The 56,623-nt window shown below is 52.9% G+C and carries 55 protein-coding genes and 5 tRNA genes (2 of these 60 cut by a window edge); 6 read left to right on the plus strand and 54 right to left on the minus strand.

Annotation, left to right across the window (positions count from 1 at the left end; all coding sequences use genetic code 11):
• A protein-coding gene (locus ACQGQ5_RS03710; RefSeq protein WP_455735247.1) for an ABC-F family ATP-binding cassette domain-containing protein crosses the window boundary here: on the minus strand, positions 1–224 show its beginning. Its footprint begins 1,567 nt before the window's first position; the window shows 224 of its 1,791 coding nt (coding positions 1–224); the start codon lies at positions 222–224; its stop codon lies off the left edge, out of view.
• Between the two features lie 412 nt (positions 225–636).
• Here ACQGQ5_RS03710 and ACQGQ5_RS03715 point away from each other — a divergent pair, with 412 nt between their 5' ends.
• Positions 637–1,824, plus strand: a complete 1,188-nt coding sequence (locus ACQGQ5_RS03715) for an AI-2E family transporter (protein ID WP_455735248.1) — start codon at positions 637–639, stop codon at positions 1,822–1,824.
• Positions 1,825–1,833: 9 nt separating this feature from the next.
• Here ACQGQ5_RS03715 and ACQGQ5_RS03720 read toward each other — a convergent pair whose 3' ends face one another.
• From ACQGQ5_RS03720 to ACQGQ5_RS03735, 4 genes are read right to left on the minus strand one after another with little or no spacing between them, the layout of a single operon-like run.
• On the minus strand, positions 1,834–2,061 hold the full coding sequence (locus ACQGQ5_RS03720; protein ID WP_455735249.1) for a hypothetical protein: 228 nt from the start codon (positions 2,059–2,061) through the stop codon (positions 1,834–1,836).
• Complete coding sequence (locus tag ACQGQ5_RS03725) at positions 2,058–3,230, minus strand: GerAB/ArcD/ProY family transporter (protein WP_455735250.1); 1,173 nt, start codon at positions 3,228–3,230, stop codon at positions 2,058–2,060. The genes ACQGQ5_RS03720 and ACQGQ5_RS03725 overlap by 4 nt, the downstream gene beginning before the upstream one ends.
• Positions 3,227–4,477, minus strand: coding sequence for a Ger(x)C family spore germination protein (locus tag ACQGQ5_RS03730; RefSeq protein WP_455735251.1), 1,251 nt, complete (start codon positions 4,475–4,477; stop codon positions 3,227–3,229). The genes ACQGQ5_RS03725 and ACQGQ5_RS03730 overlap by 4 nt, the downstream gene beginning before the upstream one ends.
• Positions 4,474–6,120, minus strand: coding sequence for a spore germination protein (locus ACQGQ5_RS03735; protein WP_455735252.1), 1,647 nt, complete (start codon positions 6,118–6,120; stop codon positions 4,474–4,476). Before ACQGQ5_RS03735 ends, ACQGQ5_RS03730 begins: the two co-directional genes overlap by 4 nt.
• Before the next feature lie 448 nt (positions 6,121–6,568).
• Here ACQGQ5_RS03735 and ACQGQ5_RS03740 point away from each other — a divergent pair, with 448 nt between their 5' ends.
• Positions 6,569–8,731, plus strand: a complete 2,163-nt coding sequence (locus ACQGQ5_RS03740) for an SPFH domain-containing protein (RefSeq protein ID WP_455735253.1) — start codon at positions 6,569–6,571, stop codon at positions 8,729–8,731.
• An 80-nt stretch (positions 8,732–8,811) separates the two neighbouring features.
• Here the strand turns inward: ACQGQ5_RS03740 and ACQGQ5_RS03745 are convergent, their stop codons facing one another.
• The 14 genes from ACQGQ5_RS03745 to ACQGQ5_RS03810 form a co-directional block, all read right to left on the minus strand.
• On the minus strand, positions 8,812–9,714 hold the full coding sequence (locus ACQGQ5_RS03745) for an ROK family protein (RefSeq protein ID WP_455735254.1): 903 nt from the start codon (positions 9,712–9,714) through the stop codon (positions 8,812–8,814).
• Between the two features lie 6 nt (positions 9,715–9,720).
• Positions 9,721–10,446 (minus strand): N-acetylmannosamine-6-phosphate 2-epimerase, encoded by a 726-nt coding sequence (locus ACQGQ5_RS03750; RefSeq protein WP_455735255.1) that lies wholly within the window; start codon positions 10,444–10,446, stop codon positions 9,721–9,723.
• A gap of 48 nt (positions 10,447–10,494) precedes the next feature.
• Positions 10,495–11,457 (minus strand): ABC transporter permease, encoded by a 963-nt coding sequence (locus ACQGQ5_RS03755; RefSeq protein WP_455735256.1) that lies wholly within the window; start codon positions 11,455–11,457, stop codon positions 10,495–10,497.
• A gap of 28 nt (positions 11,458–11,485) precedes the next feature.
• Entirely contained in the window at positions 11,486–12,970 is a 1,485-nt protein-coding gene (locus ACQGQ5_RS03760) for a sugar ABC transporter ATP-binding protein (RefSeq protein WP_455735257.1), read from the minus strand.
• Positions 12,971–13,046: 76 nt separating this feature from the next.
• A complete protein-coding gene (locus ACQGQ5_RS03765; RefSeq protein WP_455735258.1) occupies positions 13,047–14,051 on the minus strand; it encodes a sugar ABC transporter substrate-binding protein in 1,005 nt (334 codons plus the stop codon).
• Positions 14,052–14,142: 91 nt separating this feature from the next.
• Positions 14,143–14,856, minus strand: a complete 714-nt coding sequence (locus ACQGQ5_RS03770) for a GntR family transcriptional regulator (RefSeq protein WP_455735259.1) — start codon at positions 14,854–14,856, stop codon at positions 14,143–14,145.
• A 365-nt stretch (positions 14,857–15,221) separates the two neighbouring features.
• Entirely contained in the window at positions 15,222–16,202 is a 981-nt protein-coding gene (locus tag ACQGQ5_RS03775; RefSeq protein WP_455735260.1) for an ABC transporter permease, read from the minus strand.
• Positions 16,186–17,703 carry a sugar ABC transporter ATP-binding protein gene (locus tag ACQGQ5_RS03780; protein ID WP_455735261.1) on the minus strand — a complete coding sequence of 506 codons (1,518 nt, stop codon included), beginning with the start codon at positions 17,701–17,703 and terminating at the stop codon, positions 16,186–16,188. The genes ACQGQ5_RS03775 and ACQGQ5_RS03780 overlap by 17 nt, the downstream gene beginning before the upstream one ends.
• Positions 17,704–17,800: 97 nt before the next feature.
• On the minus strand, positions 17,801–18,772 hold the full coding sequence (locus tag ACQGQ5_RS03785; protein ID WP_455735262.1) for a substrate-binding domain-containing protein: 972 nt from the start codon (positions 18,770–18,772) through the stop codon (positions 17,801–17,803).
• 54 nt (positions 18,773–18,826) lie between these two features.
• Positions 18,827–19,690, minus strand: a complete 864-nt coding sequence (locus ACQGQ5_RS03790; protein WP_455735263.1) for a class II fructose-bisphosphate aldolase — start codon at positions 19,688–19,690, stop codon at positions 18,827–18,829.
• 5 nt (positions 19,691–19,695) lie between these two features.
• A complete protein-coding gene (locus tag ACQGQ5_RS03795; RefSeq protein WP_455735264.1) occupies positions 19,696–21,186 on the minus strand; it encodes an FGGY-family carbohydrate kinase in 1,491 nt (496 codons plus the stop codon).
• A 37-nt stretch (positions 21,187–21,223) separates the two neighbouring features.
• Positions 21,224–22,000 (minus strand): SDR family NAD(P)-dependent oxidoreductase, encoded by a 777-nt coding sequence (locus tag ACQGQ5_RS03800; RefSeq protein WP_455735265.1) that lies wholly within the window; start codon positions 21,998–22,000, stop codon positions 21,224–21,226.
• Between the two features lie 37 nt (positions 22,001–22,037).
• Positions 22,038–22,535: an ureidoglycolate lyase gene (locus ACQGQ5_RS03805; protein ID WP_455735266.1), complete on the minus strand. Its 498-nt coding sequence runs from the start codon at positions 22,533–22,535 to the stop codon at positions 22,038–22,040.
• 30 nt (positions 22,536–22,565) lie between these two features.
• Complete coding sequence (locus tag ACQGQ5_RS03810) at positions 22,566–23,393, minus strand: MurR/RpiR family transcriptional regulator (protein WP_455735267.1); 828 nt, start codon at positions 23,391–23,393, stop codon at positions 22,566–22,568.
• Positions 23,394–23,754: 361 nt separating this feature from the next.
• On the opposite strand from ACQGQ5_RS03810, the gene ACQGQ5_RS03815 reads away from it, so the two are divergent.
• Positions 23,755–25,422 (plus strand): ribulokinase, encoded by a 1,668-nt coding sequence (locus ACQGQ5_RS03815; protein WP_455735268.1) that lies wholly within the window; start codon positions 23,755–23,757, stop codon positions 25,420–25,422.
• 648 nt (positions 25,423–26,070) lie between these two features.
• Here the strand turns inward: ACQGQ5_RS03815 and ACQGQ5_RS03820 are convergent.
• The 18 genes from ACQGQ5_RS03820 to ruvC all read right to left on the minus strand — a co-directional run bounded on the left by ACQGQ5_RS03820 (position 26,071) and on the right by ruvC (position 39,517).
• Positions 26,071–26,146 (minus strand) — tRNA-Lys (locus tag ACQGQ5_RS03820).
• An 87-nt stretch (positions 26,147–26,233) separates the two neighbouring features.
• Positions 26,234–26,309 (minus strand) — tRNA-Gln (locus ACQGQ5_RS03825).
• 47 nt (positions 26,310–26,356) lie between these two features.
• Positions 26,357–26,433, minus strand: a tRNA-His gene (locus ACQGQ5_RS03830).
• A gap of 6 nt (positions 26,434–26,439) precedes the next feature.
• Positions 26,440–26,516, minus strand: a tRNA-Arg gene (locus ACQGQ5_RS03835).
• 9 nt (positions 26,517–26,525) lie between these two features.
• Positions 26,526–26,599 (minus strand) — tRNA-Gly (locus tag ACQGQ5_RS03840).
• 81 nt (positions 26,600–26,680) lie between these two features.
• Positions 26,681–28,969 (minus strand): AAA family ATPase, encoded by a 2,289-nt coding sequence (locus ACQGQ5_RS03845; protein ID WP_455735269.1) that lies wholly within the window; start codon positions 28,967–28,969, stop codon positions 26,681–26,683.
• A 63-nt stretch (positions 28,970–29,032) separates the two neighbouring features.
• Positions 29,033–29,644, minus strand: coding sequence for a CDP-alcohol phosphatidyltransferase family protein (locus ACQGQ5_RS03850; protein ID WP_455735270.1), 612 nt, complete (start codon positions 29,642–29,644; stop codon positions 29,033–29,035).
• 16 nt (positions 29,645–29,660) lie between these two features.
• On the minus strand, positions 29,661–30,179 hold the full coding sequence (locus tag ACQGQ5_RS03855; RefSeq protein ID WP_455735271.1) for a CvpA family protein: 519 nt from the start codon (positions 30,177–30,179) through the stop codon (positions 29,661–29,663).
• Positions 30,180–30,255: 76 nt separating this feature from the next.
• Positions 30,256–31,494: a DUF5711 family protein gene (locus ACQGQ5_RS03860; RefSeq protein WP_455735272.1), complete on the minus strand. Its 1,239-nt coding sequence runs from the start codon at positions 31,492–31,494 to the stop codon at positions 30,256–30,258.
• A 1-nt stretch (position 31,495) separates the two neighbouring features.
• Positions 31,496–32,245: a tRNA pseudouridine(38-40) synthase TruA gene (gene truA / locus ACQGQ5_RS03865; RefSeq protein WP_455735273.1), complete on the minus strand. Its 750-nt coding sequence runs from the start codon at positions 32,243–32,245 to the stop codon at positions 31,496–31,498.
• A 37-nt stretch (positions 32,246–32,282) separates the two neighbouring features.
• The gene (locus ACQGQ5_RS03870) at positions 32,283–33,098 is read right to left on the minus strand and encodes an energy-coupling factor transporter transmembrane component T family protein (RefSeq protein WP_455735274.1); all 816 of its coding nucleotides are present in this window, start codon (positions 33,096–33,098) and stop codon (positions 32,283–32,285) included.
• On the minus strand, positions 33,091–33,957 hold the full coding sequence (locus ACQGQ5_RS03875; protein ID WP_455735275.1) for an energy-coupling factor transporter ATPase: 867 nt from the start codon (positions 33,955–33,957) through the stop codon (positions 33,091–33,093). Before ACQGQ5_RS03875 ends, ACQGQ5_RS03870 begins: the two co-directional genes overlap by 8 nt.
• Positions 33,944–34,819 (minus strand): energy-coupling factor transporter ATPase, encoded by an 876-nt coding sequence (locus ACQGQ5_RS03880; protein WP_455735276.1) that lies wholly within the window; start codon positions 34,817–34,819, stop codon positions 33,944–33,946. The genes ACQGQ5_RS03875 and ACQGQ5_RS03880 overlap by 14 nt, the downstream gene beginning before the upstream one ends.
• A gap of 23 nt (positions 34,820–34,842) precedes the next feature.
• On the minus strand, positions 34,843–35,706 hold the full coding sequence (locus tag ACQGQ5_RS03885) for a class I SAM-dependent methyltransferase (RefSeq protein WP_455735277.1): 864 nt from the start codon (positions 35,704–35,706) through the stop codon (positions 34,843–34,845).
• Between the two features lie 111 nt (positions 35,707–35,817).
• The gene (gene glmM, locus ACQGQ5_RS03890) at positions 35,818–37,167 is read right to left on the minus strand and encodes a phosphoglucosamine mutase (protein WP_455735278.1); all 1,350 of its coding nucleotides are present in this window, start codon (positions 37,165–37,167) and stop codon (positions 35,818–35,820) included.
• A gap of 32 nt (positions 37,168–37,199) precedes the next feature.
• Positions 37,200–38,213, minus strand: coding sequence for a Holliday junction branch migration DNA helicase RuvB (gene ruvB / locus ACQGQ5_RS03895; RefSeq protein WP_275716381.1), 1,014 nt, complete (start codon positions 38,211–38,213; stop codon positions 37,200–37,202).
• A gap of 164 nt (positions 38,214–38,377) precedes the next feature.
• Complete coding sequence (gene ruvA / locus ACQGQ5_RS03900) at positions 38,378–38,980, minus strand: Holliday junction branch migration protein RuvA (protein WP_455735279.1); 603 nt, start codon at positions 38,978–38,980, stop codon at positions 38,378–38,380.
• A 21-nt stretch (positions 38,981–39,001) separates the two neighbouring features.
• Positions 39,002–39,517: a crossover junction endodeoxyribonuclease RuvC gene (ruvC, locus tag ACQGQ5_RS03905; RefSeq protein ID WP_455735280.1), complete on the minus strand. Its 516-nt coding sequence runs from the start codon at positions 39,515–39,517 to the stop codon at positions 39,002–39,004.
• Between the two features lie 220 nt (positions 39,518–39,737).
• Between ruvC and pap the strand changes: the two genes are divergently transcribed.
• Together pap and ACQGQ5_RS03915 are read left to right on the plus strand one after the other, a co-directional pair.
• Entirely contained in the window at positions 39,738–41,234 is a 1,497-nt protein-coding gene (gene pap / locus ACQGQ5_RS03910; protein WP_455735281.1) for a polyphosphate:AMP phosphotransferase, read from the plus strand.
• A 15-nt stretch (positions 41,235–41,249) separates the two neighbouring features.
• Positions 41,250–42,107: a GNAT family N-acetyltransferase gene (locus ACQGQ5_RS03915; protein WP_455735282.1), complete on the plus strand. Its 858-nt coding sequence runs from the start codon at positions 41,250–41,252 to the stop codon at positions 42,105–42,107.
• On the opposite strand, the gene ACQGQ5_RS03920 is transcribed toward ACQGQ5_RS03915, so the two are convergent.
• The 14 genes from ACQGQ5_RS03920 to ACQGQ5_RS03985 form a co-directional block, all read right to left on the minus strand.
• Positions 42,104–42,544: a threonine/serine exporter family protein gene (locus tag ACQGQ5_RS03920; protein ID WP_455735283.1), complete on the minus strand. Its 441-nt coding sequence runs from the start codon at positions 42,542–42,544 to the stop codon at positions 42,104–42,106. The genes ACQGQ5_RS03915 and ACQGQ5_RS03920 overlap by 4 nt on opposite strands.
• 4 nt (positions 42,545–42,548) lie before the next feature.
• On the minus strand, positions 42,549–43,313 hold the full coding sequence (locus tag ACQGQ5_RS03925; protein ID WP_455735284.1) for a threonine/serine exporter family protein: 765 nt from the start codon (positions 43,311–43,313) through the stop codon (positions 42,549–42,551).
• A gap of 138 nt (positions 43,314–43,451) precedes the next feature.
• Positions 43,452–44,396, minus strand: coding sequence for a transketolase family protein (locus ACQGQ5_RS03930; RefSeq protein WP_455735285.1), 945 nt, complete (start codon positions 44,394–44,396; stop codon positions 43,452–43,454).
• Positions 44,397–45,242 carry a transketolase gene (locus ACQGQ5_RS03935; RefSeq protein ID WP_455735286.1) on the minus strand — a complete coding sequence of 282 codons (846 nt, stop codon included), beginning with the start codon at positions 45,240–45,242 and terminating at the stop codon, positions 44,397–44,399.
• A 41-nt stretch (positions 45,243–45,283) separates the two neighbouring features.
• The gene (locus ACQGQ5_RS03940; protein WP_455735287.1) at positions 45,284–46,465 is read right to left on the minus strand and encodes an iron-containing alcohol dehydrogenase; all 1,182 of its coding nucleotides are present in this window, start codon (positions 46,463–46,465) and stop codon (positions 45,284–45,286) included.
• Positions 46,466–46,785: 320 nt separating this feature from the next.
• Positions 46,786–47,265, minus strand: coding sequence for a DUF4489 domain-containing protein (locus tag ACQGQ5_RS03945; protein WP_455735288.1), 480 nt, complete (start codon positions 47,263–47,265; stop codon positions 46,786–46,788).
• A 103-nt stretch (positions 47,266–47,368) separates the two neighbouring features.
• Positions 47,369–48,433: an acyltransferase family protein gene (locus ACQGQ5_RS03950; protein ID WP_455735289.1), complete on the minus strand. Its 1,065-nt coding sequence runs from the start codon at positions 48,431–48,433 to the stop codon at positions 47,369–47,371.
• Between the two features lie 74 nt (positions 48,434–48,507).
• A complete protein-coding gene (locus ACQGQ5_RS03955; protein ID WP_455735290.1) occupies positions 48,508–48,990 on the minus strand; it encodes a divergent PAP2 family protein in 483 nt (160 codons plus the stop codon).
• Between the two features lie 188 nt (positions 48,991–49,178).
• Positions 49,179–49,625, minus strand: a complete 447-nt coding sequence (locus ACQGQ5_RS03960; protein WP_455735431.1) for an Lrp/AsnC family transcriptional regulator — start codon at positions 49,623–49,625, stop codon at positions 49,179–49,181.
• 57 nt (positions 49,626–49,682) lie between these two features.
• Positions 49,683–50,429, minus strand: coding sequence for a copper homeostasis protein CutC (locus tag ACQGQ5_RS03965; protein ID WP_455735291.1), 747 nt, complete (start codon positions 50,427–50,429; stop codon positions 49,683–49,685).
• Positions 50,430–50,511: 82 nt separating this feature from the next.
• Complete coding sequence (locus ACQGQ5_RS03970; RefSeq protein WP_455735292.1) at positions 50,512–51,900, minus strand: aspartate ammonia-lyase; 1,389 nt, start codon at positions 51,898–51,900, stop codon at positions 50,512–50,514.
• A gap of 320 nt (positions 51,901–52,220) precedes the next feature.
• On the minus strand, positions 52,221–52,664 hold the full coding sequence (locus tag ACQGQ5_RS03975; RefSeq protein ID WP_455735293.1) for an aspartate carbamoyltransferase regulatory subunit: 444 nt from the start codon (positions 52,662–52,664) through the stop codon (positions 52,221–52,223).
• Positions 52,657–53,577 (minus strand): aspartate carbamoyltransferase, encoded by a 921-nt coding sequence (gene pyrB, locus ACQGQ5_RS03980; RefSeq protein WP_455735294.1) that lies wholly within the window; start codon positions 53,575–53,577, stop codon positions 52,657–52,659. Before pyrB ends, ACQGQ5_RS03975 begins: the two co-directional genes overlap by 8 nt.
• 362 nt (positions 53,578–53,939) lie before the next feature.
• Positions 53,940–54,161, minus strand: coding sequence for a hypothetical protein (locus ACQGQ5_RS03985; RefSeq protein ID WP_455735295.1), 222 nt, complete (start codon positions 54,159–54,161; stop codon positions 53,940–53,942).
• A gap of 233 nt (positions 54,162–54,394) precedes the next feature.
• Between ACQGQ5_RS03985 and ACQGQ5_RS03990 the strand changes: the two genes are divergently transcribed.
• Positions 54,395–54,865: a pyridoxamine 5'-phosphate oxidase family protein gene (locus ACQGQ5_RS03990; RefSeq protein WP_455735296.1), complete on the plus strand. Its 471-nt coding sequence runs from the start codon at positions 54,395–54,397 to the stop codon at positions 54,863–54,865.
• Positions 54,866–54,867: 2 nt separating this feature from the next.
• Here ACQGQ5_RS03990 and ACQGQ5_RS03995 read toward each other — a convergent pair whose 3' ends face one another.
• The 3 genes in view from ACQGQ5_RS03995 to ACQGQ5_RS04005 are tightly spaced (each overlapping or abutting the next) and all read right to left on the minus strand, a layout consistent with a single transcriptional unit that may run on beyond the window.
• Positions 54,868–55,233: a DUF4180 domain-containing protein gene (locus ACQGQ5_RS03995; RefSeq protein ID WP_455735297.1), complete on the minus strand. Its 366-nt coding sequence runs from the start codon at positions 55,231–55,233 to the stop codon at positions 54,868–54,870.
• Entirely contained in the window at positions 55,230–55,976 is a 747-nt protein-coding gene (cobI, locus tag ACQGQ5_RS04000) for a precorrin-2 C(20)-methyltransferase (RefSeq protein ID WP_455735298.1), read from the minus strand. The genes ACQGQ5_RS03995 and cobI overlap by 4 nt, the downstream gene beginning before the upstream one ends.
• Positions 55,973–56,623 carry the 3' portion of an ABC transporter ATP-binding protein gene (locus tag ACQGQ5_RS04005; protein ID WP_455735299.1) on the minus strand. 138 nt of this gene lie beyond the right edge of the window, so 651 of the gene's 789 nt are visible here — the last part of the coding sequence; the start codon falls outside the window, past its right edge; its stop codon occupies positions 55,973–55,975. Before ACQGQ5_RS04005 ends, cobI begins: the two co-directional genes overlap by 4 nt.

Raw genomic sequence — 56,623 nt, forward strand, 5'->3', positions numbered from 1 at the left:
GGGTTCTGCGGCAGATACCCCACGCGCACGCTTCCGAATCTGGTGACCGCGCCGCTGTCCGGGCTTTCCTGTCCCGCGATGATTTTCAAAAGCGTGCTTTTCCCGGTTCCGTTCACGCCGATCATCCCGATTTTATCCCCTTCCTGAATCCCCAGGGAGACATCCTTCAGCAGTATTTTTTCACTGTAGCTTTTCCTGATTTTTTCCGCAGATAACAACAGCACAATTTTATCCTCTGTTTCCATATCGTCGATATTGAAACGGTATCCGCCCATAGAGCGGGCCGTTCGTTAGATATTTTTTCTATGGATTCCATCATAACACAGAAGCGGCAGGATGAAAACCGCGAAACCGGATTCCGCCAAATTATTTGAGGGATCCCATATATTGTCGGATAAATTGTGCTAAAATAAAAGAAAGTCTTTTGAAAGCAATCATTTTTTATCGGCACGCATTATGGTATAATAGCCACAAAGCAGCGATGATACCGGCTTCGCCAATTTATCATTTATATCCCCCAACGGCGCTGTGCGCCTGTGGGATAAGGATCGCAAGCCAATGACGATACCCGCTTCGCCGCGAAACGGGACAACCTGCCGATGTACCAAAGGCCGACGGATTGGAAAGGGACGGAAAATGGAACTTAATAAAAGCAATATGAAGAAAATCGCCCTGCTCATTGCTTTCAGCATTGCGCTTTACCTGGGGCTGAAAAATTTATACCGGTTTTCGGAGCTCACCGGGATCATTGTGGATACTTTTGAGCCGATCCTGCTCGGCCTTGCAATCACCTTCATCCTCAACGTCCTGATGCGGTATGTAGAAAACCGTCTGCTTGCGCCGATGAACCGCCGCTATACGAAAAACTGGCCGAAAGTGAGGCGCGCGGTCAGCATTCTGATCACCTTTCTGATTGTCATCGGTATTATCGCCCTGATTATGCTGATCCTGATCCCGGAGCTTGTCCGCACGATCACCAGCCTGACCAACAATATTCCGGGCTTTTTCACCGGGCTTCAGAACAGCCTGATCGCAGTCGGAAACAAGTATCCCACGGTCAGGGAATACGTCGGCAATATAAAAATCGACTGGACAAACCTCAGCCAGATGCTGGCCCAGTACGGGCAGAAGCTGGCCAACACGCTGGTGGGCTCCACCGTTACGGTGGCTGCGAACCTGTTCCACGCGGTCATTACCATGGTGCTCGGCCTTGTCTTCGCCATTAATATTCTCGCGCAAAAAGAAAAGCTGGAAGCGCAGACAAAGCGTTTCCTGTACGCTTATTTTCCCCAGAAACCGGCCGACACCATCGTGCGGGTGTGCAGCCTGACCGATCACGCCTTTTCCAATTTTATCGCCGGCCAGTGTACCGAGGCCTGTATTCTCGGTTCGCTCTGCTTTATCGGAATGCAGATTTTCAGCTTTCCCTATGCGCTGCTTGTCTCCGTGATCGTGGCGTTTATGGCGCTGATTCCGATTTTCGGCGCGTTTTTAAGCACCTGTATCGGCGCGCTGCTGATTTTGGTCGTCAACCCTATTCAGGCGGTCTGGTTCGTCATATTCTTCGTCGTCCTCCAGCAGCTGGAGGGCAACCTGATCTTCCCGCGCGTGGTCGGCTCGAAGGTTGGCCTGCCGGCGCTGTGGGTGCTTGCCGCCGTCACCATCGGCGGCAACACGTTCGGTCTGGTCGGGATGCTGGTCAACATCCCTCTCTGCGCCGTGATGTACACGCTCCTGCGGGAAAACATCAACAAGCGTCTGGAGGAGAAAAAGCGGAAATGCCAGCCGCCGAAGGAGGAAGAAGAGATCCGTACGCTTCCGTAGCGGGACGGTTCACGACATTTTGAAGCTCAGATGCAGGACGTCCTGATAAAACGCCTGGATCGCTTTGATCGGGCTTGGCACCTTGACATCGAAAGCCATAAGCGTTCCCAGCACGAACACCAGCAGAAAAACGACCGAATAGACGGCAAGGTCGCGCCACCGTTTGTTTTTGATCATATCGGGCAGGTCGAGCAGGGCGATCCCGATAAAAGCGATGATCACCAGCAACAGATTCACGCCTTCACCTCCCGCGCTTTGCCAGTTTTCTTCAGGCAGACTACCAGCAGGGATACGGCCGGAAGCAGAAACTCAAAGGTCAAAGAGAAAAAGGGAGCTGCCGTTGCGCCCCAGTTCATATTTTCCATCACGGACTCGAAAACAAAAAGCGAATAGAAAAACACGAATGCCACGGAGATCAGCATAAGCGGCGGGGCGCTGCGCTGCCCCCGCGGCTGTTCCTTTTCACGGGCTTGTCCCCCGTGATCAGGATTGGTCTGAGGCCGGCTTTTCCCGCTCAGCAGCTGGGTGAACCCCAGCACAAAAGCATACAGCAGAATGCTTACCTTGAACAGAAACAGAATCACAAGGACCACCGCGTAGATGCTCTCCATTCTGGTCAGGATGCCCGCAAGGCTTACATAACGCATCGATTCAAAGGACGGCAGGGATACGATCGCGACAAGCGGACCCAACGTGATAATATCGCGCATGACGACAAGCGCCATGGACACGGCCGACAAAGCCAGTCCCAGCAGAAGGGGCTTTCCGGCTTTCCTGCCCTCTCCCAGCATGGGGGTGATCATTGTAAAGGCCAAAATCTCTCCCATTGGAACCGCCGCCACAGAAACCGTCCCCTGGACGAATTCCGGGAATTTCAGTTGAAAAAACGGCCTCAGAAAATCCGGCTGCACGTCCTTTATCAGCAGAATGGAGTTGGCGGCCAGCGCTCCTATGGCAATGATCGTAAAAAAGACGGACAAGTGCATCAGATTCTCGATTCCTTTATGGAGTGTATAAGCGCACCCGGCCAGAAAAATGATTACAACCGCCGCGATCGGGGTTTCCGGCATCATATAGCCCGCCACGAAGTTTCCCAGGTCGCGGGTATTGAGCGCAGCCAGCGACACAAAAAAGAACAGGTACAAAGCGGACAGGATTTTCCCAAAAACCGGGCCGAATACGATATCGTCGATCTCGATCAGGTTCTTTCCGGGAAATTTCTGCAGCAGGCCGATATAGACAGCCAGAATCGGGAGGGCGAGCAAAAAACCGGTGATGGCCATCGCCCAGGAGTCCTGCCGGGTCACGCTGATGATGAAACCGGAACGCAGCACGGTACCCTGCATAAAGCAGAATACCGAAAACGTCAGGTCTTTCGGGGATATGCTTCCCTTTTCCACTCTCATTGCGCACCTCCCGGAATCACCGGCTTTACCAAGCCGCCTTCAGAACTCAGCTCGGCGTTTATCTGAATATCCATGCCGAGCTTCGGGAATTCCTGTTCCCAGTTTCCCTTCATCTTTTCCCAATCCTCCGGATATTCCCGGCGGATTGCCTCGCCAAATCCCAACACATCCGCAGAAAGTGCTCGCGCCTGCGCGAGCGCGCTCCCGACATCCGAGCGGACAGCGTCCCGCATCCGCCCTTTCAGCATGGCAATATTCTCTGGGCGGGACATGTTTTCAGTGGTCTCATTGCCTTCGACAGCCCCCTCCACGTCAATGGTAAGCTTCATACGGATCGTTCCGTCCTCCCCTTTCACAGGCTTTAAGTCGCTGTTCGAATGGAGGATTTCCAAAGTGACCTGTCCCCACGGTGTATTTACGGTCTTCTCTCCGCTTTGAGCCTTGTTCGTCACCCACAGGACCCCGCTTGTCTGTTCCTTATTCAGCTCACCGATCATTTTTTTCTTTTTGAAGACCGCGGTGCCCTCAAGCTTTGCGCATTTCTTCCCTTCGGATTCGTACAATTCCACCATCGGGGCCACAGGAGCGGCAGAATCGCTCAGGGTCGCAATCGCAAAATCGCGCAGGGTTACAGTCACTGTTTCCGAATTGGATTTCTGATTTCCCATCAGCTTGGAAATATGAAGAGCAGGAATTTTCTCCAGTTCGACATTTTCGTCCAATATCTCCGACGCTTTTCCCTTTGAGATCAGGATATTGATATTCATGCGCGTCTCATAATCGCGCATGAATACGTCCAGCCCCTCCGCGATATCCTTTTTTGCCAGATCACTGCTGAAAATAAGCACCTCATTATGCGCAAAATACAGCCTTCGGTTCTGCATGCGCGTTAACTCCCGGACAGCGGCAAGCACGCTGTTGTCCGTATAACTGACGTTTACATAGGCTTTTCCCCCGGCCCCGCCCCCCCCCTTCGCGGATGTTCCGGAGCCGATCTCCGACGCCTTGACCACCTGCGCGGTCAGCGTCAATGTGTCCGGCCGGTCGCCTACGTCCAGGCCGGTGCCGAGCACAATGGCCAGAGTGTTGAGCTCCCGTTGGCTCCAGCAGGAGCAAAGGCAGCAAGCAAGCAGGATACAGATCAAAAATACGCCGGCTCGGCGCGCCTCCTTTTGCCATTTCCGGGAAAAAGACGCGGAGAAAGTCCGGAAAACCTTCCCGCCGGCTGCAACAGCCCTTTTTTTCATGGATTTCCCCCCTGTTTGTCCCCGCCGCCGACGGACGGGTCATTCGGGGAAGGAATACTCTGCCGCTTCACGTCCTGCGGTTTGATCTCTTTCGGGCGGGTCCGCATGGTCCAAAGCGGGGCGCGCACCACGGTATCCTTGAGATCGGCTGTCTGGAACGGCGCTATGGGCGCCAGATAACGGGAGCCAAAGGATCTCAGCGAGGCAAGATGCATGAGTATGATCAAAGCGCCTATGGTAATCCCAAAGCTTCCCATGGTGGCCGCCATGATGACCAGGAACCATCTCAAAAGCGACACGGCGTCGGTGACAAAGGGGATCGCAAAGCTCGACACAGCGGTAATGGCGACGACGATGACGACCGGAGCGCCCACGATCCCGGCCTGCACGGCCGCTTCCCCCATCACCAGAGCGCCCACGATGCTGATGGTCTGCCCGACCGGCCGCGGCATACGGGTACCGGCTTCCCGGAGGATTTCAAAAATAATCATCATGATGCCAACTTCCACTACCGCGGGAAAAGGCACCCCCTCGGCGGATGCCGCTATCGTAAACAGCAAAGTGGTCGGGATCAGTTCCTGATGAAAGGTAGTGAGCGCTATATACAGGGCCGGCGCGAACAGACTGATAAAAAACGCCATCAGGCGCAGTATGCGCATCATGGTCGCGTAATAGCTGCGCGTAATGTAGTCCTCCGCATTCTGGAAGTTCTCTACAAACAGCATCGGTACCGTCATCACAAACGGGGAACCGTCCACGGCGACGGCGACCCGGCCTTCCAGCAGCTTGCCGGCGACCGCGTCCGGTTTTTCACTGCACCAGATGGTCGGAAAAGCCGTGTACGGCGAATCCTCGATGTACTGTTCCAGATAACCCGTAGCGAGCACCTCATCGGTATCGATTTTCCTGAGCCGGCGCTCGACCTCGCAAACCAGCTCCGGGTCTGTGATTCCATCCATATAGAGGATGTTCACCTGCGTGTGCGTACGCTTCCCGATGACGGCGGCATGGATTTTGAGCGCCGGGTCTTTGATCTTCCGCCGGATCATGGTCGTGTTCGTCCGCAGATTTTCGGTAAACCCCTCCCGGGGCCCGCGGATAGCGGTCTCGCTGATCGGTTCGGAGACGGCTCTTTTCTCCCATCCCTTTGCGCCTATGTCAAGGGCCTTGCAGGAACCTTCGGTCATAAGCACGGCGTCGCCCGACAGACAGGCCTCCGTCGCCTTGTTATAGGTATCGACCGTTTTTACTTCCCCGACGGTCAGCAGCCGGTCCCGGATTTCATCCATACCCGACAGGTCCGACGTTTCCTCCCTGCGGGAAAGCCAGTTCTGACGCATAAGCGGCTCTATGATATCGTCGTTGATGGTGGAGGGATTTACCATTCCGTCCAGAAAAATCAGGGCGGCCTTTTTTCCCCCGTCTTTCTCTTTTCCGAAGGAAAATTCACGGATGATAAGGTCGGAGCTCTCCCCAAACCTGGCTTTAATAGCATCGAGATTATCTTTGAGCTCCGGGGACAGGAACTGCGCGCTCACCTTTCCGCCCTGTTTCTCCTCTCCGCTCCGGTTATTCCCGTCCGTTTCTTTGCTTTGTTCATTCTGCTGCTTAAGCAGCCGGACCAATTTTGTAAGAAAACGCATTTTCGTCGACCTCTTCATTCCGCTTGACGGCTTACGCCCTTGATTTTGAGCCAGAGGAAACTTCCTGAACCGGACCGGGCGCCCTTCCGTTCCGCCGGCACGTCTTTCTCTGAAGCTGTAAAAAAGGTTGCCAGCCCTCATTCTTTCGATAAGGGATTTTTCTTAGAATTTACATATTATGTAAATTTATACAGATTTAAATCCAAAAAACGGCTCCAAAGCACTGAGGCGGGCGGAAATCCCCCCTAAAATCTGGTATCCTCCGTTACCGTCCATTCTATTGAAATCCGTGTCATTGTAGAATATAATGAAGCATAGATTTCATACTGTGCTGCTGACGGTCGAAATACGGAAGCGATTCCGTTTTTCCCCGGCTTTTTGGCACGGCGTCCGCACCCCGGGGAGCGGGCGGTTCACAATCCGTGAAACACGTAAAGGAGAAATGGAAATGGGCTTTATTCTGATTCCGCTGTATGTTCTGATTGCCGCCGCGGCGCTCTATCTTTTGATTTTTAAAATTCTGGGCCTGCGGATTATCGGTTCCAACGAGGTCGCCGTGATTGAAAAATGGTGGAGCAGGAAAGGCTCTTTGAAGGATTCCATCATTGCCCTGCACGGCGAGGCCGGCTATGCGCCCGACCTTCTGCGCGGCGGTATGCACTTCAAATCCGCCCTGATGTATAAAATCCACAAATACCCCCTCATTACGGTTCCGCAGGGCCAGATCGCCTATCTGTTCGCGCGGGACGGCCTGCCGCTTTCCCCGACGCAGACGCTGGGAAAAGTAGTGGCGCAGGCCAACAATTTTCAGGACGTGCGCGGCTTTCTGCAAAACGGCGGCCAGCGCGGCCCGCAGCGCGGGATTCTGAGAGAAGGTACATACGCCATCAATCTGGCGCAGTTCATTGTGATTACTCCGAGCGATATTAAGGCGATCGGCAATTCCCGCAGCGAACGCGCGGAGATCGCCAGCATGCAGCAGACGCTGCTGGAACGCGATGCGTTCCGCCCGGTGGTCATCATGGCCAACGCCAGCGACACCAGCGATATCGTGGGGATCGTCACCGTGCACGACGGCATGCCGCTGGAGCAGGGCGAAATCATTGCGCCGAGCGTGGGCGAAGGCCACTCAAGCTTTCAGGACCCGGAACGGTTCCTGGAACTGGGCGGCCGCCGCGGCAAGCAGCTCCAGGTGCTGACGGACGGCACCTATTACATCAACCGCCTGTTCGCTACGGTGGAGTTCCGCCCGAAAACGGTGGTCCCCATCGGGTTTGTCGGGGTCGTGGTCTCCTTCTTCGGAAAGGAAGGCGTCGACACGACGGGCGAGGACTACAGGCACGGCGAGCTGGTGGAGGTAGGCTGCAAGGGCGTGCTGGAGAAACCGCTGATGCCCGGAAAGTACGCGTTTAATACCGACGCCGGACGCGTGGTGCTGGTGCCGACCACCAACATCATTCTGAAATGGAACAAATCAGAGGTCGGCGACCATAAATACGACGAGAACCTGACCGAGGTCGATATCATCACCAAGGATGCGTTTGAGCCTTCGCTCCCGCTTTCCGTCGTCATGCATATCGACTACAAGCAGGCGCCGTGGGTCATTCAGCGTTTCGGCGACATCAACATGCTGGTCAACCAGTCCCTTGACCCGCTCGTAAGCGCGTACTTTAAGGACGTGGCGCAGACAAAGACGCTGATCGAGCTGATTCAGGAGCGCAGCGCCATCCGTGAACGCGCCGTAACCGAAATGCGCGACAAATTCCAGAAGTACAACCTGCAGCTGGAGGAAGTGCTCATCGGTACGCCGAGGTCCTCCCATGCGGATGTGCAGATTGAAAACATTCTGACGCAGCTGCGTGAACGCCAGATTGCGGAGGAGAAGAAAATCACCTATCAAAAGCAGCAGGCAGCCGCGGAAAGCGAAAAATCCCTGCGGGAGGCCCAGGCGGTCGCCGAGCAGCAGAACTTCCTGACCAAGTCGAAAATCCAGATCGAGATTGAAGGAAACAACGGCGCCGCCATGGCGAGCAGAGCGGAGCAGGAAGCCAACCAGATCATCGCGCTGGCAAAAGCCAACGCGTCGAAAGTACGGCTGGAAGGCGAAGCCGAGGCTTCCAAAGAGTCCAACGTCGGCCTTGCCAAGGCCCAGGCCATTGACGCACAGGTGCGGGCTTACGGCGGCGCGGAGTACCGGGTCATTCAGGAAATCGCCGACAAGCTGACCGACGCGATCAAAAATTCCAAAGTGGATATTGTCCCGAAAACAGTCGTCAACATGGGCGGAAACGACGGGCAGCCGTCGGGCGGCGGCAACGGCGGCGGAAGCGGCACGGTCATGGACACCCTGCTGAAGTTTTTGACGCTTGACAAGCTGGGCGTGTCGCTCCAGCATATCTCCGAGCCGTCCACCACGGCGCAGGCTATTCAGGCGGCGGCGGAAGCGGCTAAAGCCGGGCAGACGGCCCCTTCCGCGGAACAGTCGGTCCCGACGGCGGACGGCGGACAGCCGAGTCAGCCCGTACAGCCCGTACAGCCTGCACCGCAGGAAACCGCAAAACCGACCGCACAGGAGAAAAAACAATCGTTTCTTCCGAAAGAGAAAATTTAAGGATTTTCACCCCTGATAGAATAACCGAGCACCCGCTGCGGATCCGCAGCGGGTGCTCGGTTATTCGGTTTATCTTTCTGTCAACGAAGCTGTGAGAAGGCCGACGCGGCCGCCCCCAGCAGGGGGGCGTCATTCCCTAACGCCGAGCGCACCAGCCTGATTTTCTTCAAGTGGGCGCTGCTTTGCCTGTCGTATTCTTTCACAAACTCATCCCACCAAAGCGCGCAGGTGTCAAGAATACCGCCTCCAAACAACAGCGCCTGCGGATCGTAAAGATTGGCGCAGGTCACCGCGCACAGCGCGAGATTTTCAATAAATTCACGCAAAACGCCCAGAGCGGCGGGATCGCCCTGCCGTGCGCGGCTGAAAAATTCATAGCCGGAATCAATGGCTTCCCGCCCGCTCACCGCATTGTAACGCTGCCAGAGCGCCGTGCCGGAAACGTATTTTTCCACACAGCCGTGCTGGCCGCACAGGCACTTTTTCCCGTTCGGGTGCAAAACGGCATGTCCGATCTCCCCAAAGCCTCCCGCCTGTCCGCTGACGCTGACGCCGTCCAGCAGCAAGCCGCCGCCGACCCCCGTTCCAATGATGATGCCGAACACGCTTTTGAAGCCGCGAACCGCCCCCATCCAATTTTCGCCGATCAGGGCCATCTTGCAGTCATTGTCCACTGCCGTGGGCTTTTGATACTTTTCCTGCAGCCTGCTTTTGATCGGGGTCCCAATATACCCGCTGTAGATATCCACCGCGTACAGCACCTCGCCCGTACGCGGGTCAATACGCCCGCCCGCTCCGACGCCGATCGCATCGACGGCATATTTCTTCTCAAGCGTATCGATGATGCTGAAATAGGAATCCAGAATAAACGCGCCGGTCCTTCCCACGTTGTCAATATGGATTTTCTCCAGGATGTCGCCGCGCTCGTTTACGGCCGCACCCATGATTTTGGTGCCCCCGGTATCAATTGCCGCCGCGATCATAAGACCTCACGCTTCTTTCCCGTCGTTTAAGTAAGGCTTCAAATTGTCCACAATTTTTTTGGTGATAATCTGCGGACGCGTGATGCCGGCTCCTATGACCACATTGTGCGCGCCGGCCTGAAACGCTTTGGCCGCCAGCTGATCGTCCCAGTAACGGCCTTCCGCTACCACCGGAACCTTCACCTTTTCCGCCAAAGACGCCACCAGGCCGATATCGGGCGCCCGCAGCTCCATGATCCTGTTGTCGTCATCGCAGTACGTATATTCCGTGTAGCCGGCCAGCGTTGTCGAAACCAGGTCGGCGCCCGCGTCCACGGCCCTTAAGCCCTCGTCGCATGTGGATACGTCGGCCATCAGAAGAATATCGGGAAACTCTTTTTTGATGGAGCTGAGCAGCTCGGCCGCCGACACGTTTCCGGGCTTTGGAAGCTTGCATGCGTCAACCGCGACAATTTCGGCTCCCGTCGCGTACACTGCCTCTACGTCGCGGAGAGTGGGCGTAATGTAACACCAATATCCGGGGTATGTATGTTTGATAAGGCCGACCGCAGGGATTGAAATCAACTGGCGCGCCGCGAGAATATCGGCCACACCGTTCACGCGCACGCCAACCGCGCCGCCGATCTGTGCCGCCAGCGCGAACCTGCCCATAATCGCGCTGTCGCGCATCGGCTCCTCCGCCGTCGCCTGGCAGGATACGATCAACCCTTTTTTTAACTCTGTAATTTTCATAAAACAGCCATCTCCCTATTCAGTAAATATATTGTAACAACGATTGCTTTATATCTTTTTGCTCAGGCGTTTCTGGCTCATCATATCGGCGCTGATCGCAAGCAGCAGCACAACGCCTTTCACCACGCGCTGGTAATAATCCGGTATGTTCATAAGAATCATGCCGTTGAGCAGCACTCCCATCACCAGAAGACCCGCGATGACGCGCGTGATTTTGCCCTCGCCGCCGGTTGTGCTTACGCCGCCCAAAACAACGGCTGTAATGATATCCATTTCATACATCTCGCCCGCTTTCGGCTGGCCGCTGTTTACGCGGCTCAGCAGCACCATGCCCGCAAGCGCCCCCAGCATGCCGCACAAGCCGTATACGCTGTACATGACTTTTCTTACGCTTACGCCGCTTAAACGGGACGCTTCCCGGTTGCTGCCTATTCCGTAAACGTATCGTCCGAAGGATGTTTTCTCAAGCGTTATATAACCGACGGCAAAGCAGACCGCCATGATAATCACGGGGATGGGGATCGGTCCCAGGTAGCCTTGCCCAAGAGCGGTGAAGCTTGCCGGAAAGCCGTAGACGGGAAGGCCGCCCGATATGATGTACGCCAGCCCGCGCAGGATACTCATTGCCGCCAGGGTCACGATCATCGGGGGAATCCCCACTTCATAAGTAAAGAAACCGTTCAGCAGCCCCACGATCAGGCCCACAATCAGTACGATCAGCATCGCCAGTATGGGATTCAGGCCCGCCACCATCAGAGAAGCGCACCCCACGGAAGCCGCGCCCATCATGGAGCCGACAGAGATGTCAATTCCTCCGGTGATGATCACCATCGTCATCCCCACCGCGGGAATGCCGTAAACGGCAACCTGGCGCAAAACATTAAAGAAATTCGTCGTCGTGAAAAAACCTTCCGCAACGATTGAGAAAAAAACGATCAGCGCCAAGAGCACAATGTAAATTGCATACTTCGATATGTTTCCATGTTTTTTCACCTGTACGGCAGTGTCCATATACAGAATCTCCTTCTTTCGAATCCAATTATTCGGTGGCCAATTCCAAAATGCTTTCCTGATTGACCTCTTCGGATGAAAGCATCCCCGTTATGGCGCCCTTGCGCATTACGAGAATCCTGTCGCTCATTCCGATCAGCTCCGGCATTTCCGAAGAGATCATGAGAATCGATTTCCCCTCGGAAACCAGATCGCGCATCAGCTGGTAGATCTCTCTCTTTGCCCCTACATCAATCCCGCGCGTCGGCTCGTCAAAGATCAGGATGTCGCACTGTGTGGCAAGCCATTTGGCTAAAACCACCTTTTGCTGGTTCCCCCCCGAAAGCGTCTTCGCCAACTGTGCGGAGGAATGCGCCTTGATGTGCATCGCTTCAGAGAATTTGCTTACCGTCGCGGCTTCCTTGTTTGTTTGCACGAACCCCGCTCTGCTGACGCTCTTCAAGCTGGCATAGACAACATTGAAATCGATTCCTTTATTGATCAGCAGCCCCTGTGACTTTCTGTCTTCCGTGATCAGGCCGATGCGATGGCGGATGGCGTCCTTGGGCGTCCGTATTTCGACGGCCTTCCCATTGAGCCGCAGGGTTCCCCTGCTGATTGGATCCGCGCCGAAAATCCCCCTGGCGAACTCTGTCCGCCCGGCTCCGACCAGTCCCGCAAGACCCAATATTTCCCCTTTATGCAGCGTTAAGCTGCAATCGTGTATCGCGGCGTTGGTATATCCCTCGACCTCAAGGACCGGCGGACCAATGGGGGTGGTCCGTTTCGGGTACTCCTGCCCTATCTCCCTTCCCACCATATGTTTGATCAGCATCGGCCGGTCCGTATCCGCGGTATTCATCGTAATGACATGGCGGCCGTCCCGCAGCACCGTCACCCTGTCGCTGATCCTGAAGATTTCTTCCAGCCTGTGGGATATGTACAGGATCGTGATTCCTTTGGCGTGAAGCTTTTCAACAACGGAAAACAGCTTATCGATTTCCGTGCTGGTCAGCGGCGCTGTCGGTTCATCCATGATCAAAAACCGGATGTCTTCCGAAATGGCCTTCACAATTTCCACAATCTGCTGTTCAGCGATCGACAGGTCGCGCACCAGGGCGTTCGGGTCAATGGAAACCCCCAGATCGTCTATCACTTTGAGGCAGTCCCGATACATCTTTTTTTCATCGAGAAAAATGCCTCTTTTAATTTCTTTGCCATAAAAAATGTTCTCCCTGACGGTCAGCTGCGGCATCAGGTTCAACTCCTGATAAATAACGCCGATACCGGCGGCTTTGGAAACCGCAGGAGAGTTGTTCGTCATTTCTTTATCGTCAAACGTCCATTCCCCGGAGGTTGGCAAATGGGCGCCCGTAATCACTTTGATCAGCGTTGACTTGCCCGCTCCGTTTTCTCCGACAAGCGCATGGATCTCTCCCCGGCGCAGCTCAAGTGACACATCGTCCAGAGCCAACACACCCGAGAACCGTTTTGTAATATGCTTTAAGACAAGAATATTGTCGTTTGTGGTCATCGCTGCACCTCACCATAAAATCTGCATCGGTACCGGTCCTCCGCAAAGAGAGGACCGGTACAAAACAGCAATCGCTCTATTTTTTAAAGTAATCTGCGATATTGCCCGCATCCACAACCTTCATCGGGATCTCGATCGTATCCTTGATCGCACCGCTTTTCAGGACTTTCAGCGCGGTGTCGACAAAGAGCTTTCCGGTCTCATAGGGCTGAATATCAACCGTGGCGCGATAGATGCCGCCTTCTTTGATTTTGTCCAGCGCTTCCTTTGTGGCATCGAGGCCGCCAATGTAGAATTTGTCGCTGGCTTTGCCGGCTGCCATAACGGCTTCATAACCGCCCAGAGCACCGGCATCGTTCACGCATACGAGCACATCCACATCGGGGTTGGACTGTAAAATGTTCTCCATGTTGGTCATCCCTTTTTCCGGGTTGTTCGCGCTCTGGCGCGCAACGATCTTCGCGTCCGGCGCTTTGCTCAAGATCCCTTCCTGGATACCGTTGCCGCGGGCAATAATCGATTTGAGCTCCGGATAATCAAAAATCGCCACCTTCGCCTTACCGCCCATCTTGTCCGCAATCCACTGACCGGCATTCTCGCCGATTGCAAAGCCGTACTCGTACTCGGGGACCGTAATGAACGCATCGCTGCCCTCTACGTTCTGATTGCCCGCGATCACGGGGATCTTTGCCGCATGCGCCGCTTTCACGGAGGGAATCAGACCCTGCTCGTCGATCGGGCTGACGATCACCGCGTCCACCCCCTGCGAAATAAAGTTTTCAAACGCGCTGACCTGATTGGCAAGGTCGGCTTTCCCGTCGTTGACCGTGACCTTAATTCCCAATTCATCACACCGGTCCTGTACACCCTTCGCCACCTCAACGAAATAGGTATTCGTTAAATCCGGGCATGTGAAGGCAAGCTTGACGCCGGAGCCCGACGCTGCCTGCTGTGACGCGGTTTCCGAAGAGGTATCCGCCGTTTTTTGACCGGTTGATTCCGCGGGCCCCGAAGGGGAACAGCCCCCAAACCCGATCACCGCCATTGCCAGAACGAGAACAAACGCTAACATCCTTTTCATTTCAATTTCCTCCCTGTGTTATTTATACCTTCACGAAGGCGCACTGAAGAAAGCCTCCGCACCTTCGATAAAGCCGGCAGACGAAACGAACTTATTTGAGTTCGATGGAATAGGTGTAACAGTCGTTCTTGTAATATCGATAATTATATTCCACAGTCTCTTTGCCGTGAAACGCATGTCTGGTTACTTTCAGGGCCGCTTCGCCTTCCTTCATGCTCAGCAGCTCCGCCTCCTCCCTCGATAAAGACGCGGCCATAAAAGACTCGACTGCACGGTCGGGCCTGCATCCGTTTCTTTCAAGGATTTTATAAAGCGAATTTTCCAAAAGATCCTCTTTGTCAATTTCCCCATAGAACTTTTCCGGAATGAACGAATGGTCAAGGGCGATCACCCTGTTGTTCGCCAGACGTTGGCGCCTTATGTATATTACGTTCTCACCATTCAGGTTCAGGAGCTTATTCAATTCCTTCCCGGGCTTTATCCTCTCCAGATTCAATATATGAGCGGACGGGGTCATATTCAGCCTTTTTACCTCTTCTGTAAAAGAGTAAAATTGCGACAGAGCATGTTCGATGTGAGTGTGGCACACGAAACTCCCCCGGCCGGGGATCCTCTCAATATACCCTTCGTGAACCATTTCATCCAACGTGCGCTTGGCCGTGATGCGGCTGACCTGAAAGGTATTGCAAAGCTCTGTTTCAGACGGCACTTTATCTCCTAATGCATATTCTCCATCTCTTATCTTTGAAATCAGGATTTCTTTCAATTGATAATAAATCGGAATCATATCATTATTAGCAGCCATAAAATCCTCCCTGTTCTAAATTGGTATATTGATATATCAGCTTGATTGATATATCAATATACTAACTCTATTGATCCCAATTGTCAAGCCTAAAATTTATTTTTTTCGAGAGTTGCCGTTTTTAAGGAGTTCTTGATGTACCCCGCAAATTCAGCTTTCGTTGTTTCCTGCCATATCCGTCAAAAAGAGTTTTATTTCCTGTTCATCGATAAATCTCTACCGACCTCGCGTCTAACGTAGGATTTTTGCATACAAGAAATCCTGCCGGGGTTCTATCCGGCAGGATTTCTTTGCTCCTCTGAAGATATAAAAATATTGAATTGATTCTACGATGTCCTTTACAATTTAATCTTCAATTCGGGAAATTATTTCTTCTTTTTCTTTTTCAAGATATCAATATATACCGCTACGAGTATTACGATACCCTTAATGACAAGCTGCCAGTAAAAAGATACTTTAAGTAAATTTAAACCGTTATTCAAAACGCCAATAATAAGCGCACCAATCAGCGTCCCGCCGATAGTACCGATACCGCCGTTAAAGCTGGTCCCACCAAGAACGGCTGCGGCAATCGCATCTCCCTCATATGCATTTCCTGCCGTTGGCTGACCGGAATACATTCTGGATGCCAATACAATACCGCCTATGGATGCCAAAATGCCGCAGATGGTATAAACCCATATCTGAACTGTTTTCACTTTAATTCCAGAATAGACGGCAGCTTCCACATTTCCGCCGGTAGCATACATTCTTCTCCCAAACCGTGTTTTATTCAGAATAATGGAGGAAAGAACGATGAGGATCGCAACCATCAAAACCGGAATCGGCACAGGGCCTATATATCCGTTCCCTATCGCATTAAACTGGGGATCCGTGCTGGCAACCGATCTTCCCGAAGTGATTATGTAGGATATGCCCCTGATTCCCATCTGTGTTGCAAGGGTAACAATAAACGGCGGCATATTTGTGTAAGCAATAATCAATCCATTAATCAGTCCGAACACGGCGCCCATTAAAACGCCGATTAAAATTGCGGGGATACACGGCATCCCCCGTTCAAGAAGAATTACAACGGTAACGCCGCTCGCCGCTAAAACAGAACCGACGGATAAATCGATTCCTCCGATAATTAATACAAAAGTCATGCCAAAAGCAAGCGTAGCATTCGTACATACCTGCCGCAAAATATTGAATAGATTATCCGGGGCCAGAAACATTGTGGTTGTAATAGAGAGCACCAGTGTTAACCCGGCCAATCCGATCAACGTTCCCGCGTTATCTTTCAGGTAGTTGATAACCGGATTCGAGGACTTATCAGACAGGGTCAATTTATTTGCTATTTTCATTATTCCATCCTCCTGCGGCGTAATACATAATTTTTTCCTGAGAAATTTCTTCAGTTTCCACATCAATCGTTTTAACTAATTCGCCCTCATGCATGACGGCGACGCGGCTGCTTAGGTTGATAATCTCCGGCAGTTCCGAAGATATTAAAATAATCGACACCCCGTACTGTGCAATCTGATACATCATCTGATAAATTTCCGCTTTGGCCCCTACGTCGATACCTCTGGTAGGTTCATCAAGAATTAAGATTTTAGGCTCCGTGGCAAGCCACTTGGAGATAACAATTTTTTGCTGGTTTCCGCCGCTTAATTCCAGAGCCAGCTGATTTCTGCTTGACATCTTTATTGAAAAAGTATTGATATAATTATCAAGAATTTCATTTTCCTTTTTATAATCCGTATGGATAAACCGGATAAACTTCTCTAAAATTGATATTGTCGTGTTAAATGATACCGTCTGATTTAAAAACAGGCCGTCTTCTTTTCTGCTTTCAGGAACAAGCGCAATCCCGTGCTGAATCGCATCCTGCGGACATCTAATTTTTACTTCTTTGCCGTCGATGAAGATTTTTCCTGAATCCAGCGGGTCAATCCCAAAAATGGCACGGGCGAGCTCTGTTCTTCCCGCTCCGACCAATCCCGAAATCCCGAGGATTTCACCTTTTCTCAAGTTCAAATGAACATTTTTTAAATACTGATTGTTGAACCCTTCAACCCTCAACAGATCCTCACCAATATTAAGCTTGACTTTTTGGAACACCTCTTTCAGTCCTCTGCCAACCATCATTTTAATCAGCGTATCGGGACTCAGCTCTTGCGTAGTCATACTGCCTACACGCTCACCGTCCCTTAAAACGGTAATGGTGTCTGCAATCTTAAATATTTCATCCATTCGGTGAGAAATATATATAATTGCAACATTTGCTGCTTTTAATTTCTGAATTTGTAGAAATAGATTTTCAATCTCCGTATTACTCAGAGATGCGGTCGGTTCATCCATAACAATGATTCTTGCATTTGTGGAAAGCGCCCTGCAAATCTCGACCATTTGCTGCTGGGCAATACTTAATTTGCCCACATGTGTTCTTGCATCAATTTTCATATTCAGAGAATCCAAAATTTTCTGCGCTTCTAAAACCATCGTTTTAAAGTCCAAGAAGCCTTTTACTTTTCCCGTAATTTCTCTGCCCATAAAAATATTTTCCGCGATAGAGAGGTTGTTAGCTAAGCAAATCTCCTGATGTATTAAACTGATGCCGTATTTTTGTGCATCCGCCACGCAGCTGATCAGGGCATCTTCCCCGTTCACTTTGATTTTTCCGGAATCCATGCTGTAAATTCCGCCCAGTATTTTCATCAGCGTTGATTTCCCCGCGCCGTTCTCTCCCATAAGGGCATGCACTTCTCCCTGTTTTACGGAAAAACTCACATCATGCAAAACTCTTACTCCAGGAAAAGCTTTATTGATATTTTCCATTTGAAGAATATACTCATCCATCATTTACGCCCCTTTGTGAGTCAGAAATTGAAATTTTAAAAGTAAAACGGGCAGATAATCATCTTGCGTTATTTACCTGCCCGTTTTGAATCGTTTTTAATTAGCTTGCGGCATTCGATTTATCAACCAGCTCAACCGGGATTTTTATATCGGCTTCCACCTTTTCACCGGCCAAAATCTTATATGCGGTTTCGATGCTGACAGAACCGATTTTTTTGGGGAACTGCGCTGCGGAAGCAAGCATTTTACCATTAGTGATCATACTTCTTCCGTCCTTGGAACCGTCAACACCGACAACTTTGATCTGATCAATTTTTCCGGCGCTTTCAATAGCCGCAATACAGCCAATTGCGGCAGGATCGTTTAATGCGAACACTCCGACGATGTCGGGGTTGGCCTGCAGGATATTTTCCATAACGGGGAGAGATGCGTCCGTTGCCGGTTTTCCTTCCTGCTTGTTTACAATCTTTATGTTCGGATATTTGGAAATTCCCGCCTCAAATCCGTCTCCTCTGTCTTTGCAGACCTTAACCACGCTGTAGTTATACATGGCAATATTGCCTTTTTCATTGATGGCTTTTGCAAGTGCCTCCGCTATCAGCTCGCCCGCCATGTAGTTATCGGAAGCAACCGTAGATTTCACTAAGTCAACATCGTCTACTGGAGAATTGAAAGCGATAACCGGAATATTCGCTTTTGCACAGGAATCCAAAGCGGATTTAATTCCCTTTGAATCAACAGGGTCGACTAAGATGATGTCCATCTTTTGCTGTACCATGTCTTCAATGTCATTAATCTGCTTCGCGCTGTCCAAATTTGCATCGGTGATACTCAGCTGATCGCCTTTATTAAGCGAACTCTCAAGACCTTCTTTAATTTCCAGATAGAAGGAATTGGCCAAATTTGCAACAGAAACACCGATCTTAACTGTTTTAGCCGCTTCACTTCCTGCTTCAGCCTGTGATGTCGCTTCTGAACCTGCTGCAGCTGACGGGGAATCGGTCGCTGAGCAGCCAGCAAAAAGAGCTGCTGTCATTGCTAATGCCAAAACAATCGATAGAAACTTTCTCATTTTAAAACTCCTCCAAATAATAAATAATTATATAGTCAATATATAATTCTCAGTTTACGCTTTGTCCCCGGAACCAACCAGGTCAATTTTTTGCCTGATCAAGTCCTCCGCGCTTTTCATTGCAACAGCAAACACGCTTCTCGGATCAAATTCATCCGGGCTTTCTTTGATAGACTTTAAAATACCGAGGTAATACGCATACTTTAGTTCTGTAGCAATATTCAGTTTACTGATGCCGTGTTTCACACAATCACGGATAATTTTGTCCGGAATGCCGGAGCCTCCGTGCAAAACCAGCGGGATGGAAACCCTGCCGCGGATTTGGGAAAGCCTTCCAACATCGATCTGCGGAACTCCTTTATAAAATCCATGTGCCGAACCAATTGCTACCGCAAGAGAATCGACATTGGTTTTCAAAACAAAATCCGCTGCCTGTTCCGGGTTCGTCAGGTTATCCCTGCTGAGTCCCCCCGCTTTGTTGAAAGCATCTCCTTCATTTCCCCCGATCAGTCCCAGCTCCGCTTCCACGCTGACATTCTGTGCATGCGCCGTTTTCACAACCTGCTGCGTCCGCTTTATATTTTCCTCATATGGAAACCCAGAGCCGTCAAACATAACAGAGGTGTACCCATGCTCAATGCAGTCTACCGTTCTTTCGTACGTATCTCCATGATCCAGATGGAGTACAACCGGGATATGTGCCTTTTTGGCAAAAGACTGAACCAAGGAGCTGATTCTTTCTATGCCCGCATACTCAATCTCTACGGGATGTGTTGCTACAATAACAGGAGAATTCATTTTTTCAGCTGTTTCAATAACGGTTTTTATAAATTCAAGATTACAAACATTGAAGGCGGGAACGGCATAATTCCCTTTTTTTGCTTTTTCCAGTACTGCATTCATTGTAACTAAGCCCAATGATTTTATCCTCCTTTCTTTAATATCTTATCTAATTCTGACGTAATTTGTATATTTGTAGCATAGAGTTGCTTATACACTTTTTGATAGATCTTTTCATAAACCGCGTGAGCTTCTGGATCAGGATAAAAAGTCTTCTCCGTTTTCACTTGAATGTTTTGATCTTCAGAGTAAATGCCGGCAGCATGTCCTGCTAAAAGTGCGGCACCGAAAGTAACCGCTTCTTTTACTTCCACTGTTCTTATCGGAATATTTAGAACATCGGCTTTGCACTGCAGCCAAAAATGGTTTGCTGTTCCTCCGCCGATTGCCAGAATATCATCAATCCCGCTTTTTTTGCCCTGCTCCAAAACTACTCTGAATTCATAGCAAAGTCCCTCGATTACAGCTCTGAGCAAATCCGCTGTTGAGGTATTCAGTGTAATTCCTGTAAACATTGCTTTGGCATCGCTGTTCATTTCAGGCGTATAACAGCCGTTAAGGTGAGGCAGAAAAATAACTCCTCCGCTGCCGGTAGAGCTCTCCCTGCACTTTTTTGAATATAAACGATAAGTATCCTCACAGACATCCGCGTTTAATATGTTCTCAATCGCCCAGTCAATCGTACGGCCGCCGCATGGAATTCCGCCTATTTTATAGAACCTATTTTTAATGACATTATCGCCCCATAAGTATCCGTTAAAAGACCGACCAAGTTCTACGGATTCCTCTATCATACAGACAGATTCCGTCGTTCCCATGGAAGCCACCACCGTACCGGGATAGTTAGCTCCCACTCCAAAACAACCTACCATATGGTCAAAACCCGCAAGAGTAACAACCGCTTCCGGATTAATATTCAGCTCCCGAGCTACTGACGAAGTGATTTTTCCCAATACGGAACCTGATTCAATTAAATCCGGCATAAGTGATTTTTTGATGCCCGTAAGCTCAAATATTCTGTCGGACCACCGACGCCCTGCAATGTCTAACGCCATGGTACGTGACGCCGATGAATATTCCATCCGATCCTGTCCTGTGAGCATTAATCCAATGTAGTCATTCAGGCAATGCCACTTAAATGCATTTTTATATTCAGAAAAATGGTGCTCCTTCAGCCATCTGATTTTTTGTAAACTGAAAATATAATAGGGATCCAGTCCTGTAATTTGGTAAATTTCAGTACTGTCGAGTTTTTCCTTGTCTTTTTCTACAATTTCCTGTGCACCCGTGTGATACCAAGGGATTACATGGGTCAGAGGAACATGATTTTTATCTATCAATAATCCGGACTCGCCCTGACTGCTGATACCGATTCCAGCAATTTGCTGTCCCAGGTTCCTATTTGTCGCAAGTTTTTTAATGCAATCCTTCAGATTATTCCATACAAAATCCGAATCATAATCTTCTGCATTGCTAACCATACTGAATTTTGCCCCGTCAACATAATCTCCATTTTGGTCATAAATGTGTAATTTGCAATTCGTGGTTCCAATGTCTATGCCCATCAGCAACATTACTATGGTCCTCCCTGCAACGAAAGTTGAAAATAGATTACCAGGCTGTATAACCGCCATCCACCAGATAGGTAGAACCCGTAGCATAACTGGAGGCGTCTGAAGCAAGGTATACCGCAATACCGCGCAGCTCAGACGGCACACCGGATCTGCCCATCGGCGTCATGCTGAACCATCTGTCAATCATAGGATCTTTGCTCCGATAATGTTCCTCACTCATTTCTGTACGCATATAACCCGGGCAAAGCGCATTGACCCGAACACCCCTTTGCGCCCATTCTGTTGCCATGCTCTTAGTCAGCATAATAATACCGCCCTTAGAGGCATTGTAAGAACATTGATTTTGCGGTGTGTTGACAATCATGCCGGACATAGAGGCAACATTGATAATGTTTCCTTTACCCTGCTTCAGCATGACTTTTCCTACCGCCTGAGAAACAATAAAACAGCCATTCAAATTCGTATTGATAACCGTATTCCAATCATCCAACGGCATGCTTTCCGCATCACCCAGAATACAGACACCTGAATTATTGAAAAGCACATCAATTTTTCCAAATTCCTTCAGAACTGCATCGACCATGGCGTTAACTTCGTCCGGTTTTGTAACGTCCATTTTAACCGTTAAGCATTTTACTCCCAGCGCCTCAATTTCAGCTTTGGCCTGGTCCGCCGTTTTCATGTTCCTTTGTGCAATAACAATATTGGACCCTGCATCTGCAAGCGCCAGAGCCATCTCTTTGCCAAGGCCCTGCCCTCCGCCTGTAATGATTGTTACTCTATCTTTTAAACTAAAAAGTTCCTGAATACTCATTTTTTACTCTCCTATACAATGATATTAAAATGATTGACTAGACCTCAATTTCAATCCAATCCGCTTCGTCGTACTGTACTTCATGGCAGTCGTTCGCATATGTTCTTTCCGGCAAAACGATCAGATGATTTACAAATTCCTTATGTACAGGAACAGGTGCATAGTGCCAAACACCGGTATTCATTTTCACCAGTGTTCCCTGAGGGACATAAAAAGCAACTGTTTCCTCCGGAACCGGTTTGAGGTTACTTGCGGGAGCAACATAAAGAATTGCATCGTCGTTTACCGGCATCCAGGCCTCTGCGGTAAAATTGTGATATTCACTTGCCTTAACAATAATTTTTTCTGGCTTTTGTACTTTAAGAATGGAAAAAGTCAGCTCCATGCTCGGAGAAACATGCATGGAAACCGGGTCACGGTAAAATGTACACGGTCCTTCCCCTAAATTGTTTGTCTTTGGATCCGTAACACTCACATAGGATCCAAATGGAGCAAAGGCTGCCACACTTAACTCTTGTACCTTAATTTTTCTCATCTTCTCTTCCTTTCTTGCATTAAAAACATATTAAAATTGCTGTGACCGGATCAATTTGGAAATATTGTGATGATATTCCAATGCATAGTCCCAGTTTTTAACCGCTACTCCGGTACAGAGAGCATCTAAAATTGCGAGCTGCGCGATTCTGGACGCAGTTGCCAAATCGTGTGTCTGATAATTTTTGCTGTACGTCAATAGAACACAATCGCTGAAAAGTGCAATTTCAGATTTTGAGTTCTGGGTTAAACTGATCACCGGTACGCCGTTGGAATGTGCAATTTTCACATTTAAATTGGTGATCTTTGACTCTCCCGACAGGGAAATGGCAACCGCCAAATCGTTTTTTCCCAGCGACTGTGCCAATAACATCTGAGCACCCTGATCCTGCTCCACCTGAGCCTTTTTTCCGATATTGGAAAAGTGCCAAAAAGCATCATAAGCGACCACATACGAACTTCCTATCCCGAAAAAGGCGATTTTTTCCGCTTGATTGATCATGTCCACCGCTTTAATGAAGTCATCCTTATTCAGCATTTCAGTAGTGTATTTCAAATCCTCCTGTTCAGAAGACATAATTTTTTGAAACACATCCATAGAACTGTCCGTCCTCAAAATGCTTTCAGGAACCGGCTGTTCATTATCCGCGCCAAGATCTTTCGCCAGATGGATCTTAAACTCATAGTATCCTTTAAAGCCAATTTCTTTTGAAAAACGAACAACACTTGCTTCGCTGACCGAGATTTCCTCTGCCAGCTGCGCCGCCGTCAAATCCAGCGTTTTTGCAGGATTTGCAATTACATACATCGCCACTTTTTTCTGCTGAGATGTTAGTTTATGCTGCATGTTTTTTACCAATACCAAAGTTCCGGTATTTTCGACGCTAATATTATCTATGCCGATCGCCCCCTTATCAAACTTATTCGGAGTCTGCTTGCAAATCTTTCTCTGAAACTCGTCGTGAATGAATATTTCATTCGTATGCAGTTATAATATCTTTATTTACTGAGAATGTCAATAGTTTTTAAAAAATTAATATTTTTCTATTCTTTTTAGTTGATTTTTTGAGTTTATTGTGAATATTTAATTCATAATTCACTTGACAAGCTTCTTTCTGTAGATTATATTTAATGTGAAAAGTGAGTTTTTAGCCAGACATCATATTGGTTGAATTATTATTTCAAATATTCAACCGTATAATATTAAGGAGGACTTTTTCATGGAGACCAAATTGGTGATTGGTGCAGATTTTGGAAGTGACTCTGTTCGCGCAATAGTCGTAAACGCTATAACGGGTGAAACTAAAGGGGAAGCTGTATGCGCATATCCAAGGTGGGCGGAAGGGAAATATTGCGAACCGGAAAATTATCAATTCAGGCAACACCCGCTGGATTATCTGGAATCTTTTGAAAAATGTGTTAAACAGGCCGTTCTTGAATGTGGACCAAACGCAGGCGAACACGTCTACGCCATCTCCGTTGATACAACGGGGTCAACTCCCTGTCCGGTAAACAGAGAGGGGATTCCCTTAGCGCTTTTGGATGAATTCCATGAAAACCCCAACGCAATGTTTCATTTATGGAAGGACCATACCGCTATAAAAGAAGCTCAGGAAATTAATGATAGATTGTCCAATTTCAACGGAATTGATTATCTCAAATTTCAAGGCACCTACAGTTCCGAATGGTGGTGGGCCAAAATACTTCACACTTCGCGTGTTGATCCGCGTGTGAAAGAAGCAGCCTGGTCCTGGGTGGAGCACAGCGACTGGATTCCGGCCGTTCTTACCCATCACACAGACCCTCTGACGATGTACCGCTGTTCCTGCGCTGCCGGTCACAAAGCCCTTTGGAACAGCGAATTCAACGGGCTGCCCTCGACAGATTGCCTGAGCAGCATCGATCCTTATCTGGGAGTTGTTGCAAGGCGTTACGGCAGCGGCCCGCAAAATGCGGGAACCTGTCTCGGGCCAATATCAAAAGAATGGGCCGACAAGTTGGGAATCAGTGAAAAAGCTGTTGTCGGCGGAAGTTCCTTTGACGCGCATGCCGGTGCGGTTGGCGCAGGGATCAAACCAACCACCCTTGTAAAAGTTGTGGGCACCTCCACAGTTGATATGCTGATTGAAAAACACGAAAATTTAAAAGGCAAAAATTTAAAGCAGCTGTGCGGACAGGCAGAAGACTCCATCATACCGGGCTATGTAGGGATTGAAGCCAGTCAGGCAGCATTCGGCGACATTTTTGCATGGTTCCGCAAAATATTGATGTGGCCAACACATAATATTTTAAACCATTCTTCCCTTATTACAGACGAGCAAAAAGAAAAATTGGAGAAAGAACTACAGGAAAGCATGATTTCCACATTGGAAAAAAGTATACACTCCGCTCCCAAGGTATCCAACATCGTGGCTTTGGACTGGTTCAACGGAAGAAGATATCCAAATATTAACGAAACGCTGCAAAGCGGCATATATGGGTTAAAACTTGGTACGGAAGCTCCCGAGATTTTTGAAGCTTTATCGATGGCGGCATGTTTCGGTTCCAAAACGATTTTTGATAGCTTGGTATCGGCAGGAATAGAAATCAAAGAAATCATTGCAGTCGGCGGTATTGCCCGCAAATCTTCTTATTCCATGCAGTTAATGGCAGATGTTCTTAACCGTCCGATTCACATTTCCGCAGCAACTCAGGCCTGCGCACGTGGTGCAGCCATCTATGCATCGGTTGCCGCTGGAATTTATTCCTCAATTCCGGAATCACAGGTCCATATTTGCGAAGACTACATAACGGACTATTACCCCCGTGAAGAATATGTTATTGCCTATGCAAAAACCTATGAAAAATTTTTGAAATTTGGAAATTTTGTGGAATGCAGCGGTCAATAGTAATTAGAAAGGCCAAATAGTCACAAAACGACTTGCATTTGATTTCATTCGTTATTTGTATGTTAAACTGAACTGTAACCCCCCCCAGCCCTTGGTTCAGGACAAAGAAATCCCGCATATAAAACTCTTCCCTTTAACTTCCTTCACCGCGGGGTTCTCACCCCAATGGCAAAATAAAAAGCACCCCTGCGGGTGCTTCTTTATTTTGGTGAACCATCGGGGATTCGGGTGTTGGCACACTCCACCCGCGGGCGCACCGCGCCTTTTTGCGCCTCCGGCGGCGGCTGTCCGTATTGCGATGAAGAAAACTTTTTTACAGGACCCCAGAACAAAACGAATCTTCGTCTCATTTTTCTCCCATCCTGTAACGCGGGGTTCTCACCCCAATGGCAAAATAAAAAGCACCCTGCGGGTGCTCTTTATTTTGGTGAACCATCGGGGATTCGGGTGTTGGCACACTCCACCCGCGGGCGCACCGCGCCTTTTTGCGCCTCCGGCGGCGGCTGTCCGTATTGCGATGAAGAAAACTTTTTTACAGGACCCCAGAACAAAACGAATCTTCGTCTCATTTTTCTCCCATCCTGTAACGCGGGGTTCTCACCCCCAATGGCAAAATAAAGAAGCACCCGCAGGGGTGCTTCTTTATTTTGGTGAACCATCGGGGATTCGAACCCCGGACACCTTGATTAAAAGTCAAGTGCTCTACCGACTGAGCTAATGATTCATAAACAACTTGTATATTATATCAGCTTTAAAGGCTAATGTCAATAACAAATGCCTGTCCGCGTACAACGCCCGCAGACAGGCCCGTTGGCTGGGCTGGCAGGATTTGAACCTACGGAATGACGGAGTCAAAGTCCGTTGCCTTACCCCTTGGCTACAGCCCAATATGAAGCGCGGAACAACTCAGTTATGCCCCGCGCCAATTTTTAAATGGGGTGGAAGATGGGATTCGAACCCACGGTCTCCAGTGCCACAAACTGGCGCTTTAACCAGCTAAGCTACATCCACCATATATGGCGCGCCAAAAGGGACTCGAACCCCTGACCTACTGCTTAGAAGGCAGTTGCTCTATCCAGCTGAGCTATTGGCGCTTATACCCATGGAGCGAGTGATGGGAATCGAACCCACACGACCAGCTTGGAAGGCTGGAGTTCTACCACTGAACTACACTCGCATTTTAGCGACGGCTATTATTGTAGCATAGTTCAGTGGCAAATGTCAATACGTCATCGACTGTTCTCCAAATTTTTAATATTTATTTCAAAACATTCAGGATAATTCCATCTTTTTCGTCAGCCGTTGCGGCAATACCTGTGACCGTGTCGCCGTAATTCTCCACGATCAGCGAAGCAATCTTATCCTCCACCTGGCGGCGGATCAGGTTTCTCAGGTCCCTGGCGCCGCTCTTGCCGCCAAAGGCGTGCTGCGCAAGATAATGAGTGGCCTTATCGTCATAAGCCAGCCGGATGCCGCGCTCCTTCAGGGAATCGACGTACTCGTTCAGCATCAGGTGGGAAATGGCCTCAAAATCGTCCACACTGAGCGAACGGAACACGATGATCTCATCTACCCTGCTCAAAAATTCCGGGCGCAGAAAGTCCGAGAGGGCCTTCATCGCCTTTTCCCGGGTGACGTCGGCGGTACTCTTCGCAAATCCCAGTGCGCCTTCCTTCTTTTCGCTGCCCGCGTTGGAAGTCATGACGAGGACGGTGTTTTCAAAGTTGACGGTGCGGCCGTGCGCGTCGGTGATGCGGCCTTCGTCCAGAATCTGCAGAAGGATGTTCATCACGTCGGGATGCGCCTTTTCAATTTCATCAAACAGCAGAACCGAGTACGGACGGCGGCGGACCTTCTCCGTGACCTGACCGGCCTCGTCGTAGCCGACATAGCCCGGCGGAGAGCCGATAATGCGGGACACCGAATGCTTCTCCATAAATTCGGACATATCGAGCCGTATCAGCGTCTCCGGCGTGTCAAACAGCTCCTTTGACAGCACCTTGACCAGTTCGGTTTTTCCCACGCCGGTGGGGCCCACAAAGATAAAAGACGCAGGCCTGCGGCGGGGGCTGATCTGCACCCTGCTGCGGCGGATCGCCGCCGAAACAGCTTTTACCGCTTCCTGCTGCCCGATCACCTTCGAATTTAAAATGCCCTCGATATCCGCCAGCTTTTTCAGCTCGTTTTCCTGAATCCTGCTCGCGGGGATACCGGTCCAGAGCTCGATCACGCGCGCGATGTCCTGTTCCTCTACCTCGGCTCCCAGCGCCAGGGGGGCCAGCTGCCTCGTTTTGTCTTCCAGCCTGGAAATCTCGGTGCGCACCTCGGCCAGCTTTTCATAATCCGGCTGAACGTCGTCCGCCGTAAGCTCTTCCTCACGCTCCTTTAGCTTTTCCAGCTCAAAGTTGGCTGAATCATAGTCCGCCATGGGAATATTTCTCAGCGCGGCACAGGCGCATGCCTCGTCCAGAAGGTCGATCGCCTTATCCGGCAGAAAACGGTCGTTGATATACCGCTCGGAAAGGACCGCGGCCTTGCGCACAATCTGCTCCGGCACACGGACCCGATGATACGTCTCATAATAGGATTTGATACCCATCAGCACGTCTACGGTCTCCTCTACGGATGGTTCCGCTATGGTAACGGGCTGGAAACGCCTTTCCAGTGCGGCGTCCTTTTCAATGTATTTGCGGTATTCCACAAACGTCGTCGCGCCGATCACCTGTATTTCGCCTCTTGAGAGCGCCGGCTTCAGGATATTGGCGGCGTTCATGGAGCCCTCCGCGTCGCCTGTGCCGACAAGGTTGTGCACCTCGTCGATAAACAGTATGATATTCCCTTCCGCCTTCACCTCGTCCACAAGGCCCTTGATGCGGCTTTCAAACTGGCCGCGGAATTGTGTTCCGGCAACCAGAGCCGTTAAATCCAACAGATGAATTTCTTTCCTCATCAGCCTTGCGGGGACGGTTCCCTTGGCGATACGCAGGGCGAGCCCCTCCGCCACGGCGGTTTTTCCGACGCCCGGTTCCCCGATCAGGCAGGGATTGTTTTTCGTGCGGCGGCTCAGGATCTGGATCACACGGGAAATTTCCTTGTCGCGGCCGACGATGTTGTCGATCTCACCCGCCTGCGCCTTTGCGGTCAGATTGGTGCAATAGGCGTCCAGATGCTTGCGTTTGGTCTTTCTTTTTTCCCGTCTGTCCTTTTTAACCGGTTCGTTATTCTGAATCTTTTCCGGGCTGCTTTCACTGCCGGAGAAAATATTCTGAAGAAAAGGAAAAGTCGCGGCCCCGCCCGGCACAAAGCCGTCGTCACCGCTGTCCTCCTCTTCCGTGCCATCCGAATTGGCGGCCATCAATTCATTCAGTTCCGATTCCATTGCCTCCATCTGTTCCTCGGTGATCCCCATTTTCTCCATCAGATCATTGACCGGCTTTATGCCGAGCTCTTTGGCACAGACAAGGCAGAGGCCCTGGCTTTCTTTGGAATTTACCGTCGGTGAGATAAACACAACCGCCGGCCTTTTATGGCATCTCGAACACATCATAGGCATCCATCACTTCTTCTCTTTCAAAAATAAATATATCCCATCATCAGGTTGTTTCCCAAGTTATTTTCTGGTTGATTTCTTATCCATCAGCTCATCCAGGTTCATGGTATCCTTCGGATCGTTGGAATGCAGGATGGAAAGGTACATTTTAAAATATTGGACAAAAGCATAGATCATAAACGCCGCGGTAATGGAAAGCAGGATAATCGTCACGGTCAGGTCCTGAATTTTCCAGATTCCCTTCATCGTCACGATCACGGCAAAGGAAACATAGAACAGGGTGGTCGCGACCTTGCCGTACCATTTGGCGCCGCCGGGCCTTTTGTTCTTCTTAATTAAGAAACAGGCGGCAATCACCATGACGGCTTCCTTCAGAACGAAGATCGCCAGAAGCGGAATCAGAACCGGCTCTTCAATGGCAAGGCAAATCGCGACCGCGCCCTGCGTCATCTTGTCGGCAAGGGGGTCGAGCATCTGCCCCAGCTCCGTGAACTGGTTGAATTTGCGCGCGATGATTCCGTCGAACATGTCGGTAAGGCCGGAAATAATCAGCACCACCGCCGCCGGCAGCAGTTTATCGTGCATAAAATAATAAACGAACGGAGCGATCAAAAGGATGCGCAGAACCGACAGCCCGTTTGGTATATTAATATTCTTGTTCCTATTTTTCATTCATAGTTACCTCGTTCTAAATTTCCGCCTGGTACAGTAAATATACCGGATTATGAATATATACATACTTGTAAATATTGGACTGTGTAATTTCCTTTGCGTTCATCTGCGGGAATTTTGCCGTAAGAAACGGAAGGGAAAGCTGCAGAACGGCACAGAGAACCACTACGGCCACCGCGCCCCTGACCAGCCCGAACACGCCGCCGAGCAGGGAGTTGACCCCGTGCAGGAGCGGCAGGCTGAAAACGGCGTCCAGCGCGCGGGAAACCATTTGAACCAAAAGCTGAAGAAGTACAAAAAGTACCAGGATCGACAGGACCTTAACGGCCGCCCGGCCAAACACCGTCACCGGGCTCAGCCTGGCAAGAGCAAGGCAGATTGCGCCTGTCAGGTAATTGGACAGCACAATCGAGGCGGCAATGGCAAAAACGGAACCAACCAGCCCCACCAGAGACCGGACAAATCCTATTTTAAAGCCTGAAATCACAAAAAACAAGGCTATTACGCAAAAAGTCACATCCAATATTGTGCCCAACTTCCGCCTCCATGACCCATATGGTTTTTCATATGAAATTTAATATAACACAAAACGCCGCCAACTACAAGGGGACTCATTTGCTGTTGGCCAGACGAATCTCCGAAACGCCCAGGATATAGACGGAGGTCTCGTCGTGAAGGGCGATCGCCCTGGCGTCGCTTCCCGCGTCGCAGGTTCCGGTCAGAGTACCCGCCGCCGCGGAATAAAAATGTACCTGCCCCTGGGAAAGGACAGCCATTGCGTCCGCGTAAAGCGAAAGGGATTCGACCGGATGCGCAAACACAACGGAGGCCGCGGCGCTGCCGGTGTCGTCCAGCACGACCAGCTTGCCGTTTCCGGCGCTGCCGTAAGGCGTCAGCCCCAAAGCGGTCTTTCCGCTATCCATACTATATGCTGACAGATGCAGTCCCTGATAATCAAAATTTGCTTTTGTTTTTCCGCCGGCGCCGATCACCGCGGTCAGACGGTCCCCGACCGCCGTCACCGTGCCGTTGCCGTTGTAGGAAATATCCAGCATCATATTCTCCGGATAGACCGCGAACGGCTCCACCGGCTTGCTGTTGCCGAAATCGAGCAGGTATACGGCGGAGGTCATCGCCCCGTCCTTCGCGCTCACCGCGGCGACCGCCGCTTTCGTGCCGTCCGCGCTCAGCGCGACGGCGGTGGGGTAGTAATCGGAAAACCAGTAGTGGAACAGGATCTTGCCGTCTGCCGCGTAAGCCGTAAGGCACCCTAAGTAGCCGTCCGCCTGCGTAATCAGCGCGTAACGGCCGTTTGCCGCCAGCGCCCCGGCGAGGATATTCTGCTGCCCGTCCTCTTTCACGAGCGTTTTGCTCTGGCTCTCCACCCGATAGCCCTTTCCCCCGAGGTTATAGATCAGGATCCGGCTGCCGCCGACCTTCATAACAGGCCTGGAAAAGCTGTGCTGGCGGCTGACGACGGCCTTTGCCGTAGAGTTCAGCACCGTCAGCGCGGTATCGCTGACGACGACCGCCTCTTTATTCATCGACTGGAAATTGCCCTTTGAAACGGAGCTTCCCGCAATCCTGGAAGGGAAGCCGTCGCCGATTCCCATGCCGACTACGCTGTTCTGCACCCATTCCAGCACGTTTGACGGGGTCAGATTATAGCGGTTGAACCAGATCAGCATGGAAAACACACAGAGAATCAGGATCAGAATAATTTTATACACCCAGCGCGGGACGCGGCTTTCCCGCCGTTCACGGCGCTTTTTCCTGCGCTTTTCCATCCTTTGCTGGTATTTGGCTGTGTCTATTTCGGTTGTGTCGAACCGCTGCCCCCTGTCGCTCATGTTATTTCACATCCTCATAAAAAACACGGTTTAAAAACAGTCCGTAAGGCGGCGCGGTGGGCCCGGCCGCGTTGCGGTTTTTCTCTTCAAGGATCCGTTCCACATCCCGCGGCTCCAGCTTGCCCTGCGCCACACGCAGAAGCGTACCGACCATAATCCTTACCATATTATATAAAAAACCGTCCGCCGCCACGGTAAAGGTGACGAGGTCGCCCTCTCTTTTCACCTCCGCTTTGGTGACGGTACGCGTCATATTGCCCCGTTCGCGCGCATCCATTGTGCAGAACGAGGTAAAGTCGTGCGTGCCCACGAAAAAGCCGGCGGCCTCGTTCAGGCGCGTTTCGTCCAGGCTGTACCAGTAGTGCAGCGCACGGCGGTTCAGAAAGGGGTTCCGGACCGGATGGTTCCAGATCTGATAGATATATTCCTTGCCCTTGCAGGAATAGCGCGCGTGAAAATCGGGGGATACCTCCCGGCAGCTGAGCACAGCTATGTCCTCCGGCAGAAAATGGTTCAGCGCGCCGACCAGACGCTCACAGGGAATGGCATGCTCCGTCTTCAGGCTGATGCAGTACCGGCGGGCGTGTACAAACGAATCCGTGCGGCTGCAGCCCTTGATGTCCGGCCTTTCCCCAATCACCCGGAAAAGCGCTTCCTGAAAAACCTGCTGTACGGAAACGGCGTTCTGCTGAATCTGCCAGCCGTGGTACCGGGAGCCGTCGTAACAAATAATCAGCAGAAGATTTCTCATCGTGCCGCTCCTTTCTGTAAGAAGTTCGTTTTCTTTCTCAGTGCAGGGACGCCGGGAAATAGATTCCGCAGAAAATCACCGCGGCGCAGACGACGAGCGTCAGCGCGGCCGCGACCGCGTCCAGGCCGGACACATGCAGCACCTTCATTTTCGTACGGCCTTCCCCGCCGTGGTAGCAGCGGCACTCCATCGCCATGGCCAGGTCGTAGGCCCGCCGGAAGGAGGAGACAAACAGCGGAATCAGCACGGGAATCAGCGCCCGGATTCTCTGCATCAGGCCGCCGCTTTCCATATCGGCCCCGCGCGCCTTCTGCGCGCTCATGATTTTATCGGTCTCTTCCAGAAGCGTCGGCACAAACCGGAGCGCGATCGTCATCATCATGGCGATCTCATGCACCTTGACGTGGAACAGCTTCAAGGGCTTCATAATCCGCTCCAGCGCGTCGGTCAGCTCCGTGGGGGACGTGGTAAAGGTCAGAACGGAGCTGAAGAGGATCAGGCTGACAATGCGGATGGTAATAAAAACGGCATTGGATACGCCGCCGGAAGTAATCTGAACAAAGCCCCAGCTCCACAGGACCCGGCCGCCGCCGTAAAACAGGTTCAGCACGGAAGTGAAGATCACCACGAACAAAATGGCCTTCAGGCTTTTAAAATACTGTTTCAGCGGAACGCCCGACAGGAGCAGCACCCCCAGAATCAGCGCCGACATGGTGAGCAGGCCCTCAAAATTGGAGGCTACGAAAATAAAGACGATATAGACGAAGGTAATGACGATCTTGACGCGTGGGTCGAGGCGGTGTATAAAGGACCTTCCGGGAAAATACTGCCCGAGCGTAATATCTCTAACCATGCTTCCTGCTCCCCCTTTCCAAAAGCGGCATCAGCTGCCGCAGCGCCTGTTCAATCGTCAGGACGGTGGAAACAGGGTAGCCCTTTGCTTTTAAAACAGCCATGATTTTCGTAATCTGTGGCACGCGCAGGCCCATTGTTTCCAGCTCCGCGTCGCGCGCGAACACCTTTTCCGTTTCTTCGAACATGGCGGTCTTGCCGGAATTCATGACCAGAACACGGTCCGCGGTACGGGCGATGTCCTCCATGCTGTGGGAAACCAGCAGGATGGTGTTGTGCCTGACCTCGTGGTAGCTGACGATCTGGCTTAAAAGCACGTCGCGCCCGCGGGGATCCAACCCCGCCGTGGGCTCGTCCAGAATCAGCACCTCCGGGTCCATGGCAATGACGCCCGCGATGGCGGCGCGCCGTTTTTCCCCGCCCGAAAGCTCGAACGGGCTTTTTTCAAGCAGTTCCCCGCTCAGGCCCACAAAATCCGCGGCCCAGCGCGCGCGCTTGAGAATTTCATCCTTATCGAGCCCCATGTTGCCCGGGCCGAACGAAATATCCTTCAAGACGGTTTCCTCAAAAAGCTGATGCTCCGGATACTGAAAGACCATGCCGACCTGAAAGCGCACGGAGCGGATTTTTTTCGGCTCCGCCCAGATGTCCTTCCCGTTGAGCAGCACGGTGCCGGAGGTGGGGCGCAGCAGACCGTTGAGCTGCTGGATCAGGGTGGATTTTCCGGAGCCGGTGTGCCCGATGACCCCGATGAATTCGCCGGGTTCGATGGAAATGTTCGCGTCGTCCACCGCCGTCTTGCGAAACGGGGTTCCCTCCCCGTAGGTATAGGTCAGATTCTTTGTCTCAATGATCGGCATACGTTTCTCCTAAAGATGCTTTATTTAAAAGCGGCTCAAGCGCCGCGACACATTCCTCAATGGTCAGCGCGCAGTCCGGCAGGTCAAACCCGCCCGCTTTCAGACGATAAATCAGTTCGGTGGCCTGCGGCACGTCCAGCTGATGCTTCTTGAGCAGCTCCACCTGGGAAAAGACCTGCTGCGGAGTCCCTTCGGTCAGAATGTTGCCGCTGTCCATTACAATTACACGGTCGGCCTGTACGGCCTCATCCATATAATGCGTGATCAGGACAATGGTGATCCCCTGTTCTTCATTCAGCTTATGAATGGTATTGAGGACCTCGGTGCGCCCGCGGGGGTCGAGCATCGCGGTGGGCTCGTCCAGCACAATGCAGTCCGGCTGCATGGCGATGATGCCCGCGATGGCGATACGCTGCTTCTGCCCGCCGGAAAGCTTGTACGGCGCGTTCAGCCGGTAGTCGTACATTTCCACCGCCTTCAGCGCGTCGTCCACCCGTTTGCGGATTTCAGCTGGCGGCACGCCCAGGTTTTCCGGGCCGAACGCCACGTCCTCCTCAACGATGCTCGCGACAAGCTGATTGTCCGGGTTTTGCAGCACCAGGCCGACGCGGCGGCGGATCTCATAGAGCACGCTCTCGTCCGCCGTATCCATATTGTCCACATACACCTTGCCGCCGCTGGGCAGCAGCATGGCGTTGAAGGTTTTGGCGATGGTGGATTTCCCGGAACCGTTATGGCCCAGAAGGGCTACGAATTCGCCTTTGCGGATATCGAGAGACACGTCTTTCAGGACCTCGTGCTGCTCTTCGATTTCCGGCTCGTCGTAGCTGAAGGAGATGTTGTCCGCTTTGATATAATCCATTTTTATACCTACCTGTTTATCGTTCATTTACTTTCCCATATCGCGGTGCTGCCGCAGGGCAGCACCAGCCCGCTCCCGGTCACCGGCAGCCCGATTTCGTCGGAAGAAACGCGGCCGCCGAATTTTTTCTGAATCAGCGCGCCCAGAAGATATTCCATCACCGCCGGGGACAGCCCCGTCGTATAGGAGTTCAGGATAAAGAACAGCGGATGCTCCGAAAGAACCGGCATGCACATTTCCACCAGCGGATAAAGCTGTTCCTCCAGCTTCCACACCTCGCCGCCCGGACCGCGCCCGTAGGACGGCGGGTCCATAATAATGCCGTCGTAGGCGTTGCCCCGGCGCTGTTCCCGCTGCACAAATTTCACGCAGTCGTCCACCAGCCAGCGGACCGGTCTGGATTCCAGACCGGACGCGGCGGCGTTTTCCTTCGCCCAGGCGACCATGCCCTTCGACGCGTCCACGTGGCAGACCTGCGCGCCCGCTTTCAGGCAGGCCAGCGTCGCCGCGCCGGTATAGCCGAACAGGTTCAGCACCTTCAGCGGCCGGTCCGCCTCCGCGATTTTTTTCATTGCGAAGTCCCAGTTCACGGCCTGTTCCGGAAAAATGCCCGTGTGCTTGAAACCCATGGTCTTGAGCTGAAAAGTCAGTTCCCCATAGTGGATTTTCCACATGGGCGGCACTTTTTTCAGCTCCTGCCAGTTTCCGCCTCCGGTGGAGGAACGCAGGTAGCGCGCGTGGGCCGAATTCCACAGGGGATGCTTCTTCGGCGTATTCCAGATGATCTGCGGGTCGGGCCGGATGAGGACGATATCGCCCCAGCGCTCCAGCCTTTCCCCCGCGGACGTATCCAGCAGTTCGTAATCCTTCCAGTTTGCAGTTCTCAATTTATTCCCTACTCTTATCTTACAGCGTTCCTGTCCGGCCGCTCTGTTTCGCGGCCCGGGGAAACGTCTGGGTGAATTCATTTCTTGACGCGAAGCCCGTTGATCCGGCTTTTACGCCAGCCTGTCACGCACGGTATCGGCCACGGAGTTGGCCAGCACGCTGATATATTCGGGGTCCTCCCCCTCGATCATGACGCGGAGCAGCGGCTCCGTGCCGGAGGGACGGACAACGACGCGCCCGCTGCCGCCCAGCTTCTGCTTCGCCTTTTCGATGGCGTCCTTTACCTTGTCGTCGGTGTAGAAACGCAGTTTGCCTTCCGCGCTGACCTCCACATTGACGATGATCTGCGGATAACGCGTCATCAGGGTGGCAAGGCTGGAAAGCTTCGCCCCTCTGCGGTGGACGATGCTCAGCAGCTGCGCGGCCGTCATTTCGCCGTCGCCGGTGGTGGCAAAGTCGAGGAAAATAATATGCCCGCTCTGCTCGCCGCCGAAGTTATAGCCCTCCAGCAGCATTTCTTCCAGCACATAGCGGTCGCCGACCTTGGTGGCGGCGAATTTGATGCCGTTGTCGTCACAGAAACGGTTAAAGCCCATGTTGGTCATAATGGTTCCGACCGCGGTGTTTTTGCCGAGCTTTCCGCGGCTTTTCAGATCCGCGGCGCAGATGGCCATCAGGAAGTCGCCGTCCACCAGCTGTCCCTTGTCGTCAACCGCAAGACAGCGGTCCGCGTCGCCGTCAAAGGCAACGCCGGCGTCGAGACGGTTTTCCTTGACGAAGGACATCAGGCTCTCCATATGGGTGGAGCCGCACTTCTCATTGACATTGACCCCGTCCGGACGGTCCGCCAGCATGTGGCATTCCGCACCCAGCTCGGTAAACAGCCTTTCCGCCGTGCGGCTTGCCGCTCCGTTCGCGCAGTCGATGCCGATGCGCATACCGTCGAGCGAAAAGGGAACCGTACTCTTGATATGGTCAATGTAGTCGCGCGCCGCGTTTTCCGCGCGGGAAACGCTCCCCACATTTCCGCCGACCGGGCAGTCCGGCTTCTGCGCGTGGTCGAGCACGATCGCCTCGATCTGCTCCTCCAGCGCGTCCGGCAGCTTGTAGCCGTCGCCGCTGAAAATTTTGATCCCGTTGAATTCACAGGGGTTGTGGCTGGCCGTCAGCATTACGCCCGCGTCCGCCTTGTATTTTCCGACCAGAAACGCGACCGCCGGGGTCGGGATGACGCCGAGCTGCACCACGTTGGCCCCGACGGAGCAAAGGCCCGCCGTCAGAGCGCTTTCCAGCATATCGGAGGAAAGGCGGGTATCCTTTCCGATCAGGATTTTCGGATGCCTGTGGTTGCCGTCCGTCAGCACCATGGCCGCGGCGCGGCCGATATTCATAGCCATTTCACAGGTCAGCTCGCTGTTCGCGATTCCTCTGACACCGTCCGTACCAAAAAGTCTTCCCATATAAGCAACTCCTAATATGTTTTATGTTGATTTCAGAACAGTTTTTGCTGACTGTCCTCCTGCCCCGGCGGGGTCAGGCCAAGGTGCAGGTACGCCGCGTGAGTGGCACAGCGCCCGCGGGGGGTGCGGCTTAAAAAGCCGATCTGCATCAGATAGGGTTCGTAGATATCCTCAATGGTCACAGCTTCCTCGCCGATGGCGGCGGCCAGCGTTTCCAGCCCGACCGGCCCGCCGTTGTAAAAGCGGATCAGCGTGCTCAGCATCCTCCGGTCGTTCGCGTCCAGCCCGATTTCGTCGATTTCCAGCCGGTCGAGGCCGACCTTCGCCGAATGGTAGGTGATCACGCCGTCGCTGATGATCTGCGCGAAGTCGCGCACACGCTTTAAAAGCCGGTTGGCGATCCGCGGCGTGCCGCGCGAGCGCGAGGCGATTTCCAGCGCGCCGTCCGCCTCGATCGGGATTTCCAGTATTTTCGCGCTGCGGGTCACGATCCGGGCAAGCTCCTGCGGGGAATACATCTCCAGCCGGAGCACGACGCCGAACCGGTCGCGCAAAGGTGCAGAAAGCTGCCCGGCGCGGGTGGTCGCCCCGACCAGCGTGAATTTCGGCAGCGGCAGATGATAGGAGGCCGCCATCTGGCCCTTGCCCGTAATGATATCCAGCGCGTAGTCCTCCATGGCGGGGTACAGGATTTCCTCCACGCTGCGGGAAAGGCGGTGCACCTCGTCGATGAACAAAACGTCGCCCGGGTTCAGATTGGTCAGAAGCGCCGCCAGATCGCCCGGCTTTTCGATCGCGGGGCCGGACGTGATGCGCAGGTTCACGTTCAGCTCGTTCGCGATGATTCCGGCGAGCGTCGTCTTGCCCAGCCCCGGCGGGCCGTAGAGCAAAACATGGTCCAGCGACTCCCGGCGCTGCTTTGCCGCTTCGATAAAGACGGAAAGATTCTCTTTTACCTTATCCTGTCCAATATATTCCGAAAGCACCTTCGGCCGGAGCGGATTTTCCACTTCGGCGTCCTCCGGCGCGTACTCCGGTGCCACCATACGGTTTTCAAAATCATAGTCGTTTGTATTGTCTTCGTAATTCAACTTCCGGTTCTCCCTCCTTCTGCATTTCGGGGATTCCCTTATTCTCATTGGCTCTTTTGTTTTACTTCTCTTTTATAGTCCCTGTTTGTGTTATATTTATCTTCTATTAAGTAAAAAAATTATTTCATGCCGCCGCCCATCGCCTTCAGCGACTGGCGGATGAGCTCTTCCACCGGCAGGGCGCTGTCAAAGCGTCCGACCACCGCCGCGGCGTCCGTGGGCGAATAGCCGAGCACGGTCAGCGCGTTGACCGCCGCGGCCGCGTTGGACGAGGCGGAGACGATTCCCGCGGGGGCAAACGCCGCCCCGCCGGTCTGCAATCCTTTTACCTTGTCTTTCAGCTCCAGCGTAATGCGCTGCGCGAGCTTCGCGCCCACCCCGCTCGCGCGGGTAAGGGTCTTGCTGTCCCCGGTGGCGACCGCCATGGCGACCTGTTCCGGGGCAAGCTCGGAAAGGATCGCGAGGCCGACCTTCGGGCCGACTCCGCTGACGCCCGTGAGCATTTTAAAGCAGTTCAGCTCGCCCAGGGTCGCGAAGCCGAAAAGGTCCAGCGCGTCCTCGCGCACGTTCAGGTGCGTGTACAGCGTGACCTGCTCCCCAAGGGCGGGCAGCGCGCGCTGGGTGCTGAGCGTCGTCAGGCACTTGAAGCCGACTCCGCCGCACTCCACCACCGCGAGCCCCGGCTCCATATGGATTAACTTTCCCTTTAAACTGTAGAACATTTTCCTGCTCCTGTTTTTCCTTTATTTGAAACAGTCCGAACGGGTCAGCATCCGCCGGCGGAAAACGGAACCCGCCGCCTGCCCGTGACAGATCGCCATGGCAAGCGCGTCCGCGGTATCGTCCGGCTTCGGCACCTCTTTCAGGCAGAGCAGGCGCCTGGTCATCTCCATCACCTGCGGCTTCATCGCCTGCCCGTAGCCGGTAACCGCCATTTTTACCTGCAGCGGCGTATACTCAAAGACCTCGACTCTCGCCTTCTGCGCCGCAAGAAGGATGACGCCCCTGGCCTCCGCCACGCCGATGGCCGTTTTCTGATTGTTCTGAAAATACAGCTTTTCGATGGCTACGGCTTCGGGCTTCCAGTGAGCGATTACCTTTTCCAGCGAATCGTAAATGATTTCCAGGCGGCGGTTGAAATCCTCTCCCGCCTTCGTGACGACCGCGCCGTGCTCCAGCGGCTGGAACCTGCCGCGGTCCGCGCGGATGACTCCGTAGCCCACAATGGCGTATCCGGGATCTATTCCGAGTATGACCATGTTTTCCGCCCCCTGTTCCGCCGGTTTTCGTGCCGCCGGCGTATCCCGCGCCATTGCCGGAGCAACCCATAATATCCGTTTTATTATACCACATACGTATTCAATAGTGAAGAGCAGCCGGGCACTTTCCGGGCGGGTGTTTATCGGTAATTTCGTCAAAGTTATATTTGTTTTTGATGAATTTTAGTATATAATCAGTAGAAAGGCAGGAGGTGTCCCTATGCTGGAAAAAGCAGACAAGAAAGCGGAAATATCCGAAAAGGACGGCAAACAGCGGGCAAAGGAGCTGAAAGCGGCGCTGGCCGCCCTGCAGCAGCCGATCAAGCAGAGCAAGCTGCCGGTCATCATTCTTTTTGAAGGCTGGGGCGCGGCCGGAAAAGGCAGCCTGATTTCCAGCCTGATCCTGAATTTCGACCCCCGCGGGTTCAAGGTGCATTCCGTTACGGAACCGTCGGAGCGGGAAAAGCGGGAGCCGCTTTTGTGGCGGCACTGGCTGAACATTCCCGAGCAGGGCAAAATCTCCGTGCTCGACCGGAGCTGGTACCGGGACGTTTCGGTCGCGAAGCTGGAGGACAGCGTCGGCGATGCGGAAAACCTGCGCCGTATGGACGATATCATAACCTTTGAGCGCCAGCTGACGGACAGCGGATACCTGATCATTAAATTTTTTCTCCACATCGGCAAAAAGGAGCAGAAAAAACGGTTTGAACAGCTGGAAAGCTCCAAAAACACGGCATGGCGCGTAACGGAGACCGACTGGAAACGCAACCGCCGGTACGAGGAGTATTATCAGGTGTTTGACGAGATGCTGGAATACACCTCCACGGAAAACGCGCCGTGGCACGTCGTCCCCTGCACGGACAAAACCGCCGCGGAGCTGGAAATTTTCCGCACCGTCGTGGTCGACTGCATCAACGCCGCCCTGAAACCCCAGTCAAAAGCCGCGCCGACCGTTTCCAACGAAAATCCGGCCGTCGATCCGGGGAATTTTCCGCTGCTGCCGATGCCGAAGCTCGCGGAAATCCCCCTCGACAAAACGCTGGATGAAAAAAGCTACAAGCCCCGCCTGCGCGGGCTTCAGGACGAGCTGAGCGCGCTGCACGGAAAGCTGTACCGGAAAAAAGTACCCGTCGTCATCGTCTACGAGGGATGGGATGCCGCCGGAAAGGGCGGGAACATCCGCCGTCTTGCGCAGGCGCTCGACCCGAGAGGCTACGAGGTGGTCCCCATCGCGGCGCCGAGCCGGGAGGAGGCCGCCCGCCACTACCTGTGGCGTTTTTGGAAAAACCTGCCCAAGGACGGACACATCGCGGTGTTTGACCGTTCCTGGTACGGGCGCGTCATGGTGGAACGGATCGAAGGCTTCTGTACGGCGGAGGACTGGCAAAGGGCTTACCGTGAAATCAACGAGTTTGAGGACCAGCTTCACGACTGGGGCGCGGTGATCGTCAAATTCTGGCTGCAGATCGACAGGGACGAACAGCTGAAACGCTTTCAGGACCGGCAGGACACGCCGTCCAAGCAGTGGAAGATCACGGACGAGGACTGGCGCAACCGCTCCAAATGGGAGGAATACGAAACCGCTGTCAACGACATGCTGCAGTACACCTCGACCCAGTTCGCCCCGTGGCACATCATTGAATCCCAGGATAAAAAATACGGGCGCATCCAGGCGCTGGAAATCATCACCGGCGCGATACGCGAACGGTTCGAATAAAAAAAGAAAGATGTGATGGAAATAAACTGCATACAGACCAATGTACTGACCGAAGAGCAAATTCAAAAGGTACGGGAGCTGGAAACAATCTGTCAGGAGCACGAGGGGCTGAAACGCTCCGTATTCCTGTCCGGCGAACTCAATCTTGACCCCCGCGCCGACTGCTTTTATCTGTCGTATGAGGGAGACCGGCTCATTGCTTTCCTGTCCCTCTTTATGATATTGGAGGGGGAAGCGGAGGTTTCGGCGTACACGCTGCCCAAATTCCGGCAAAGGGGCGCTTTCACTCTGCTGTTCCAAAAAGCCGCGCAAACACTTGCCAAACAGGGAATTCACCGGGTGCTTTTCGTACACGAGCCCCGCGGCGCGGACGCAAAGCGCGTATTGGGAACGCTCGCGGCCGTTCCTTCCCATTCGGAATATTTACTGGCGTTTGACCGTGCCAGATTCTGCAAACCGGCCGGTACCCTCCGGCTGGAAACTCCCTGCGAGGCGGATATTCCCCGATTGGCCGCGCTGGATTCCGAGCTGTTCGGCAACAGTCCGGGAGAATCCGTGTCCATTATGAAAAAAGCGCTGGAGTCCCCCGCAATGAACGTTTACTCCGCTTTTTTGGGAAACGAACCGATCGGGCTGTGCAACGTCAGCACGGAAAACGGAAACAGCTCCATTTTCGGACTCGGTATTGCGCCGAAATACCAGGGCAAAGGCTACGGACGCGAAATGCTGAGCCTGCTGCTGGAACGGCTGATGCCGCGGGACGGAAAGATTACGCTGGAGGTCGGCAGCACCAACCGCACCGCCTGCCAGCTGTACATAACAAGCGGATTTGATACGGAAACGCAGTATGATTATGATCTGCTGACGCTTTAGACTTTTTTATTTTGCGCTGCCACCGTCGTCCACAGCCTGACAATGGAGGAAACCAGCAGGATTCCCATTGCCAGCGCGCCGGCAATACCCAGTGTGTGCAGCCCGGTTTCAATAAACATGGAGTTGTTTCCGATAACGCAGTATTCCATGGTATAATAAATGCCGCCTCCCGGCACCATGGGAAGAAGCGAGACGAGCAGAAAACCCGTCACCGGCATTTTGAGAATCCTCGCCATCATTTCGGCGTAGACGGAAATCGCGATCGTTGCGATAAAATACTGCATGATATCGTTTTGGACGGGGCTGCTCAGCAGATAGAAAACCCAGCCGATCCCGCCGCCAACCGACGCGAAAATCAGGGTTTTCCCACGAAGGTTCATCACGGCCCCGAAGGGAACGCAGGCGCAGAACGCCCAAAGGCACGGTAAAAAATTCATAGTGCTACACCCCCCATATCATGCGCGTCATCGTGAGCGCAATGCCTGCCCCGATGGCGATCGCGGTGGCGACCAGCACGCTTTCCGTAAAGCGGATCAGCCCCGCCATCAGGTCCCCGGCGATCAGGTCGCGCATAAAGCTGGTAATGGCGATTCCGGGGACAAGGTTCATCAGCGCGCCGATGATGACCTTATCCGTATCCAGCGCGAAATTGAACTGCGCCGCAAGCATTGCGAGCGCCGCGGCCGCAAAACTGGCGACGATATTCACGAAAAAGGGGTTGGCGTGAAAGCGGTTCATATGGTGGCACACGATTTTAATGGCCGCGCCGCAGAGCATAGCCCAGTACGCGTCGGTAAAATCCCCGCCGTAAAACAGCGTAAAGAAAAACGCGACCATCGCAAACGCGAGAATCTGAAACAACAGCCCGTAAACCGGGCGGCGCTCGATCTGATCCAGCTCGCGGCGCACCGCTTTAAAATCCGGACGGTCGCGGCAGATCCGGCGGCAAAGGTCGTTTCCCCTTTCCACCTTGTCAAGGTTGGTCCCCCGCACGGGGATACGCCGGATCAGGGTAACCGGCTTGCCCGCCGGCGTGGTGATGGTCACGTTGATACAGGTGGGGATCGCAAAAATTTCACCCGTATCGACCCCGTAAGCGCGGAAAATACGCTGCATGGATTCCTCCACACGGTAGATTTCGGCGCCGTTTGCCAGCAGAAGGCAGCCCACGTCAGTGGTAAGCGTAATCAGATCGTCATAATTCATTCACAACACCCTTTGAAAATATCTTCCCATCGGAAACCGATTGTATTCTATCATATTTTCGGGGACCAGACAATATGAACAGAGGCGGCCGGAAATTCCGGCCGCCCTCACAGATTGCTATCCCATTCTGACTTCGTGTTATTTCTGAAGCGCTTTCTTTGTCACCTCGACAATATGGTCGGCGTTCAGGCCGAACTCGTCAAGCAGGTCGACCGCCGGGCCGGAATGGCCGTAGACGTCGTTCACGCCGACCTTGATCACCGGAACGGGGAACGCTTCGCAGACAGCGCCGCACACCGCGTCGCCCAGTCCGCCGATGACGTTGTGTTCCTCTACGGTAATGATTTTTCCGGTTTCCTTCGCGGCCTTTACAATCAGCTCGCGGTCAAGCGGCTTGATCGTATGGATATTGATAAGCCTTGCGTCGACGCCCTGTTCCTCCAGCGTCCTGACCGCCTTCAGCGCGCGGGAAACCATCAGGCCGGTGGCCACGATGGTGATATCCCTGCCGTCGCGCAGGGTAATGCCCTTTCCCAGCTCAAACCGGTAGTCGTCGGCGTTGTTGAAGCTCTCCACCGCCAGCCTTCCGAGGCGGAGATAGACCGGGCCGTGATGCTCGATCGCCGCTTTGACGGCGGCTTTCATTTCGTAGTGATCGGCCGGATTGAGCACGACCATACCGGGGATCGTCCGCATCAGCGCGATATCCTCGTTGCACTGATGGGTCGCGCCGTCCTCGCCGACGGAAATGCCCGCGTGCGAACCGACGATTTTGACATTCAGCTTCGGATAGCCGACGGAATTGCGCACCTGCTCAAAGGCGCGGCCCGCCGAAAACATGGCGAAGGAAGTGGCGAACGGGATCTTCCCGCAGGCCGCGAGGCCCGCGGCCACGCCCACCATGTTGCACTCCGAAATGCCGCAGTCGATAAAACGGTCCGGACAGGCTTTTTTGAACACGCCCGTCTTGGTCGCCGCGGCAAGGTCGGCGTCCAGCACGACCACCTGCGGATATTTTTCAGACAGCTCCGCCAGCGCTTCGCCGTAGCTTTCTCTTGTTGCCTTTTTTACCATCTCAGCCATTTATTCCGCCTCCAATCCGGACAGCACCCTGTTCAGGTCCTGCATTGCCGTCTCATACTGTTCCGTGTTCGGGGCGGTGCCGTGCCAGCCCACCTGATTTTCCATAAAGGACACGCCTTTTCCCTTGACCGTCTTGGCAATAATCGCGCTCGGACGGCCTTTGACGGTCTTTGCGTGGTTGAACGCAGCTTCGATTTCATCAAAATCGTGTCCGTTGATGACCTGAACGTCAAAACCGAAGGAACGGAATTTTTCATCGATCGGCTCCGGCCCGCCAACCTCGGCGACGGAACCGTCGATCTGCAGTCCGTTGTTGTCCACAATCAGGCAGAGGTTGTCCAGCTTGTGGTGGGCCGCAAACATGGCCGCTTCCCAAACCTGGCCCTCTTCGATTTCGCCGTCTCCCAGAATGGAGTACACGCGGTAGTCCTTATGATCCATTTTCCCGGCGGCGGCCATGCCGCAGGCGGCGGAAACGCCCTGCCCGAGCGATCCGGTGCTCATATCGACACCGGGGGTTCCCTTCATATCCGGATGTCCCTGAAGCATGGAGCCGATATGGCGCAGCTTCTTCATTTCCTCCATCGGGAAATAGCCCCTCAGGGCAAGGGTGGCGTAGAGGCCCGGCGCGCAGTGTCCCTTGGAAAGCACAAAGCGGTCCCTGTTTTCCTCCTTCGGATTTTTGGGGTCGATTTTCATTTCCTTAAAATAAAGGTAGGTAAAAAGATCGGCCGCCGAAAGGCTTCCGCCCGGATGCCCCGATTTCGCGTTGTATACGCCCTCGATCGCTCCCATTCTCACTTTGCACGCCAGTTTCTGCAACTGATTTTTCTCCGTTTTGTTCATATATATTCCTCCCTTAGGTAGTCTTGCCGAGTTCCCCGATTTCAGCGGTTTGCCATTTTATAAATCCGAAAAACGTCGTCGCGGTCCAAAGCCCTGAACCCTCCGACCTTGCGCTTGCCATAGAACACACAGCTGTCCGCCAGCTGCCCCAGAACCTCGTCGCTCTGCACGCCGATTCCAAGCTCCGTAAAGCAGGTGGGCATCTGCAGCGAGGCAAAGAAGGCGACCGTTTTCTCAATCGCGGCGTTGGCTGTTTCTTCGGCGCCGTTCCCATGGATTCCCCATACCTTTTCCGCAAAACGCACAAAGCGCTCCGGCTTTGTCCGATAGCAGTATCTCGCCCAGGAACCCCAGATCGTGGAAAGGCTGGCGCCGTGCGCCACGTCGAATTTTCCGCTTAGTTCATGTCCGAGCTGATGCGGGGCAAAATCGATCACCGCGCCAAGGCCGGTCAATCCGTTGTGGGAAAGGCTGCCGCACCACATCAGTTCGCTCATCGCGCCGTAGTCGCGGGGATTCTCCTTCGCGGCGGGCCCGTTTTTGATCACTACGCGCAGAAGGGCTTCCGCAATCTCATCCGTAAGCTCGTTTCCCTCCGTCAGCGTAAAATAGCGGTCCATCGTATGCATCATGATATCCACGATTCCGCAGGAAAGCTGGAACGGCGGAAGCGTGTAGGTCAGCTCCGGATTCATAATGGCGAACTTCGGCCGGTTAAACGGCGTATTGAGTCCGCGCTTTTCCCCCGTTTCCCAATTGGTAAGCACCGCCGAATCGCTGGTTTCGCTTCCCGCGGCGGAAATAGTCAGGATCGCGCCGACGGGGCTGCTTTTGGTAAGCACGGCCTGTTTTGTCCAGAAAAGCCAGAGATCGGTGTCCGGATTCGCAGCGCCGTGGGCGATCGCCTTCGCCGTATCGATCACGCTGCCGCCGCCGACGCCCAAAATAAAGTCTGCGCCGAACTCCTTCGCCTTCCTGACGCCGTCCCTGGCAAAAGAGAGACGGGGATTCGGAACGACCCCTCCGACGGAAAGGAACGGCAGGCCCCCTTCTTTGAGCGCTTTCTCCACGCGCTCCAAAAGGCCGCTTTTCACCACGCTGTTTCCGCCGTAAACAACAAGAACGCGCGTGCCGCCGTGCTTTTTGATTTCATCGGCGGCCTGTAGCTCGGTATCTTTGCCAAAAATTACTTCTGTAGGGGAATAAAAAGTAAAATTTTTCATTGTTATATCCTTTCTCAGCAATTTTAAAAAAAGTCATGCCAAACGCATTTTCAGCGTTACCGGCCCATTTTGATCTATCCTATATTTTACACGATTTCCCCGTTCTGTCAAATGCTTTTCCCACCGGGGCGGCACGGTTTTCCGGAAGCGGACGGACCCGGAGCCGCATGAAAATAAAAAAACAGTCACCCAGTAAACTTTCATTTAGAGGGCGGCTGTTTTCCTGTTTAGTATTTCCACTGGACCTTACTTTCCGCCGCGATCCGTTTCCGGCAGCCATTGCACGGCTGAGCGCGGTCGGCCGCAAAACCGGCTGAAAGTTAATCCGCTACCGCAAGGACGCTGAGTACCGCGTTTCCAACCGTCGCGCCCGGCGTCACATCAATAATGGAATTGGTCGACAGTTCAACGGAATAGGTGTAGAAACCGGGCTCCACCGCTTCATCCAGGAACTGGAAGCTGAAGGATTCCGCCTCAAGAACATCGACAATCGTCGAGAAGGTGTACGTGGAGCCTACGCCGGCAGAACCGTCCCTGCCGGAACGGCGGATCTGGAAGTTCAGCGTTACGGAAATTCCGAGAGGCAAATTGATGATGCTGCTGAAATGAAGCAGATTGTTCGTAGGACGCATGCCGCTTGTGTCTATGGTGGTGGACACCACGTTAAGCGGCTCGGCAAATAATGTGGTGATAATCGGCAGCGGGCCGACCCCGCCGCTTGATGCGTTTAAGGCAACTTGTCTTCTTTCTGCGGAGCAGGAATCCCAGGAACCACAAGCGCCACTCTGAAGGTTATACATATCATCCACCTAACATATCGTTTTGGGGGAACGTTCTCCGCTTTATACTATGCTGCTTTCAGGCAGTATGTACATCCCGGGACATATATTTTTGCGCTCCGCTTCAGGCGGTGCCGCCGCTTTGGCCGGAGGCACCGCCCCGCAGGAATTTCAGCCCCGCCACCCGGTCGCAGAACCGCTGAAAGGCTGCGCTCCCCGTAAGCGGCTGCAGCAAAAGCGCCCGGATCCGCTCCAGCAGCATGGCGGCGGCAAAAATCGCCAGAACAGAGGCCGGAATGATAAAAAGGATCTTTGCCGAATCAAAATAGAGAGAGGTGCGCAGGATTCTGGTGTAAAGGACTCCCCGCACCCAGATGTTGTCGCTGATCAGATAGACCCCGAACGTAAGCGGTGACACAAAAGAAATCACCCGGCTCACAGCCCGGTTTTCGATCGTAATCCCCCGGAAGAAAAGGAACAGAAGAATGGAGGCAAGCGTGATTGGTACGGAAACATAGGACAGAAAAGCGCCGCTGCCCGTACATTTTTTCCACGCGACAAACACGCAGCACAGGACGGCCCCCGCAAGATACCAGCACGGGCTGATCCGGCGGTCCCAGTAAAGCCGCAGATACGCCGCGAAGAAGTACAGGCACACCATCCATACCACATTGTAGCCGCCGTTGGTGCTCATAATGGTGAGCGGCGGAAAAAAGGCGTTCCATGAGCAGAACATGGCGCTCAGCAGAACCACCAGGATCTGCATCTGCTGTTTTGTCGCCGTCTTTACAACCATATTCAGGAAAGGAACCAGGCAGTAAAGCGCGATGTAGCTGGTCGCAAACCAGTATTTTCCCGTGATGACGGGGAAGAAGGCGCCGAACAGATGCCCCTTCGTAAGAGGCGCCAGACCCGCAGCCGCAAAAATCAGATAGATGGCGGCCGATGTGGAAACGATCTGCACCAGCAAAGCGATCAGCTTTTTGATTTTAAAATCCGAACCGGCAAGATAATAGCCGCTGATCAGGACAAACCCGTTGACTCCCATGTAAGAAAATGTTTCCAGCGTCCAGACGAAAACATATCTTCCGCCGCCCGGGAGAACCGCGTCCAGCAGGCCCCCGTGCCCCAGATAATGCAGGGTCACGATCATCAGCATCAGCAGAATCCGCAGCAGCTCAATGCTCATATTCCGATCTTTTCTTGTATTCCCCGAGACTTGACTCAATACGGCACCCTCTCATTTTTTACAGTCCTGCGGATTCAGCGCATCCAGATGATTGAAACAACGGCGACGCAGACGCCCAGAACAACGCCAGCGAAAACCTCCAGCGGAGTATGCCCGAGCGATTCGTTCAGCCGGCAGGCGGTATCCTTGAGGTATTTTCCCCCGTCCGGCAGGCTGCATTTGTTTTCTTTCAGGTATTCCGCAATGTCATTGATGGCCTTTGCCTGCTGTCCCGCCGCGCGCCGCACGCCCATGGCGTCATACATGACGATCACGGCGAGGGTAAAGGCAAGGGAAAAGTACGGGGAGCCAAAGCCGTATTCGTGCGCCGTACCCACGGCGACGGAACACACCAGCGCGGAATGGGCGCTCGGCATTCCGCCGGAGCCGGAGATCGTTTTAAAGTCGAGCCGTTTGTTTCTGCAAAGAAAAATGACCGATTTGATCAGCTGCGCCAGCATCCACGATACGATGCCGATCATAATTAAATAATTATAGGTCAAGAACCTTACTACCATCTGAAATCCCCGTCTTTCAAAATATTCGGATATCCAAAACGCCGCTCCCGGCGCCGGATATTTCTGCTCTTTACAGTGATTATTTAATTATACCATCTACCGCATTATAAAGCAAAAACTTTTCATAAAAAAAGAGCGTCCGGCGGACGCTGCCGCGGGATGCTCCCCTGCTGCCGTATCAATCCGTTCTACTCCGCAGGATCCGCCGGGGCGATCCCCCTGTGAGGGACCGGAGTGGAAAAAACGATCTGAGTCTGCGTATGCCCAAACTGCTGGATCTGGCCGATAAAGGTATCCAGTTCAACGGTGCTGGGAAACGCGACTTTGATCAGCATGGAATAATTTCCTGTAATGCAGTTGCATTCGATCACGTTGGGACATTGCCGGATAAACGGATAAAAGGCGGGCTTTTCGCTCGGAGCCACCTCCAGATTGATAAACGCGAGGATGTGATAGCCGAGCTTTACATAGTCGACCGTAGCCGTATAGCCCTCGACCACGCCGAGCTTTTCCAGCCGTTCCAGCCGGGCCGACACCGCCGGGGCGGACAGAAAAACCTCCTGTGCCAGCCTCTTCACCGATATCCTTGCATTGGACTGCAAGAGCATAATGAGTTTTCTGTCAATTTTGTCCAACATTCCACGTCTCCCTACAGCAGAAGCACAGGCGCGCCGGTTCGGAATCCGGCCGCCCTACAGGCTCTGTAAAATATCCCTGACCTTTGCGATTTCGCCCGCATCCGTGCGGTAGATGATGAATTCGCTCATCAGCGGCAGGCCCATGCTGACGTCCTCCCTGCGATAGGCCATGGCGCTCTGCACGTTGACCTTGCCGGAAAGATGGAACGATTTCGCCCTGGTCACGGCGGCCAGCTCCGGAAGCTGCGCGCTGTTCACCCCGCTGCCGACCAGAATATCGATCTCCCCCGACGCTTTTTCGACCAGCTGCGCGAGCAGGTGCCGGCCCTCGTAGCAGGTATTTTTCTGGCCGGAAGTCAGGATCGTATTGATGTGAAGGTCCTTCGCGTCCTGCAGCGTCTGGAACGGGTCCCGGCTGACGTCGAACGCGCGGTGCAGCGTGACGTTCATGCTCCCCGCGGCTTCCGTCAGTTCTTTCATCCTCGGGAGGTCGAGGCTGCCGTCCGCTTCCAGCACCCCGATGACGACGCCGTCCGCGCCGTGCTTCCGGAACATTTCAACATCCTTCTTGATGATGCCGAATTCGTCGTCCGTATAGCAAAAATCGCCGAAGCGGGGCCGGATCAGCACATTGATTGGAATGGAAACCTTTTCCCGCACCGCAAGGAATAGATTGATGTCCGGCGTAGTGCCGCCGATGATCAGGTTGGCGCACAGCTCCAGACGGTTCGCGCCGCCCGCCTGAGCGGCCGCGGCGGATTCCACCGAATCGACGCAGCCCTCTAAAATGTAGTCCTTCATTCCGGGTCCCCCATCCATTTTATGATACGCAATTTCTTTTCCCATTCTAACCCCGGGGCGGGTGCCGCGTCAACCTTTTCCTTTACATTCTGGGCTGCGTCATCGTGTTCGGATTGAGGATGCTGTCCAGGCTCTGCTTTGTGAGGAGTCCGTCCTCGAGCGCGATCTCCTCCACCTGTCTGCCGGTACGCAGCGCCTGCTTGGCGATTTCCGCGGACTTTTTGTAGCCGATATACGGACAAAGCGCCGTCGCGATCCCCACGCTCTGCCCCAGCAGCTCCCTGCAGCGGCTTTCATTGGCGGTGATCCCCGAAACGCAGTTGTCCACAAAGGTGCCGACCGCGTTTTCCAAAGTCGTGAGCGACTCGAACAGATTGTAGAACAAAACGGGCTCGAACGCGTTAAGCTCCATCTGCCCGGCTTCGGCGGCCATGGTGACGGCCACGTCGTTCCCGATGATATTGAACGCCACCTGGGTAACCACCTCGGGGATGACCGGGTTGACCTTTCCCGGCATAATGGAGGAACCGTTTTGCTTGGCGGGCAGGTTGATCTCCGCGATCCCCGCCTTCGGCCCGCTGGAAAGCAGGCGCAGGTCGTTCGCCATTTTGGAAAGGTTGACCGCACAGGTTTTCAGGGCGCCGGAAACCGCGACAAACCCGTCCAGGTTCTGGGTGGCGTCGATGAGGTCGCACGCCTGCTCCACCTTGATCCCGCTCAGCCGGCGGATATTTTCCGTAATGCTTTCCAGATAACCGGGGCTGACATTGATGGCGGTCCCGACCGCCGTTCCGCCCATGTTGACGGTCTGCATTTCCTTTTCCGCTTTTTCCAGCCGCCTGACGTCGCGGTCCACCACCGACGCGTACGCGTGGAAAGACTGGCCCAGGCGGATGGGAACCGCGTCCTGCAGCTGTGTGCGTCCCATTTTGACAATGCCGTCGAACTCGATTCCCTTTTTGTTCAGCGCTTTTCTCAGTCTGTCCAGCTGGGCCGTGATCTTCGGCATCAGCTTCAGCACCGTCAGCTTTGCCGCCGTGGGAAACACGTCGTTTGTCGACTGGGACATGTTGACATGGTCGTTGGGATGAACCAGCGAATAGTCTCCCCTGACCCCGTGCAGCAGCTCGACGGCCCGGTTGGCGATGACCTCGTTGGCGTTCATATTGGCCGACGTACCCGCGCCGCCCTGAATCGGGTCGACGATAAACTGATCGTGCCATTTTCCCGCGATGATCTCATCGCACGCGCAGACGATCGCTTCCGCGATTTTTCGGTCCAGATTTCCCGTGTCGCGGTTAGTGGCTGCCGCCGCCTTTTTTATTTCCGCCAGGCTGTTGATGAATTCGTCGTTCATCCGAAGCCCGGTAATATGAAAATTCTGCTTTGCGCGCAGGGCCTGTACGCCGTAATAAGCGTCCGAAGGGATTTCCATGCTGCCGATGGAGTCGCTTTCCACTCTTGTGTGCATCCTGATTTCCTCCTGTTTCCCTATTGTATTATGTATTCTTTACAGTATTTCCAGTTGATTCTGCACCAAAGTTGCGTTCCTCCCCCGCCTTCGGCGGGGGAGGAACGTGCTTTGTCTCGGAAATGGAATTGCTGTAGGTCCTGTATGAGAATAGCACCGGGGGGGCATTGAGTAAACCGGGAAAGGCAAAAGGAAAATTAAATTTCAAATGTGCGGTCCGTCGGTTTATTTAACAAGTTTGTCCGCCGGATTCCCTTATGAATGAAAAGCAGGTCCGGAACAAACGGTTCCGGGCCTGCGGGTGCAAAAGCACGGCCGGATTATCCCGCCGTAGCCTCCGATTTATCCTGATATTCCTGCTCGCAGTAAACGCACCGGTACCGCTGGGTGTTGTCGTCGGTGAGCCGGAAAATATGGTCGATTTCTTCCTCCACGCTTGTGATGCACCTCGGATTTTTGCATTTGATTACGTTTTTAAGGATTTTGGGAAGTACCAGCTGCTTCTTTTCTATAATTTTCCCGTCGTCAATGATGTTGACGGTGATGTTATGGTCGATATAGCCCAAAACATCCAGGTCGATATCGACCGTTCCCTCGATTTTGATAATGTCCTTCTTTCCGAACTTACTGCTCTTCGCGTTTTTGATCACGGCGACGCAGCAGTCCAGATTGGCCAGATGCAGCAGATCATAGATTTTCATGCTGCTGCCCGCGCGGATATGGTCCAGAACGATCCCTTTTTCCAAACTGTCAATGTTAAGCATGCTCCACCTCCAGAAGCGTCATCATCAGCGCCATCCTCACGTACACTCCGTTTTGGACCTGATCGAAATACGCGGCCCGCGGGTCGCCGTCCACCTCCAGCGCAATTTCATTCACACGCGGCAGCGGATGCAGAACGGCCATGTCCGGCTTCGCGTTTTTCATTTTCGCCGCGGTCAGAATATAGCTGTCCTTTAACCGGATGTAATCCTCTTCGTTGAAAAAGCGTTCCTTCTGCACTCTTGTCATATAGAGAATGTCGAGCCCGGAAATCACGTTCTCGATATTCTCCACTTCCCGGTAAGGGATCTTCTGCGCCTTCAGGACATTGTCGATGATGTAATCCGGCACCCGGAGCTCTTCGGGGGAAATCAGGACAAAGCGGATATCCTCGTATCTGGAAAGCGCCTTAATTAAAGAATGAACCGTACGGCCAAATTTTAAATCGCCGCACAGTCCAATTGTCAAATGATTCAATCTGTGTTTTTTCGCCCGGATCGTCATTAAATCGGTCAGCGTCTGCGTCGGATGCTGGTGCCCGCCGTCGCCCGCGTTGATGACCGGGATCCCGGAATAGCCGGAAGCCCTTAACGGGGCGCCTTCCTTCGGGTGGCGGATCGCACAGATATCGGCATAACAGGATACCGCGCGGATGGTGTCGGCCACGCTTTCGCCCTTCGAGGCGGAGCTGCTGTCCGCAGAAGAAAAGCCTAATACACTGCCCCCCATATTAAGCATTGCAGCTTCAAAGCTTAACCGGGTGCGCGTACTAGGCTCATAAAATAAAGTCGCTAATTTTTTTCCCGAACAGACCTGGGAATATTTTTTTGGATTCTCGGCGATTCTGTCCGCCAAATCCAAAAGCCGGTCGATTTCCGCGACTGACAGATCCAGAGGGTCGATCAAATGTCTCATAGATACCTCCATACCTCCAATTTACCCGGACTTCCCAAAAGAAGCACACCTTGAAGCGGATTCAAAGTGTGCCTGACAAAGCATACGGATAAATTTTATTTGTTAGTATACACTACCGCTTTGCCCCTGTCTATAGAGACAATCCATAAACATATCTCTCTCAAAAATCAATTTGTTATAAAATGTATCCAATCGGCGGAAAGCCGAAATCGTTCCGCTTCATCCCGGCGGAATATTTTGCAGAAGCAGGGCGTTTTCCGGCTGATTCTCTGGACAAACGCAAGGGGACCGAATAAAATAAAGTCACGCGCGGCGTTAAAAAACACCCCGCGTGACTTTTGAAAAGCTGGAACGGCCGGAAATTACTGTTTGTTCTGCCTTGATTTCTGATTCAGCTGTTTTGCCTCTTCCGTGCCGCTTGTTCCGGAGCTGGAGCCGGAGCCGGAATTTGCAGACTGCGAATTCAGCTGTCTGGCTTCCTGAAGGTTCGGATCCATCGAATTGGAATAGCCTGACGTACTGCCCTGCTTCGCTTTCTGATTTGCCTTTTTGGCGTCCTGCAATTCTTTATTATCGTTATACATTTCTTTGCATCTCCTGTTTTATTGAACTTCTTCATGGAAAGTCCGAATCATATCGACTTCCGAAAGTATTTTGTCCATTGAACGGCTTTTTACAACAGGAAATGGGAAATTTTTTAAAGATTGAAATCTGAATAAAACAGGGCGGTTCTGATCCTATGCGCTTTTTTAGCCGATGGGAAGCCGGAAATTTCAAAAAAGTCTATAAATTGGAAAATAAAAACGGAGGCTGCATTATGAGAAGAAAAGACAGGGAAATCGCGGATTTGCAAAAGATCGACGGGATCATCATGGCCTGCGACTGCTGCCGGCTGGGTTTTGCCGACGCAAACGGGGTTTACATCGTTCCCCTCAATTTTGGATACGAGGTCAAAGGGAAAAAAAGGAGCTTCTATTTCCACGGGGCAAAGGAAGGCAGAAAAATCGATTTGATCAACCGGACCGGCCGCGCCGGCTTTGAGCTGGACACCGGCCACCAGGTGACCGGCGCAGAAACGGCCTGTAATTATTCCTTCCGCTACCAAAGCGTGATCGGCGGCGGAACGGTCAGCATCGTCACGGACGACACGGAAAAAAGAGCCGCCCTGCAGCGGATTATGGAGCATTATTCCGAAAAAAGAAACTGGGATTTCCCGGACGCCGCCGTCAGGGCCGTCGCCGTCTTCAAGCTGGAGGTCAGGGAGCTGGCCTGTAAGGAGCATTTATAAATTTATGCGCCGCCGAGCTTTTCCACGGCATCCTCCTCGGTAGGCACAAAGAAAATATCCCTCCCCTGATTGCTCTCATAAATAAAGTCTCTGAGCGGTTTGCTGGTGTATTTTGAAAAATCGCCGTAGACTGCGAATTTAATATGATAATTGATGAATTTCTGCAGAATTTCTCCCGCCACACCGGAACTCAAAACAAAGAAATCGTCGGCAATCGCTTCTTTGTTGAGCGCAATGCGGCTGCAGCCCGTTTCATACTGAACGGACATCATCCAGTCCAGAGCGGACTGGCCGTCGGAAATCAGCGTTTCCCCGCTGTTCACCACCGCTATCTTAACACCGTTTTTTTCTTTGATTTGGGTATTCATAGTACTTTCTCCTTTAAAATGTCTGTTTTGGCGGCAGTGACCCCTCCGGCCCTTTCCTTTACGATGACAATCGTCAGATAACCGCTTTCCGGATCGAGATTTTCCGCCCCGATGCGGACGGTCTCGTTTTCCATTCCGCAGTTGGACACGGCGTAAACCTCCAGCTGGTCGGCTTTTGGGAATTCCACCAGCATTTTCTTCAGCTCCGCCAGCTTTTTCCCGGATTTCATGTAGATTTTCGTCCCCTGAAGGCTCAGGGTATGCCCGATATCGTAGGAAGCGGGGATAATATGGATTTCATCCCGATTATCCCCCAGAGAGACGCCGAGCGCGGCTGCGGCCGCGCAGAAGGAAGGCACGCCGTTGATAAGGACGGCCCTGCCCCCGCTTTCCAGGACCCTGCTGTGAATATAGCTGTAGGTGGAGTACACGCAGGGGTCGCCGATGGTCAGAAAGGCCACCGTTTTGTCCGCCCGCAGAAAGCCGTCGATTTTTTCATAAATCTCATCATGCGCCTTTTTTAACAGCGCTTTTTCCTTAATCATCGGAAAGGGCAGGCAGACGATTTCCTTTTCCTCTATCTTCGGACAGGCTTGTCTGACGATCTGATAGGCGCGGCATTCTTCCCGCGTTTTTGCCGGAAGTACGACGACATCGCTTTCCCCGATACACCGCAGCGCCTTGATCGTCAGCAGTTCCGGGTCGCCCGGACCTACTCCGATCCCGTATAAAATTTTACTCATTGCTCCCTTTGCCCTTCCTGTGGATTCTGTTCAAAATAAAAATGCTTTTTCCCCGCTTCATCCACAAAGCTTTGCGCCGTGATCTGGAAAACCTCTTCGATCATCCCGCCCGACTGGATTTCCTCCGGGGTCCCCGTCTGGACGATTTTTCCGTCCTGCATGACAATTATGGAATCCGAAACCCGCATGGCGACATCCAGATCGTGCAAAACCGTCACCACCGCTTTCCCCTGCCCTTTCAGCTGTTCCATCAGCCGCAGCAGCTCCAGCTGATAGCGGATATCCAGATAAGTGGTCGGTTCGTCGAACAGAAACACGTCCGTTTCCCCCGAAAGCGCCATCGCCAGATAGACCTTCTGCCTCTGTCCGCCGGAAAGCTCGTCCACCTTCTTGTCCCGCAGCGGCAGGATTCCGATTTTCTCCATCGCTTTGCGGCAGCGCTCATAATCCTCTTTGCCGTAATGCCTGGGATAGGAAAGGTAGGGGAATCTGCCGTGCAGCACCATTCTGCCGACGGTGATCGCCCCGGCGGTGTGGCTTTGCGGCAAATACGAAACCTGCTGCGCAAACTCCCGGTTTCCGATTTCCTCCCTTTTTTCCCCTTTCAGGTACACGGTCCCCTCCTGCACCTCGCAGAGATGGACCGC

The sequence above is a fragment of the Caproiciproducens sp. genome (assembly GCF_053840905.1).

Bases quoted from the DNA above. Each gene is read 5' to 3' on its own strand.
- ACQGQ5_RS03815 (WP_455735268.1), top strand. From the start codon at position 23,755: ATGGAGACCAAATTGGTGATTGGTGCAGATTTTGGAAGTGACTCTGTT.
- ACQGQ5_RS03730 (WP_455735251.1), bottom strand. From the start codon at position 4,477: ATGAAAAAAAGGGCTGTTGCAGCCGGCGGGAAGGTTTTCCGGACTTTC.
- ACQGQ5_RS03950 (WP_455735289.1), bottom strand. From the start codon at position 48,433: ATGAGCATTGAGCTGCTGCGGATTCTGCTGATGCTGATGATCGTGACC.
- ACQGQ5_RS03935 (WP_455735286.1), bottom strand. From the start codon at position 45,242: ATGAACAAAACGGAGAAAAATCAGTTGCAGAAACTGGCGTGCAAAGTG.
- ACQGQ5_RS03920 (WP_455735283.1), bottom strand. From the start codon at position 42,544: ATGAATTTTTTACCGTGCCTTTGGGCGTTCTGCGCCTGCGTTCCCTTC.
- truA (WP_455735273.1), bottom strand. From the start codon at position 32,245: ATGAGAAATCTTCTGCTGATTATTTGTTACGACGGCTCCCGGTACCAC.
- ACQGQ5_RS03795 (WP_455735264.1), bottom strand. From the start codon at position 21,186: ATGTTGCTGATGGGCATAGACATTGGAACCACGAATTGCAAATTACAC.
- ACQGQ5_RS03760 (WP_455735257.1), bottom strand. From the start codon at position 12,970: ATGACCACAAACGACAATATTCTTGTCTTAAAGCATATTACAAAACGG.
- pyrB (WP_455735294.1), bottom strand. From the start codon at position 53,577: ATGAGACATTTGATCGACCCTCTGGATCTGTCAGTCGCGGAAATCGAC.
- ACQGQ5_RS03995 (WP_455735297.1), bottom strand. From the start codon at position 55,233: ATGAATACCCAAATCAAAGAAAAAAACGGTGTTAAGATAGCGGTGGTG.
- ACQGQ5_RS03750 (WP_455735255.1), bottom strand. From the start codon at position 10,446: ATGAAAATTACAGAGTTAAAAAAAGGGTTGATCGTATCCTGCCAGGCG.
- pap (WP_455735281.1), top strand. From the start codon at position 39,738: ATGCTGGAAAAAGCAGACAAGAAAGCGGAAATATCCGAAAAGGACGGC.
- ACQGQ5_RS03975 (WP_455735293.1), bottom strand. From the start codon at position 52,664: ATGCTTAACATTGACAGTTTGGAAAAAGGGATCGTTCTGGACCATATC.
- ACQGQ5_RS03930 (WP_455735285.1), bottom strand. From the start codon at position 44,396: ATGGCTGAGATGGTAAAAAAGGCAACAAGAGAAAGCTACGGCGAAGCG.
- ACQGQ5_RS03985 (WP_455735295.1), bottom strand. From the start codon at position 54,161: ATGTATAACGATAATAAAGAATTGCAGGACGCCAAAAAGGCAAATCAG.
- ruvA (WP_455735279.1), bottom strand. From the start codon at position 38,980: ATGTTCTACAGTTTAAAGGGAAAGTTAATCCATATGGAGCCGGGGCTC.
- ACQGQ5_RS03805 (WP_455735266.1), bottom strand. From the start codon at position 22,535: ATGAGAAAAATTAAGGTACAAGAGTTAAGTGTGGCAGCCTTTGCTCCA.
- ACQGQ5_RS03845 (WP_455735269.1), bottom strand. From the start codon at position 28,969: ATGATGTGTTCGAGATGCCATAAAAGGCCGGCGGTTGTGTTTATCTCA.
- ACQGQ5_RS03870 (WP_455735274.1), bottom strand. From the start codon at position 33,098: ATGGTTAGAGATATTACGCTCGGGCAGTATTTTCCCGGAAGGTCCTTT.
- ACQGQ5_RS03955 (WP_455735290.1), bottom strand. From the start codon at position 48,990: ATGGTAGTAAGGTTCTTGACCTATAATTATTTAATTATGATCGGCATC.
- ACQGQ5_RS03745 (WP_455735254.1), bottom strand. From the start codon at position 9,714: ATGATCGCGGCGGCAATTGATACCGGGGGCACCAAAATCATGGGTGCG.
- ACQGQ5_RS03800 (WP_455735265.1), bottom strand. From the start codon at position 22,000: ATGAGTATTCAGGAACTTTTTAGTTTAAAAGATAGAGTAACAATCATT.
- ruvB (WP_275716381.1), bottom strand. From the start codon at position 38,213: ATGGTGGCACCGGAGTACGCGCCGGAGGACGCCGAAGTGGAAAATCCG.
- ACQGQ5_RS03965 (WP_455735291.1), bottom strand. From the start codon at position 50,429: ATGAAGGACTACATTTTAGAGGGCTGCGTCGATTCGGTGGAATCCGCC.
- ACQGQ5_RS03770 (WP_455735259.1), bottom strand. From the start codon at position 14,856: ATGGCTGCTAATAATGATATGATTCCGATTTATTATCAATTGAAAGAA.
- ACQGQ5_RS03925 (WP_455735284.1), bottom strand. From the start codon at position 43,313: ATGAATTATGACGATCTGATTACGCTTACCACTGACGTGGGCTGCCTT.
- ACQGQ5_RS03945 (WP_455735288.1), bottom strand. From the start codon at position 47,265: ATGTATAACCTTCAGAGTGGCGCTTGTGGTTCCTGGGATTCCTGCTCC.
- ACQGQ5_RS03860 (WP_455735272.1), bottom strand. From the start codon at position 31,494: ATGAGCGACAGGGGGCAGCGGTTCGACACAACCGAAATAGACACAGCC.
- ACQGQ5_RS03880 (WP_455735276.1), bottom strand. From the start codon at position 34,819: ATGGATTATATCAAAGCGGACAACATCTCCTTCAGCTACGACGAGCCG.
- ACQGQ5_RS03775 (WP_455735260.1), bottom strand. From the start codon at position 16,202: ATGAAAATAGCAAATAAATTGACCCTGTCTGATAAGTCCTCGAATCCG.
- glmM (WP_455735278.1), bottom strand. From the start codon at position 37,167: ATGGGAAGACTTTTTGGTACGGACGGTGTCAGAGGAATCGCGAACAGC.
- ACQGQ5_RS03970 (WP_455735292.1), bottom strand. From the start codon at position 51,900: ATGCACACAAGAGTGGAAAGCGACTCCATCGGCAGCATGGAAATCCCT.
- ACQGQ5_RS03735 (WP_455735252.1), bottom strand. From the start codon at position 6,120: ATGCGTTTTCTTACAAAATTGGTCCGGCTGCTTAAGCAGCAGAATGAA.
- ACQGQ5_RS03715 (WP_455735248.1), top strand. From the start codon at position 637: ATGGAACTTAATAAAAGCAATATGAAGAAAATCGCCCTGCTCATTGCT.
- ACQGQ5_RS03875 (WP_455735275.1), bottom strand. From the start codon at position 33,957: ATGCCGATCATTGAGACAAAGAATCTGACCTATACCTACGGGGAGGGA.
- ACQGQ5_RS03755 (WP_455735256.1), bottom strand. From the start codon at position 11,457: ATGGACACTGCCGTACAGGTGAAAAAACATGGAAACATATCGAAGTAT.
- ACQGQ5_RS03785 (WP_455735262.1), bottom strand. From the start codon at position 18,772: ATGAGAAAGTTTCTATCGATTGTTTTGGCATTAGCAATGACAGCAGCT.
- ACQGQ5_RS03765 (WP_455735258.1), bottom strand. From the start codon at position 14,051: ATGAAAAGGATGTTAGCGTTTGTTCTCGTTCTGGCAATGGCGGTGATC.
- ACQGQ5_RS03780 (WP_455735261.1), bottom strand. From the start codon at position 17,703: ATGATGGATGAGTATATTCTTCAAATGGAAAATATCAATAAAGCTTTT.
- ACQGQ5_RS03850 (WP_455735270.1), bottom strand. From the start codon at position 29,644: ATGAAAAATAGGAACAAGAATATTAATATACCAAACGGGCTGTCGGTT.
- ACQGQ5_RS03915 (WP_455735282.1), top strand. From the start codon at position 41,250: ATGGAAATAAACTGCATACAGACCAATGTACTGACCGAAGAGCAAATT.
- ACQGQ5_RS03740 (WP_455735253.1), top strand. From the start codon at position 6,569: ATGGGCTTTATTCTGATTCCGCTGTATGTTCTGATTGCCGCCGCGGCG.
- cobI (WP_455735298.1), bottom strand. From the start codon at position 55,976: ATGAGTAAAATTTTATACGGGATCGGAGTAGGTCCGGGCGACCCGGAA.
- ACQGQ5_RS03725 (WP_455735250.1), bottom strand. From the start codon at position 3,230: ATGAGAGTGGAAAAGGGAAGCATATCCCCGAAAGACCTGACGTTTTCG.
- ACQGQ5_RS03940 (WP_455735287.1), bottom strand. From the start codon at position 46,465: ATGAAAAATTTTACTTTTTATTCCCCTACAGAAGTAATTTTTGGCAAA.
- ACQGQ5_RS03990 (WP_455735296.1), top strand. From the start codon at position 54,395: ATGAGAAGAAAAGACAGGGAAATCGCGGATTTGCAAAAGATCGACGGG.
- ruvC (WP_455735280.1), bottom strand. From the start codon at position 39,517: ATGGTCATACTCGGAATAGATCCCGGATACGCCATTGTGGGCTACGGA.